This window comes from Mycobacterium sp. pR1184 (genome assembly GCF_041287235.1).
Classification (GTDB): Bacteria; Actinomycetota; Actinomycetes; order Mycobacteriales; family Mycobacteriaceae; genus Mycobacterium.
On the sequence record NZ_JBGGKR010000019.1, the window covers coordinates 56,423 to 112,898 of the forward strand.

57 protein-coding genes (1 of these 57 only partly in view) are annotated in these 56,476 nt (G+C 65.8%); 25 read left to right on the forward strand and 32 right to left on the reverse strand.

Annotation, left to right across the window (positions count from 1 at the left end):
- Positions 1–39: 39 nt before the first annotated feature.
- Together ACAG21_RS26175 and ACAG21_RS26180 are read left to right on the forward strand one after the other, a co-directional pair.
- Positions 40–618 (forward strand): TetR/AcrR family transcriptional regulator, encoded by a 579-nt coding sequence (locus tag ACAG21_RS26175; RefSeq protein WP_370499226.1) that lies wholly within the window; start codon positions 40–42, stop codon positions 616–618.
- A gap of 15 nt (positions 619–633) precedes the next feature.
- A complete protein-coding gene (locus ACAG21_RS26180; RefSeq protein ID WP_370499168.1) occupies positions 634–1,152 on the forward strand; it encodes an N-acetyltransferase family protein in 519 nt (172 codons plus the stop codon).
- 4 nt (positions 1,153–1,156) lie between these two features.
- On the opposite strand, the gene ACAG21_RS26185 is transcribed toward ACAG21_RS26180, so the two are convergent.
- The 5 genes from ACAG21_RS26185 to ACAG21_RS26205 form a co-directional block, all read right to left on the reverse strand.
- The gene (locus ACAG21_RS26185; protein ID WP_370499169.1) at positions 1,157–2,251 is read right to left on the reverse strand and encodes a 2Fe-2S iron-sulfur cluster-binding protein; all 1,095 of its coding nucleotides are present in this window, start codon (positions 2,249–2,251) and stop codon (positions 1,157–1,159) included.
- A 2-nt stretch (positions 2,252–2,253) separates the two neighbouring features.
- The gene (locus ACAG21_RS26190) at positions 2,254–4,020 is read right to left on the reverse strand and encodes an SDR family oxidoreductase (RefSeq protein ID WP_370499170.1); all 1,767 of its coding nucleotides are present in this window, start codon (positions 4,018–4,020) and stop codon (positions 2,254–2,256) included.
- A 3-nt stretch (positions 4,021–4,023) separates the two neighbouring features.
- Positions 4,024–4,932, reverse strand: a complete 909-nt coding sequence (locus tag ACAG21_RS26195) for a metal-dependent hydrolase (protein ID WP_370499171.1) — start codon at positions 4,930–4,932, stop codon at positions 4,024–4,026.
- A gap of 119 nt (positions 4,933–5,051) precedes the next feature.
- On the reverse strand, positions 5,052–5,513 hold the full coding sequence (locus tag ACAG21_RS26200; RefSeq protein ID WP_370499172.1) for an SRPBCC family protein: 462 nt from the start codon (positions 5,511–5,513) through the stop codon (positions 5,052–5,054).
- 15 nt (positions 5,514–5,528) lie between these two features.
- Entirely contained in the window at positions 5,529–6,044 is a 516-nt protein-coding gene (locus ACAG21_RS26205) for an Lrp/AsnC family transcriptional regulator (protein WP_370499173.1), read from the reverse strand.
- Between the two features lie 66 nt (positions 6,045–6,110).
- Between ACAG21_RS26205 and ald the strand changes: the two genes are divergently transcribed.
- Positions 6,111–7,226, forward strand: a complete 1,116-nt coding sequence (ald, locus tag ACAG21_RS26210) for an alanine dehydrogenase (protein WP_370499174.1) — start codon at positions 6,111–6,113, stop codon at positions 7,224–7,226.
- A 3-nt stretch (positions 7,227–7,229) separates the two neighbouring features.
- Here ald and bla read toward each other — a convergent pair whose 3' ends face one another.
- The 5 genes from bla to rpsO form a co-directional block, all read right to left on the reverse strand.
- A complete protein-coding gene (gene bla, locus ACAG21_RS26215) occupies positions 7,230–8,117 on the reverse strand; it encodes a class A beta-lactamase (RefSeq protein ID WP_370499175.1) in 888 nt (295 codons plus the stop codon).
- A gap of 6 nt (positions 8,118–8,123) precedes the next feature.
- Positions 8,124–9,152: a nitronate monooxygenase gene (locus ACAG21_RS26220; protein WP_370499176.1), complete on the reverse strand. Its 1,029-nt coding sequence runs from the start codon at positions 9,150–9,152 to the stop codon at positions 8,124–8,126.
- Positions 9,153–9,211: 59 nt separating this feature from the next.
- Positions 9,212–10,474 carry a M16 family metallopeptidase gene (locus tag ACAG21_RS26225; RefSeq protein ID WP_370499227.1) on the reverse strand — a complete coding sequence of 421 codons (1,263 nt, stop codon included), beginning with the start codon at positions 10,472–10,474 and terminating at the stop codon, positions 9,212–9,214.
- 97 nt (positions 10,475–10,571) lie between these two features.
- Positions 10,572–12,851, reverse strand: a complete 2,280-nt coding sequence (locus tag ACAG21_RS26230) for a polyribonucleotide nucleotidyltransferase (protein WP_370499177.1) — start codon at positions 12,849–12,851, stop codon at positions 10,572–10,574.
- 327 nt (positions 12,852–13,178) lie between these two features.
- Positions 13,179–13,448, reverse strand: coding sequence for a 30S ribosomal protein S15 (rpsO, locus tag ACAG21_RS26235; protein WP_108919997.1), 270 nt, complete (start codon positions 13,446–13,448; stop codon positions 13,179–13,181).
- 174 nt (positions 13,449–13,622) lie between these two features.
- On the opposite strand from rpsO, the gene ACAG21_RS26240 reads away from it, so the two are divergent.
- Both ACAG21_RS26240 and ACAG21_RS26245 read left to right on the forward strand, forming a co-directional pair.
- Positions 13,623–13,955, forward strand: a complete 333-nt coding sequence (locus ACAG21_RS26240; protein WP_370499178.1) for an ArsR/SmtB family transcription factor — start codon at positions 13,623–13,625, stop codon at positions 13,953–13,955.
- Positions 13,956–13,967: 12 nt separating this feature from the next.
- Positions 13,968–14,459 (forward strand): SRPBCC domain-containing protein, encoded by a 492-nt coding sequence (locus tag ACAG21_RS26245; protein ID WP_370499179.1) that lies wholly within the window; start codon positions 13,968–13,970, stop codon positions 14,457–14,459.
- Here the strand turns inward: ACAG21_RS26245 and ACAG21_RS26250 are convergent.
- Entirely contained in the window at positions 14,456–15,427 is a 972-nt protein-coding gene (locus tag ACAG21_RS26250; protein WP_370499180.1) for a bifunctional riboflavin kinase/FAD synthetase, read from the reverse strand. The genes ACAG21_RS26245 and ACAG21_RS26250 overlap by 4 nt on opposite strands.
- Before the next feature lie 146 nt (positions 15,428–15,573).
- Between ACAG21_RS26250 and mntR the strand changes: the two genes are divergently transcribed.
- Positions 15,574–16,266 carry a manganese-binding transcriptional regulator MntR gene (gene mntR, locus ACAG21_RS26255; RefSeq protein ID WP_370499181.1) on the forward strand — a complete coding sequence of 231 codons (693 nt, stop codon included), beginning with the start codon at positions 15,574–15,576 and terminating at the stop codon, positions 16,264–16,266.
- A 76-nt stretch (positions 16,267–16,342) separates the two neighbouring features.
- Here mntR and ACAG21_RS26260 read toward each other — a convergent pair whose 3' ends face one another.
- The 3 genes from ACAG21_RS26260 to ACAG21_RS26270 all read right to left on the reverse strand — a co-directional run bounded on the left by ACAG21_RS26260 (position 16,343) and on the right by ACAG21_RS26270 (position 19,658).
- Positions 16,343–17,599: an acyl-CoA dehydrogenase family protein gene (locus tag ACAG21_RS26260; RefSeq protein ID WP_370499182.1), complete on the reverse strand. Its 1,257-nt coding sequence runs from the start codon at positions 17,597–17,599 to the stop codon at positions 16,343–16,345.
- A 2-nt stretch (positions 17,600–17,601) separates the two neighbouring features.
- Positions 17,602–18,792 carry a lipid-transfer protein gene (locus ACAG21_RS26265; RefSeq protein ID WP_370499183.1) on the reverse strand — a complete coding sequence of 397 codons (1,191 nt, stop codon included), beginning with the start codon at positions 18,790–18,792 and terminating at the stop codon, positions 17,602–17,604.
- 62 nt (positions 18,793–18,854) lie between these two features.
- A complete protein-coding gene (locus ACAG21_RS26270) occupies positions 18,855–19,658 on the reverse strand; it encodes a crotonase/enoyl-CoA hydratase family protein (RefSeq protein ID WP_370499184.1) in 804 nt (267 codons plus the stop codon).
- Positions 19,659–19,723: 65 nt separating this feature from the next.
- On the opposite strand from ACAG21_RS26270, the gene ACAG21_RS26275 reads away from it, so the two are divergent.
- Positions 19,724–20,476, forward strand: coding sequence for an SHOCT domain-containing protein (locus tag ACAG21_RS26275; protein WP_370499185.1), 753 nt, complete (start codon positions 19,724–19,726; stop codon positions 20,474–20,476).
- Positions 20,477–20,521: 45 nt separating this feature from the next.
- Here ACAG21_RS26275 and truB read toward each other — a convergent pair whose 3' ends face one another.
- The 3 genes from truB to ACAG21_RS26290 are packed head-to-tail and all read right to left on the reverse strand — an operon-like array spanning position 20,522 to position 23,087.
- Entirely contained in the window at positions 20,522–21,430 is a 909-nt protein-coding gene (gene truB, locus ACAG21_RS26280) for a tRNA pseudouridine(55) synthase TruB (protein WP_370499186.1), read from the reverse strand.
- A complete protein-coding gene (locus ACAG21_RS26285; protein ID WP_370499187.1) occupies positions 21,427–22,101 on the reverse strand; it encodes a 4'-phosphopantetheinyl transferase in 675 nt (224 codons plus the stop codon). The genes truB and ACAG21_RS26285 overlap by 4 nt, the downstream gene beginning before the upstream one ends.
- Positions 22,098–23,087 (reverse strand): metallophosphoesterase, encoded by a 990-nt coding sequence (locus ACAG21_RS26290; protein WP_370499188.1) that lies wholly within the window; start codon positions 23,085–23,087, stop codon positions 22,098–22,100. The genes ACAG21_RS26285 and ACAG21_RS26290 overlap by 4 nt, the downstream gene beginning before the upstream one ends.
- 171 nt (positions 23,088–23,258) lie before the next feature.
- On the opposite strand from ACAG21_RS26290, the gene ACAG21_RS26295 reads away from it, so the two are divergent.
- Entirely contained in the window at positions 23,259–23,834 is a 576-nt protein-coding gene (locus tag ACAG21_RS26295) for a DUF3558 domain-containing protein (protein ID WP_370499189.1), read from the forward strand.
- An 87-nt stretch (positions 23,835–23,921) separates the two neighbouring features.
- A complete protein-coding gene (locus ACAG21_RS26300) occupies positions 23,922–25,628 on the forward strand; it encodes a CocE/NonD family hydrolase (RefSeq protein ID WP_370499190.1) in 1,707 nt (568 codons plus the stop codon).
- Here ACAG21_RS26300 and ACAG21_RS26305 read toward each other — a convergent pair.
- A complete protein-coding gene (locus ACAG21_RS26305; RefSeq protein ID WP_370499191.1) occupies positions 25,587–26,159 on the reverse strand; it encodes a DUF1802 family protein in 573 nt (190 codons plus the stop codon). The genes ACAG21_RS26300 and ACAG21_RS26305 overlap by 42 nt on opposite strands.
- Positions 26,156–26,425 (reverse strand): DUF2277 domain-containing protein, encoded by a 270-nt coding sequence (locus ACAG21_RS26310; RefSeq protein ID WP_096286228.1) that lies wholly within the window; start codon positions 26,423–26,425, stop codon positions 26,156–26,158. The genes ACAG21_RS26305 and ACAG21_RS26310 overlap by 4 nt, the downstream gene beginning before the upstream one ends.
- A 137-nt stretch (positions 26,426–26,562) precedes the next feature.
- Here ACAG21_RS26310 and ACAG21_RS26315 point away from each other — a divergent pair, with 137 nt between their 5' ends.
- Positions 26,563–27,753, forward strand: a complete 1,191-nt coding sequence (locus tag ACAG21_RS26315; RefSeq protein WP_370499192.1) for a PPE family protein — start codon at positions 26,563–26,565, stop codon at positions 27,751–27,753.
- A gap of 134 nt (positions 27,754–27,887) precedes the next feature.
- Positions 27,888–28,292: a hypothetical protein gene (locus ACAG21_RS26320; protein ID WP_370499193.1), complete on the forward strand. Its 405-nt coding sequence runs from the start codon at positions 27,888–27,890 to the stop codon at positions 28,290–28,292.
- A gap of 15 nt (positions 28,293–28,307) precedes the next feature.
- Here ACAG21_RS26320 and ACAG21_RS26325 read toward each other — a convergent pair whose 3' ends face one another.
- Positions 28,308–29,237 carry a histone deacetylase family protein gene (locus ACAG21_RS26325; RefSeq protein WP_370499194.1) on the reverse strand — a complete coding sequence of 310 codons (930 nt, stop codon included), beginning with the start codon at positions 29,235–29,237 and terminating at the stop codon, positions 28,308–28,310.
- 117 nt (positions 29,238–29,354) lie between these two features.
- Positions 29,355–30,509: a glycerate kinase gene (locus ACAG21_RS26330; protein ID WP_370499195.1), complete on the reverse strand. Its 1,155-nt coding sequence runs from the start codon at positions 30,507–30,509 to the stop codon at positions 29,355–29,357.
- Positions 30,510–30,756: 247 nt separating this feature from the next.
- Here ACAG21_RS26330 and ACAG21_RS26335 point away from each other — a divergent pair, with 247 nt between their 5' ends.
- The 4 genes from ACAG21_RS26335 to ACAG21_RS26350 are packed head-to-tail and all read left to right on the forward strand — an operon-like array spanning position 30,757 to position 35,070.
- Entirely contained in the window at positions 30,757–31,614 is an 858-nt protein-coding gene (locus tag ACAG21_RS26335) for a hydroxypyruvate isomerase family protein (protein ID WP_370499196.1), read from the forward strand.
- On the forward strand, positions 31,611–32,504 hold the full coding sequence (locus tag ACAG21_RS26340) for a 2-hydroxy-3-oxopropionate reductase (RefSeq protein ID WP_370499197.1): 894 nt from the start codon (positions 31,611–31,613) through the stop codon (positions 32,502–32,504). Before ACAG21_RS26335 ends, ACAG21_RS26340 begins: the two co-directional genes overlap by 4 nt.
- The gene (gene gcl, locus ACAG21_RS26345) at positions 32,501–34,294 is read left to right on the forward strand and encodes a glyoxylate carboligase (protein ID WP_370499198.1); all 1,794 of its coding nucleotides are present in this window, start codon (positions 32,501–32,503) and stop codon (positions 34,292–34,294) included. The genes ACAG21_RS26340 and gcl overlap by 4 nt, the downstream gene beginning before the upstream one ends.
- A gap of 14 nt (positions 34,295–34,308) precedes the next feature.
- Complete coding sequence (locus tag ACAG21_RS26350; protein ID WP_370499199.1) at positions 34,309–35,070, forward strand: IclR family transcriptional regulator; 762 nt, start codon at positions 34,309–34,311, stop codon at positions 35,068–35,070.
- 7 nt (positions 35,071–35,077) lie between these two features.
- On the opposite strand, the gene ACAG21_RS26355 is transcribed toward ACAG21_RS26350, so the two are convergent.
- Genes ACAG21_RS26355 through ACAG21_RS26365 form a run of 3 tightly spaced genes read right to left on the reverse strand, consistent with a single transcriptional unit; the run spans position 35,078 to position 37,609 of the window.
- The gene (locus ACAG21_RS26355) at positions 35,078–35,377 is read right to left on the reverse strand and encodes a PE family protein (protein ID WP_370499200.1); all 300 of its coding nucleotides are present in this window, start codon (positions 35,375–35,377) and stop codon (positions 35,078–35,080) included.
- Between the two features lie 19 nt (positions 35,378–35,396).
- On the reverse strand, positions 35,397–36,566 hold the full coding sequence (pyk, locus tag ACAG21_RS26360; protein ID WP_370499201.1) for a pyruvate kinase: 1,170 nt from the start codon (positions 36,564–36,566) through the stop codon (positions 35,397–35,399).
- Between the two features lie 17 nt (positions 36,567–36,583).
- Positions 36,584–37,609 carry a 2-dehydropantoate 2-reductase gene (locus ACAG21_RS26365; protein WP_370499202.1) on the reverse strand — a complete coding sequence of 342 codons (1,026 nt, stop codon included), beginning with the start codon at positions 37,607–37,609 and terminating at the stop codon, positions 36,584–36,586.
- A gap of 154 nt (positions 37,610–37,763) precedes the next feature.
- Between ACAG21_RS26365 and ACAG21_RS26370 the strand changes: the two genes are divergently transcribed.
- From ACAG21_RS26370 to ACAG21_RS26390, 5 genes are all read left to right on the forward strand, one after another.
- Positions 37,764–38,852 (forward strand): Re/Si-specific NAD(P)(+) transhydrogenase subunit alpha, encoded by a 1,089-nt coding sequence (locus ACAG21_RS26370; RefSeq protein ID WP_370499203.1) that lies wholly within the window; start codon positions 37,764–37,766, stop codon positions 38,850–38,852.
- Entirely contained in the window at positions 38,849–39,166 is a 318-nt protein-coding gene (locus tag ACAG21_RS26375; protein ID WP_370499204.1) for an NAD(P) transhydrogenase subunit alpha, read from the forward strand. Before ACAG21_RS26370 ends, ACAG21_RS26375 begins: the two co-directional genes overlap by 4 nt.
- Positions 39,159–40,547, forward strand: a complete 1,389-nt coding sequence (locus ACAG21_RS26380) for an NAD(P)(+) transhydrogenase (Re/Si-specific) subunit beta (RefSeq protein ID WP_370499205.1) — start codon at positions 39,159–39,161, stop codon at positions 40,545–40,547. Before ACAG21_RS26375 ends, ACAG21_RS26380 begins: the two co-directional genes overlap by 8 nt.
- A 91-nt stretch (positions 40,548–40,638) precedes the next feature.
- Positions 40,639–41,814 carry an NAD-dependent formate dehydrogenase gene (locus ACAG21_RS26385; RefSeq protein ID WP_370499206.1) on the forward strand — a complete coding sequence of 392 codons (1,176 nt, stop codon included), beginning with the start codon at positions 40,639–40,641 and terminating at the stop codon, positions 41,812–41,814.
- Between the two features lie 331 nt (positions 41,815–42,145).
- Positions 42,146–42,817: a GntR family transcriptional regulator gene (locus tag ACAG21_RS26390; protein ID WP_370499207.1), complete on the forward strand. Its 672-nt coding sequence runs from the start codon at positions 42,146–42,148 to the stop codon at positions 42,815–42,817.
- Here the strand turns inward: ACAG21_RS26390 and ACAG21_RS26395 are convergent.
- Entirely contained in the window at positions 42,781–44,142 is a 1,362-nt protein-coding gene (locus tag ACAG21_RS26395; protein WP_370499208.1) for an OFA family MFS transporter, read from the reverse strand. The genes ACAG21_RS26390 and ACAG21_RS26395 overlap by 37 nt on opposite strands.
- A 191-nt stretch (positions 44,143–44,333) precedes the next feature.
- Entirely contained in the window at positions 44,334–45,563 is a 1,230-nt protein-coding gene (gene frc / locus ACAG21_RS26400) for a formyl-CoA transferase (RefSeq protein WP_370499209.1), read from the reverse strand.
- Between the two features lie 410 nt (positions 45,564–45,973).
- Here frc (ACAG21_RS26400) and ACAG21_RS26405 point away from each other — a divergent pair, with 410 nt between their 5' ends.
- Positions 45,974–47,317, forward strand: coding sequence for an OFA family MFS transporter (locus ACAG21_RS26405; protein ID WP_370499210.1), 1,344 nt, complete (start codon positions 45,974–45,976; stop codon positions 47,315–47,317).
- A 101-nt stretch (positions 47,318–47,418) separates the two neighbouring features.
- On the opposite strand, the gene frc (ACAG21_RS26410) is transcribed toward ACAG21_RS26405, so the two are convergent.
- The 3 genes from frc (ACAG21_RS26410) to ACAG21_RS26420 all read right to left on the reverse strand — a co-directional run bounded on the left by frc (ACAG21_RS26410) (position 47,419) and on the right by ACAG21_RS26420 (position 51,634).
- Complete coding sequence (frc, locus tag ACAG21_RS26410; protein WP_370499211.1) at positions 47,419–48,675, reverse strand: formyl-CoA transferase; 1,257 nt, start codon at positions 48,673–48,675, stop codon at positions 47,419–47,421.
- Positions 48,676–48,754: 79 nt separating this feature from the next.
- Positions 48,755–50,482: an oxalyl-CoA decarboxylase gene (gene oxc / locus ACAG21_RS26415; RefSeq protein ID WP_370499228.1), complete on the reverse strand. Its 1,728-nt coding sequence runs from the start codon at positions 50,480–50,482 to the stop codon at positions 48,755–48,757.
- Positions 50,483–50,641: 159 nt separating this feature from the next.
- Positions 50,642–51,634, reverse strand: a complete 993-nt coding sequence (locus ACAG21_RS26420) for a LysR family transcriptional regulator (RefSeq protein WP_370499212.1) — start codon at positions 51,632–51,634, stop codon at positions 50,642–50,644.
- A gap of 135 nt (positions 51,635–51,769) precedes the next feature.
- On the opposite strand from ACAG21_RS26420, the gene ACAG21_RS26425 reads away from it, so the two are divergent.
- Genes ACAG21_RS26425 through ACAG21_RS26440 form a run of 4 tightly spaced genes read left to right on the forward strand, consistent with a single transcriptional unit; the run spans position 51,770 to position 54,057 of the window.
- Positions 51,770–52,231, forward strand: coding sequence for a PAS domain S-box protein (locus ACAG21_RS26425; protein WP_370499213.1), 462 nt, complete (start codon positions 51,770–51,772; stop codon positions 52,229–52,231).
- 43 nt (positions 52,232–52,274) lie between these two features.
- Positions 52,275–53,024 (forward strand): enoyl-CoA hydratase, encoded by a 750-nt coding sequence (locus ACAG21_RS26430; RefSeq protein ID WP_370499214.1) that lies wholly within the window; start codon positions 52,275–52,277, stop codon positions 53,022–53,024.
- 12 nt (positions 53,025–53,036) lie between these two features.
- On the forward strand, positions 53,037–53,429 hold the full coding sequence (locus ACAG21_RS26435) for a hypothetical protein (protein WP_370499215.1): 393 nt from the start codon (positions 53,037–53,039) through the stop codon (positions 53,427–53,429).
- 46 nt (positions 53,430–53,475) lie between these two features.
- Positions 53,476–54,057 carry a hypothetical protein gene (locus ACAG21_RS26440; RefSeq protein ID WP_370499216.1) on the forward strand — a complete coding sequence of 194 codons (582 nt, stop codon included), beginning with the start codon at positions 53,476–53,478 and terminating at the stop codon, positions 54,055–54,057.
- Positions 54,058–54,063: 6 nt separating this feature from the next.
- Here the strand turns inward: ACAG21_RS26440 and ACAG21_RS26445 are convergent, their stop codons facing one another.
- The 3 genes from ACAG21_RS26445 to infB form a co-directional block, all read right to left on the reverse strand.
- Complete coding sequence (locus ACAG21_RS26445; RefSeq protein ID WP_370499217.1) at positions 54,064–55,074, reverse strand: bifunctional oligoribonuclease/PAP phosphatase NrnA; 1,011 nt, start codon at positions 55,072–55,074, stop codon at positions 54,064–54,066.
- Positions 55,049–55,531 (reverse strand): 30S ribosome-binding factor RbfA, encoded by a 483-nt coding sequence (gene rbfA / locus ACAG21_RS26450; RefSeq protein ID WP_370499218.1) that lies wholly within the window; start codon positions 55,529–55,531, stop codon positions 55,049–55,051. The genes ACAG21_RS26445 and rbfA overlap by 26 nt, the downstream gene beginning before the upstream one ends.
- Positions 55,531–56,476 carry part of the coding region annotated (gene infB, locus ACAG21_RS26455; RefSeq protein WP_370499219.1) for a translation initiation factor IF-2 on the reverse strand (this coding region is incomplete at its 5' end). Its footprint extends 1,522 nt past the window's final position, so 946 of the 2,468 annotated nt are shown. The genes infB and rbfA, both read right to left, overlap by 1 nt.

The window sequence follows — 56,476 nt, forward strand, 5'->3', positions numbered from 1 at the left end:
CGGCGGCCGAACCGGCGCGGCAGCGCAACTCGCGAGAACATGCTCGAAGCCGCACTGCGATCGCTGGGCTCGGGCGAGCCGGGGTCGGTGTCGGCCAACCGCATCGCCAAGGACATCGGCGCCACCTGGGGCGCGGTGCAATACCAGTTCGGCGACACCGACGGGTTCTGGGCGGCCGTGCTGCACCGCACCGCCGAGCGCCGGGCCGCGACGTTTTCGTCACTGTCGACACCGGTCCAACCGAACGCCCCACTGCGCGAGCGTGTCAGCGCCATCATCGAAACGTTGTACCGCGGTCTGGCATCACCGGATTCGCGCGCGATCGAAAATCTGCGCGCCGCCCTGCCCCGCGACCCCGCCGAGCTGGAGCGCCTGTACCCGCGCACCGCCGCCGAGTTGTTCTCCTGGGGCAAGAGCTGGCTGGAAACCTGCCAGAACGCCTTCGCCGGGCTCGACGTCGATCCGGACCGGGTCCGGGAAGTGGCCGCGCTGATCCCGGGCGCGATGCGCGGCCTGGTGTCCGAGCGTCAACTGGGCTCCTATGCCGACCTGGACATGGCGCGGCGAGGTCTGACGAATGCCCTGGTCGCCTACCTTGAGCATTCCCGGGCGGATTGACCTTAAGGTGGCCCTGTGAAATCGAAGGACGTCAAGATCCGCAGGGCCGGACCGGGCGATTTCGAGAAGGTGGCGGCGATGCACTATCCGGTGTGGCGGCGGTCGTTCGCCGGCATCCTGGACGATTACCTGCTCGACCTGATCGCGACGCCGCAATTGTGGGCCACGGTGAAGTACCCGGAAGCGCTCAATCAACCGGGATGGAGCATGTGGGTTGCCGAGGCCCGCGGCAAGCTGTTGGGGATGACGGTCTTCGGGCCTGAGTCCGCTAGCAGCGATGACCTGCAAATCGACGCCCTCTACACCACAGACGATGCCAAGGGGCTCGGAGTCGGCGTGCGACTGCTGAACAAGGCCGTGAACGCCAACCCGTCGGGCGACGTGGTTCTGTGGTGTGCGGAAAAGAATGACACGGCGCGAAAATTCTACGAAGACAACAACTTTAAACTTGACGACCGTACCCTCGTCTGGCAGCCGCTGCCAGGGGTAACGGTGCGCCATGTGGGCTACCGACGCCATCGATCGGGAGGCTGAGCGCTCAGGCGTCGATGACGAGCCGGCCGGCTTTCGCCCGCGACACACAGACGAGCATCTCGTCGCCGCCGACCGCCGTGCGCCCGCGGTGCTCGACCTCTCCGGTAAGCACGGTGACCTTGCATGTCCCGCAAAAGCCCTGCTGGCAGGAGTACGGCGTGGTCGGGTCGAGGTCTCTCATCACGTCCAGCGCGGACCGATTGGCCGGAACATCGAGCAGCCGCTGTGACCGCGCGAGCTCGAGTTCGAATGCAACGCCGTCGATGACGGGTGGCGGACTGAATCGCTCGTAATGCAAAGGCGCGTCGGCGTGTTCGTTGCGGGCTACGCGAACCGCCTCGAGCATCCCGGTTGGGCCGCACACGTAGACGGCCGTCAGCGGCCCGGCACCGACGAGCAGGTCGTCGACGGCGGCACAGCGGCCGTGTTCGTCGTCGGCCCAGACGGTTACCCGGTCCGGGGCCAGCGCCATCACTTCGTCGAGCAATGGCATGTATTCCCTGCTGCGCCCGGCATAGATTGCGCGCCAATTGATTCCGCGTTGCTGAGCGACCTGGATCATCGGCAGAATCGGCGTCACGCCGATGCCGCCGATCACGAACAGCACGTCGCGCTCGGCCGAACCGAGATAGAAGGCGTTGCGCGGGCCTTCGAACTCACATGTGGAGCCGACGTCGAACGTGTCGTGCATTTCAATCGAACCGCCTCCGCCGTCGGCAATCCGGCGTACCGCGATGCGGTAGTCGGTGCGCCGGCCGGGCGGACCGCACAGCGAGTACTGGCGGCGCCGGCCCGAGGGCAGCACCACGTCGATGTGCCCGCCGGGCGTCCAGGACGGGAGCAACCCGCCGTCCGGGTCGGCCATCGTCAGCGCGACGACATCGGGTGCGACGAGTTCACGCTTGGTCACAACGGCGGCGCGGGTGCGCCGCACCGGGTTGACCCGGGACGGCTCCCACCGCGATACCGAGCTGAATCCATCGAACAACACCCGGATCCCCCACAACACCGCGCCGAGACGGTCGCGGTCGCGCCGACCGTAAAGATCGGCGGGCCTACTGGCCCAAACACTGTCCCGCACAGGCAAATCCCCCACCATGCTTACGTCGGCCGAATGTCCAACCGGGCGAGCAGCCGCACGGCGCCCGGACTGATCCGGCGCATCGCGTAGCCGATTCTGGACTCGGCGGCGACCGGTAACACCGCGGGGCCGGTCTTGACGGCCTTGACGATCGCCTCGGCCACGGCTTGCGGGGTGAAGTTGCGGCGCCGGTAAGCCGCGCCGGCTTTTTCCCGGGCCCGCTCCTGCTCGGCATCCGACATCCCGGCGTAGACAGTGTTTTTGGCGATATCGGTGTTGACGAATCCGGGACACACAGCGGTGACGGCAATGCCCTCGTCGGCGAAGTCGGCGCGCAGCGATTCGCTGAACCCCAGCACCGCCGCCTTCGTGGTGCTGTAGGCGACCATGGATTTCGACGGCAGGTACGCCGAGGCCGAGGCCACGTTGATGATCGTCCCGCCCTCGCCACGCTCGACCATCTGCGCGCCGAAGGCCCTGCTACCGGTGATGACACCACGCAGGTTGACCCCGATGATGTCCTCCCAGTTTCCGGGGCTGGTCTCCAGGAACCGGCCCGCCATACCGATGCCGGCGTTGTTCACCAGGATGTCGACCACGCCGTGGTCGTTGAGGACTTGGGCGGCAAGGTCATTCATCGACGCTTCGTCGCTGACGTCAGCCTGGTACACCACGGCCTCGGCGCACGCGGCACGAACAGTGTCCGCGGTCTCATTGGCCGCATCAAGGTTTCGATCGACGATGATCACCTTGCGAGCACCGTGACGGGCCAATTCCACCGCGGTGGCCCGGCCGATGCCGGCACCCGCGCCGGTGATCAACACGAGCTTGCCCGGTATCTCGTGCGGTCCGCCGTGCACCTGCGGCTCGCCGGCCGGGGCCGCGCCGCCGAGGCTGCGATCGATCCACTCGCTGGTGAGCCGGGCCACCACATCGGGACGAGACGTCACCACCCAGTGACCGCCTTCGATCGAAACCACCCTGCCCCCAGCGGGAATCGCGCCGGTGAAGCGCTGCAGCGCGGGAGTCACGAAGAGGTCCATGCGCGGCACCAGCACCTGGACCGCGACGTTGGTCTTCGGTAGTTCGGGTCCGGGCATCAACATCGGCGCGGGCATGTTGGCCCGGTACAGGTTCAACCCGTTGACATAGTCCGCGGTCGACCGCGGCGTCGCGCGACGTTGACTGCGCGTGCTCGATCGGCCGATGCGTTCCACGGCCTCAACGACTTTGACGCCGATTCCGGAATGAAACGCCGCTTCCGGCACGCCCGGGCACAGGAAGAAGCCGATGTAGGTCGAAGCCATCAGCTGGCCCGCCACCTGGGCCAGCCCCCGCGGGTTGCGCGCCGAGCGCAAGAACCTGCCCGCGTACTGCAGATGCGGTCCCGAGATCGAGGTGAACGACGCGATCTTGTCCATCATCGATTCGTCGGTGATGGCCGCCCAGGCCTGGATCGAGCCCCAGTCGTGGGCCAGCAGGTGGACCTTCTCGACCCCCAGGCTGTCGATCACCGCGCCGAGATCGGACACCAGATGCTCGAAGGCATACCCGGATTGCTTTGCCGGACGCGATGATTCGCCGGCCCCGCGGACGTCGTAGGCCACGAAGTTGTATCGCCCGGCGTAGTTTCGCGCGAACTCCTCGGCGATCGGGTCCCAGACGTGGTGGTTATCGGGCCAGCCGTGAATGGCAAGGATGGTCGGGCGCGCCGGGTCGATCTCGGTGTAACGATGGACGGCCAGCGCCACACCGTTGGACGCGGTGAATCCGAAGTCAATGGTCATAGATCAGTGCGATGCCCTCGCTGCGGGAGAGACGGCCAGATAGTCGACTGCTTGCCCAAGCCCGCCCAGTTGCGAGGGGTGGAAGCCCGGCCGGTAGTAATCGGCGATACCACGCAGGAATCGTAGCGGGCCGGGCAGCAGGCCGCGGCGGACTGCTCTGACGTAATCACGCCAGCGCGGCTTGGTGCCCGGCGACAGCAGCGGGTCCACCGAATACAGGTAGCGCACGCCCCGGATCCACAGCAGCAACATCGCGGGAGAGACGACCAACTGCGCGCGTACCTGCCGCCAATACCCGGCCTGCAGATGCTTCATCGTGTCGAAGGCCACCGCCTTGTGCTCGACTTCTTCGGCGCCGTGCCAGCGCAGCATGTCCAGCATCACCGGATCGGTTCCGATCGCGTCGTGTGCCGGGGTGTTCAGGATCCACTCACCCAAGATCGCGGTGTAGTGCTCGATCGCGGAGACGAACGAGACCTGCTCGAGCAGCCAGCTGTCCTGGCGCCGTTTGCTCCACCCGGGCCTTCGTCCCAGCACCTTCTCGAAGATCCACCTGACCTGGCCGGTGTAGGGGGTGACGTCGATGCCGCGGGCCTCGAACCGGGCGAGCACACCCGAGTGCGCCTGCGAGTGCACCGCCTCCTGGCCGATGAAGCCCTGCACATCCAGCCGCAGCTGGTCGTCCCGGATCAGCGGCAGCGCGCGCTTGAACACCTCGACGAAAAACTCCTCGCCCGCGGGCAGCAGCAAGTGCAAGACGTTGAGCATGTGGGTGGTGAACGGCTCGTCGGGGACGTAGTGCACCGGCAACGTCGCCCAGTCGAAGGCCACATCACGCGCCTCGAGAACCAGGCGCTCGTGGTCCAGCGACGAGTCGTGCGGACCCGCGGCCTGGTCGTCGACGGTGAACATACGGCCCCCTACCTCAGCGTTTACTCCGGCCGACAGTCGTCTCGGAGAACATCGGGCATGGCAAGTATAGGTTCGCCGCACACTATGCGAAACCGCCGGTACCGGGTTTCTCGCGAAAGCTACCCGACTTCGGCACGCTGCTTGAGGCGTTGCAGCGTGAGCTCGATGTTCTTGGTGTTGGCGGCCACCCGGTCGGTGACCCCGGTCGCCCTGCCGGAGAGCTTGCGGAACCAGCCGGGCCGCCGATCCCAGGTGCTTTCGGTGACCAGGCAGCCACCCTCGGACGCGACGATGTCGTATTGCCAGCGCGCAATCGGAAAGACGGTGTGCCGCACGTCGAACGCGAACTGCCGGCCCGGCTCGGCGTCGGTGACGGTGCACCTCGTGTTCCACCGTCGGCTTCCGTTTTCGTTACGGCCGGCGAACACCGCCCCCTGACACGCCGCGTCGCCTTTACACCACCGCATCGCGACCGCCTCTTCGGCCAGCGAGGTCAACGTCGGTAGGTCAGTAATGAGCGAATAGACCACATCGGGGCGGGCGTCGATTTGGACACTGGCCGACACGCACGGGTCGCTCATCGGCAGATCGTAAGCCTAGATCGGCGCTGCTCCACGCAGATGCTCGAAGATCAACGAGGTCTGGGTCCCGGCGACATCGGCGTCCGCGTTGAGGTTCTCCACCACGAAGGAACGCAGGTCCTCGGTATCGCGGGCGGCGACATGCAGAATGAAATCGTCCGCACCCGCGAGGAAGTAGACGTCCATCACCTGGCGGCGCCCCCGGATCTGGTGGATGAAGCTGCGGATCTTGCCGCGCGCGTGGGATTGCAGGGTCACCGAGATCATCGCCTGCAGCGGCATTCCCACCGCGACCGGATCGATGTCGGTGAAGAAACCGCGGATCACGCCGAGGTCGATGAGCCGCCGTACCCGCCCGTGACACGTGGACGCCGCGATGCCGACCGCCTCGGCCAGCGCGTTGTTGGTCATCCGAGCGTCGGCGTGCAGCAGGCTCAGAATTTTGTGGTCCACTGCATCGAGATCAGCGGGCCGAAAATCCTTCGGCCTCCCTGCCGCCGCACCCGTAAGATCCGTTGACTTATCAGTCATGCGCCGATCTTATGGAATTAACATCAGCCTGTTTGCCGCTTGGTCGAACGTTCTTCACAATGAGGAATGCGAGTCGGCATTCCCACCGAGACCAAAAACAACGAGTTCAGGGTGGCCATCACCCCGGCAGGCGTCGCCGAACTGACGCACCGCGGCCACGAGGTGCTGGTTCAGGCCGGTGCCGGCGAAGGGTCGGCAATCACCGACATGGAATTCAAGGCTGCGGGTGCACAGCTGCTCAGCTCCGCCCAGCAGGTGTGGGCCGATGCCGACCTGGTGCTCAAGGTCAAGGAACCGATGCCCGCCGAGTATGCGCTGCTGCGCTCCGGGCAGGTGCTGTTCACCTATCTGCATCTGGCCGCGTCGCGCGCCTGCACCGGCGCGCTCTTGACTGCCGGCACGACGTCGATCGCCTACGAGACCGTGCAGACCGCCGACGGCGCACTGCCGCTGCTGGCCCCGATGAGCGAAGTCGCGGGCCGGTTGTCGGCTCAGATCGGCGCGTATCACCTGATGCGCACGCAGGGTGGACGCGGCGCGTTGATGGGCGGGGTGCCGGGCGTCAAGCCCGCCGACGTCGTGGTCATCGGCGCCGGCACGGCCGGCTACAACGCGGCACGGGTGGCCAGTGGCATGGGGGCCAGTGTCCGGGTGCTCGACCTCAACATCGACAAGCTGCGACTACTCGACGCCGAGTTCACCGGCCGCATCCAGACTCGTCACTCGTCGACCTATGAGCTCGAGGGCGCGGTCCGGCACGCCGATCTGGTGATCGGGGCCGTGCTGGTGCCCGGCTCCAAGGCGCCGAAGCTGGTCTCGAATTCGCTTGTCGCACAGATGAAAACAGGCGCCGTACTGGTGGACATCTCCATCGACCAGGGCGGGTGCTTCGAGGATTCGCGGCCCACCACCCACGACGACCCGACGTTCACGGTGCACGACGCGCTGTTCTACTGCGTGGCCAACATGCCCAGCGCGGTCCCCAAGACCTCGACCTACGCGCTGACCAACGCGACGATGCCGTACGTGCTCCGGCTCGCCGACCAGGGCTGGCAGCAGGCCTGCCGGTCGGATCCGGCTCTGGCAAAAGGCCTTTCGACACACGAAGGCGCGCTGCTGTCCGAACGGGTGGCCGCCGACCTGAGCCTGCCGTTCACCGACCCGGCCGGCGTGCTGGCCTGACGTTCAGCCCCGCCCGGTCAGCCATCCCAGCACCGATTTCGTCACGTCGACGATCAGCGGCCGCAGCGCATCGGCGTTGGAGTTCGCCGACTGCGAACGCGTCATCACCGACAGCAACGCGCGCTGCCCGGCCGGACCGTAGACCATGCCGACGTCATTGGTGCTGCCATAGTCCCCGGTGCCGGTCTTGTCTGCGCTGGTCCACCCCGGCGGCAGGCCCACCCGCATGCTCGAGGTCACATTGTCGCGCATCCAGTGTTCCAGCTGACGGCGCTGCGCATCACCGAGAACCGTTCCGGTGAGCAGGTTTTGCACTCCGGTGCCTAGCGCCCGCGGGGTGCTGGTATCACGCGGGTCGCCGGGGATCGCCGTGTTCAATTCGATCTCCCACCGATCGAGCCGGGTGCGCTCGTCTCCGATGGAGCGAGCGAAGTCGGTGACGGCGGGCGGTCCGCCGATCTGCGACAGCAGCAGGTTGGCGGCCACATTGTCGCTGTGCTGCAACGCGGCCGCGCACAGTTGCGCCAGCGGCATGGTGTGGCCGGCCTGCGGTGCGGTCACCGGCGAGTTGGGCAGTAACGCGGCGGGATCGATGAAAATCGGTCGCTGCAAGTCCAATTCGCCGCGCTGTGCCATCTGCAGCACCCGCGCCGCAGCATAGGCCTTGAACGTCGAGCACATTGCGAAGGGGTCCTCGTCGCGATGTGCGCACGTGCGTCCCGACTCCAGATCTGTCGCGAAAAGTCCGACGTAGGCGTCGTATTGGCGCTCGAGCTCGGCGAGACGACCGTAGAGCGGCGGCGGCGGCTCGGCGTGCGCGGTTGCGCACGCACTGGACGCCGGGGCCACCATCGCGGCCACCAACAACCGCCGGCGGGTTAGTTCTGGCACGCTCGGCTAGTCGTCGGGAGTCAGACTCGCGACGATGTCGGCCACCGGACCCGCCTGCGCCTCGCGGAAAGACGTTCCCGCCCAGAGGCTCATGCCCTGCGGATCTTCCCGCTCGGTCGCCGCCTCCCGAATCGGCAGCGTCATCTGGTTCACCTCGGGATAGCCCAGCGGCGCCACGTTGTCGAACAGGCGAATGAATTCGTTCTCCAGGCTGCGCGCATACCGGCCCGAGAACGCGCGCGTGACGATGGTCTTGGCAAAGAGTTGATTCTTCATGGCGACACGTTGCGCGGTGCTGGTGCCGGCTTCGTCGCTGAGCAGCAGCGCGGTGCCGACCTGCGCGGCCACCGCGCCCCGGCGCAACACCCCCGCGACGTCCTCGGCGGTGCCCAGGCCTCCCGCGGCGATGATCGGGACGTCGCGATGGGCCCGGTGGATGCGGTCGATCAGTTGGTGCAGTGACTCGCTGCCGGGATCCATGTCGGGCGCGAAGGTGGCGCGATTCCCGCCGGCATCCGGACCCTGGACCACCAGGCTGTCCGCACCGGCGGCGACGGCCACTCCGGCCTCGTAAAGCGACGTCACGGTCACCATCACCAACAGCCCGAGAGCACCGAAGCGCCGGATCACATCCGGCGACGGCACACCGTAGGTGAACGACACCAGTTCCGGGCGGAGGTCGGCGACGACTTCGAGCTTGCGCGCCCAGTCGTCGTCGTGCCCGAATTCGGGCCGGCCCACATAAACCTGGTAGTGCTCGGCGATCGCTTCGAGGGCTTCCGCGTAGTAGTCCAACGCCACCCAGTCGGCGACACTGGGTTGCGGCACAAGCAGGTTCACCCCGAGCGGGCCGGTGGTGGCGGCGCGCGCCGCGGCGAGATCCTGCGCAAACTGCTCGGCACTGACATATCCGGCCGGAACGAAACCAAGTCCGCCCGCGTTGGACACCGCCGCCGCCAATGCCGGGCTGCCAGGTCCGCCCGCCATCGGCGCGCCCACGATGGGCACGGCGATATCCCAAAACCCCAGCACCATCTGGCTAATCCGGCGACGGCGAGCGCCGGCACGGCGCAAGTAATAAGGCGAACACGCAGCTACCGTACCATTGCCCGAAGTTGTTGCGGCAGTGATCGTTTCGACGCATACGGGCCCAGCACCGCGGCACCGTAGCGCTTGGTCAGCAGCTGGCCGGCCACCGCGTTGACCTCGTCGACGGTAACGTCGTCGATCTTCCGCAGGGTGTGCTCGATGCTGCGGTGCTTGCCATAGTTCAATTCGCTACGACCGATGCGGCTCATACGAGAACTGGAGTCTTCCAGGCCGAGGACGATCCCGCCACGCATGGAGCCCTTGGCGATGCGGCACTCCGCCTCGGTGATGCCGTCGCGGGCCACCGATTCGAGCACCTCGGTGGTCACGCGCATCACGTCGGCGAACCGCTCGGGCAGGCAGGCTGCATAGACCGACAGCGCACCGCTGTCGGAGAACATGTCGACCGAGGAGTAGACCGAATAGGCCAGCCCGCGCAGCTCGCGAACCTCTTGGAACAGCCGGGAGCTCAGCCCGCCGCCCAGCGCGGTGTGCAGCACCGACAGCGCCCACCGGTGTTCCCAACCGCGTCCGGGCGTGCGCACGCCCAGCAAGACGTGGGTCTGCTCGGCGTCGCGTTTAGCCATCGACAATCCCGGTTGGCCGTTCACGCGTCCAGTGCCCTTGCGCGGCGAAATGGGCTGGCGCCCACGCACCAAACGGGACCCGAAGTGCCGGCGCACCAAGGCGACCACCTCGTCGTGGTCGACGTTGCCGGCCACCGCGACCACCATCCGCTCCGGCGTATAGCGCCGCATGTGGAAGGAGTGCAGCTGCGCGCGGGTCATCGCCGACACCGATTGCGCGGTACCGATAACCGGGCGCCCGACCGGATGATCGCCGAAGAGCGCCGCGAGGAACATATCCCCCAGCGCGTCTTCGGGGTCGTCGTCGCGCATCGCGATTTCCTCGAGGACCACGTCACGTTCGAGCTCGACGTCTTCGACGGCGCAGCGGCCGTTGAGGACCACGTCGGCGACCAGGTCGACGGCCAGCGCGAGATCACTGTCGAGCACGTGCGCGTAGTAGCAGGTGTGCTCCTTGGCGGTGAACGCGTTCAGCTCGCCGCCGACCGCGTCCATCGCTTGGGCGATGTCGACCGCGGTGCGCGTCGGCGTCGACTTGAACAGCAGGTGCTCCAGGAAGTGCGCCGCACCGGCGACGGTCGCGCCCTCGTCCCTCGACCCGACACCGACCCACACCCCGACCGACGCGGACCGCACCGCGGGCAGGTATTCGGTGACCACCCGCAAACCACCCGGCAACATGGTGCGTCGCACAGTGGCCTGCAGCGCGGGCTCAGCCTCGGCGGCGTGCTTGCCCCGCCGCAGGGCACCCACTCGACCGGGGCGCGCCCCGGGTAAGTCAGCTGCTGGCTGTCGCGGCATCGGCCGGCGCGGTCTCCGGGGAATCGGCAGCGGGTGCTGCTGCGCTGTCTTCCTCGACCAGGACCAGCGAGATCTTGCCCCGCTTGTCGATGTCGGCGATCTCCACGCGCAACTTGTCTCCGACGTTCACCACGTCCTCGACCTTGGCGATGCGCTTGCCCTTACCGAGCTTGGAGATGTGCACCAGACCATCGCGGCCCGGCAGCAGCGATACGAAGGCACCGAAATCCGTTGTCTTGACCACGGTTCCGAGGAATCGCTCGCCCACCGTCGGCAGCTGCGGGTTGGCGATCGCGTTGATGCGGTCGATCGCGGCCTGCGCCGAGGGACCATCGGTGGCACCGACGAACACGGTGCCGTCGTCCTCGATGGAGATCTGAGCGCCGGTCTCCTCGGTGATCGCGTTGATGACCTTGCCCTTGGGCCCGATGACCTCACCGATCTTGTCGACCGGCACCTTGATGGTGGTCACCCGCGGCGCATACGGGCTCATCTCGTCGGGGGCGTCGATGGCCTCGGCCATCACCTCGAGGATGGTCAGCCGCGCGTCCTTGGCCTGGGCCAGCGCACCCGCGAGCACCTGCGACGGGATCCCGTCGAGCTTGGTGTCCAACTGCAGCGCGGTGACGTAGTCCTTGGTGCCGGCGCACTTGAAGTCCATGTCGCCGAATGCGTCCTCGGCACCCAGGATGTCGGTCAAGGTGACGAAGCGGCGCTCGGTCTTGCCGTCCACCTCGACGTCGTCGGAGACCAGGCCCATCGCGATGCCGGCCACCGGCGCCTTCAGCGGAACCCCCGCGTTCAGCAACGCCAGCGTGGACGCGCAGACCGACCCCATCGACGTCGAACCGTTGGAGCCCAACGCTTCCGACACCTGACGGATCGCGTAGGGGAATTCCTCGACGCTGGGCAGCACCGGGATCAGCGCCCGCTCGGCCAGGGCGCCGTGCCCGATCTCACGCCGCTTCGGCGAACCGACGCGGCCCGTCTCGCCGGTGGAGAACGGCGGGAAGTTGTAGTGGTGCATGTAGCGCTTGGAGGTTTCCGGCCCGAGCGAGTCGATCTGCTGGGCCATCTTGACCATGTCCAGCGTGGTCACGCCCAGGATCTGGGTCTCACCCCGCTCGAACAGCGCGCTGCCGTGTGCCCGCGGCACGACGGCCACCTCGGCCGACAGGGCGCGGATGTCGGTGATGCCGCGGCCGTCGATGCGGAAGTGATCGGTCAGGATGCGCTGGCGCACCAGCTTCTTGGTCAGCGAGCGGAACGCGGCGCTGACCTCTTTCTCGCGGCCCTCGTAGGTCTCGGCGAGCCGCTCGGCCACCTCGGCCTTGAGCTCGTCGGTGCGCGCGTCGCGCTCGGCCTTGCCGCCGATGGTCAAGGCTTTGGCCAACTCGTCGGTGGCCACCGAGGCGACCGCGTAGTAGACGTCTTCGGCGTAGTCCGGGAACGTCGGGTAGTCACCGATGGGCTTGGCGGTCGCGTCGGCCAGCTCCTGCTGAGCGGTGCACAGCGTGGCGATGAAAGGCTTTGCGGACTCCAGGCCTTCGGCCACAACGGTTTCCGTCGGCGCCTGCGCGCCGCCCTCGACGAGCTCGATGAGCCTTTCGGTGGCCTCGGCCTCGACCATCATGATGGCGACGTCGGGCTTGCCGTCGGCGTCGGTGCCGACGAGGCGGCCGGCCACGACCATGTCGAACACGGCCCGCTCGAGCTGCTCGACGGTCGGGAACGCGACCCACTGGCCGTCGATCAGCGCGACCCGCACGGCTCCGACGGGGCCGGAGAACGGCAGCCCGCTGATCTGGGTGGACGCCGACGCGGCGTTGATCGCCAGCACGTCGTACAGGTCGTTGGGGTCCAGGCTCAGGATCGTGACGACGACCTGGATCTCGTTGCGCAGGCCGGAGATGAACGACGGCCGCAGCGGGCGGTCGATCAGCCGGCAGGTCAGGATCGCGTCGGTGGACGGCCGGCCCTCGCGACGGAAGAACGAACCGGGGATGCGCCCGGCGGCGTACATCCGCTCCTCGACGTCGACCGTCAGCGGGAAGAAGTCGAAGTGCTCCTTGGGTGCCTTGCTGGCGGTCGTGGCCGACAGCAGCATGTTCTCGTCGTCGAGGTAGGCGACCACGGCACCGGCGGCCTGTAGGGCCAGCCGGCCGGTCTCGAACCGAATGGTGCGGGTACCGAAGGTCCCGTTGTCGATTGTGGCGGTCGATTCGAACACGCCTTCATCAATTTGAGCTACAGACATAGGTGTCCGTACAGCCTCTCTGAGTTATTCAGCTGTTTCGCGTCGTCACACGCGACCCGCAGCGGGTCAGGAGCTTCCCTGAAAGAGAGTCTGAATACGGCTACGGCCATCGATCGAAGCGGCCGACCTGCCCCAGATCCGGAGAGCCCGGCTGCCACTACCGAAGACCGCCCGATACAGACTGGGCTGCTCCCGTCGTGACACGCTGGAACGGCACACGCGGATCTGCGTGGACCGCACCATTTGCTCGGGCCAGACAGGCCCAGAACGCATCCACTCTACATGGGCGAACTTAGCCCGCCAGAGTGATGTGGGGTGGGCGCTGCGTCAGCGACGCAGGCCCAGCCGATCGATCAGCGAGCGGTAGCGCTCGACGTCGATCTGCGAGATGTACTTGATCAGCCGGCGCCGGCGACCAACCAGCAGCAGCAAGCCGCGCCGCGAGTGGTGGTCGTGCTTGTGCACCTTGAGGTGCTCGGTGAGGTCGGAGATCCGCTTGGTCAGCAGCGCGATCTGCGCCTCCGGCGATCCGGTGTCGGTGTCGTGCAGGCCGTACTGGCCCAGGATTTCTTTTTTCTGCTCGGCGGTAAGCGCCACGAAATTAACTCCATCAATTCGGTCCCGCGAGGAAAGGGTCCAACGTGGCCGCCGCGGACTGCAGCTCACGCATCGGTGGCCGAGTCTAGCAGCGGGACCGGTCCGCATCTAAATCGCGGCAGGTCAGCAGCTCGCCTTTGACAACATACAACCGATTGGTTGTATGTTAGGGGGGTGATCGTGGACGAGGAGGACCGGGCCGACGCCCTGTTCCACGCCTTGGCCGACCGCACGCGGCGCGACATCCTGCGCCGTGCGCTGGCCGGGGAGCATTCGGTGTCCGCGCTCGCAGGGAAGTACGAGATGAGCTTCGCCGCTGTGCAGAAACACGTCACCGTGCTGGAGAAGGCGGGCCTGCTCACCAAGCGTCGCAGCGGTCGCGAGCAGTTGGCCAGTGGTGAGGTGACTGCGGTGCGGTCGGTGGCATCGATGCTCGGCGAGTTGGAGCAGATCTGGCGCGGCCACGTGGCACGTGTCGACGAACTCATCTCATCCGACGACAACTAGGGAGAACACACCATGCCTGTGACCGACGTTCAGCACGACCCGGACGCCCTCACTCTCACCATCACGGCCGACTTCGCCGCGCCGGTGACCCGGATTTGGCAGGTCTACGCCGATCCGCGTCAGCTGGAGAAGGTGTGGGGTCCGCCGGCGTACCCGGCGACCGTGGTCGACCACGACCTGCGGCCCGGCGGCCGCGTGACGTACTTCATGACCGGCCCGGACGGCGATAAGCACGCCGGCTACTGGCAGATCACCGCCGTCGACGAACCGAGGAGCTTCACTTTCACCGACGGCTTCGCCGACCTGGACTTCAACCCCAACCCCGAGCTGCCGGTGGCGACGAACGTCTTCACCTTCACCGAACACAGCGGCGGAACCCGCGCCACCTACGTCACCACCTACGAGTCGGCCGAGGCGCTGCAGACGGTGCTGGACATGGGCGTGATCGAGGGCGCCACGGCGGCCATCAACCAGATCGACGACCTGGTGGCGTCGGGCGGCTAGGACGACAGGATCTGGCGGGCCTTGTCGGTGTCGTTACCCATGGCCACGACAAGATCGCGGACGGAGTCGAACTTGAGCTGGCCGCGCAACCGGGCCACGAAGTCCACCGCCACGTGCTGGCCGTAGAGGTCGGCCTCGGAGTCCAGCACGAACGCCTCGACGGTGCGGGTACGCCCGGAGAACGTCGGGTTGGTGCCCACCGAGACCGCGGCCTGGTAGCGCTCCCCCGGGACAACGGTGCCGGTCACCGGTCCGTGCCCGAGCACGGTGAACCAGGCCGCGTACACGCCGTCGGCCGGGATCGCCGAGTACATCGGCGGGGCGACGTTGGCGGTGGGAAAGCCCAGTTCGGCGCCCCGCCCGTGACCGCGGACGACGACGCCTTCGACACGGTGCGGACGGCCCAGCGCCTCGGTGGCCGCCACCATGTCGCCGGCGTCCACGCAGGAACGGATGTAGGTCGACGAGAACGTCACGTTCTCGTTGCTGTGATGCTCGGACAGCAGCGACATCGACTCCACGGCGAATCCGAACCGGTCACCGGCCTTGCGCAGGGTGTCGACCGTGCCTAGCGCCTTCTTGCCGAAGGTGAAGTTCTCCCCCACCACGACCTCGACGACATGCAGGTTCTCCACGAGCAACTCGTGCACGTAGCGCTCCGGCGTGAGCTTCATGAAATCCGTGGTGAACGGCATCACGAGGAAGACGTCGACACCCAACTCCTCGACAAGCTCGGCGCGCCGGGTCAGCGTGGTCAGCTGCGCCGGGTGACTGCCCGGATAGACGACTTCCATCGGATGCGGATCGAACGTCATCAGCACGGCCGGCACGCTGCGTGCCCGTCCGGCTTTCACCGCGTGCGCAATCAACTCCGCATGACCGCGGTGCACACCGTCGAACACCCCGATCGTGAGCACGCATCGGCCCCAGTCAGTGGGAATCTCGTCTTGGCCGCGCCACCGCTGCACGATCGCAAGCCTACGGTGCGCTGCGGCCCGACGCGCCGTAGGATCCCGATTCCGCCACTACCGGGGGGCCGTGTTTTCGGCACGGCGACACCGGCCGGGCCGGTCACCACGCCAGACCGGACCTAGATTGCCTAAACTTTTTGTTTGTGAGGGCTGACGAAGAGGCCGGCGGTCTCACCGCGGTCGGCCAGGACTATCTCAAGGTCATTTGGAATGCCCAGGAGTGGTCGGTGGAAAAGGTCAGCACCAAGATGCTGGCCGACCGTATCGGCGTCTCGGCCAGCACGGCCTCGGAATCGATCCGCAAGCTCGCCGAGCAGGGTCTGGTCGACCACGCGAAGTACGGCGCCGTGACCCTGACCGAAGCCGGCCGGCGCGCGGCGCTCGAAGTGGTGCGGCGACACCGGCTCCTGGAGACCTTCCTGGTCAGCGAGCTCGGCTACGGCTGGGACGAGGTGCACGACGAGGCCGAGGTGCTCGAGCACGCGGTATCGAATCGGCTGGTGGACCGCATCGACGCCAAACTGGGTTTCCCGCGCCGCGACCCGCACGGCGACCCGATCCCGGCCTCCGACGGCCAGGTGCCCACCCGGCCGGTGCGCCAGCTGTGGGCGTGCAGCGAGGACGAAACCATCACGGTGGCCCGCATCTCCGACAAGGACCCGGAGATGCTGCGGTATTTCGACAGCGTCGGGATCAACCTCGACTCGCAGGTGCGCGTGGTGACCCGCCGCGAATTCGCCGGCATGATCTCGGTCGCGATCGAAGCGGCCGACGGCGCCGAGACCACCGTCGATCTGGGCAGTCCGGCCGCCCGGGCGATCTGGGTGGTGCCCTAGCGACGATCGCGAGCGCGGCGCAGCCGGGCGATTGGGGGCACCTCCCGCTTGCGGGGGAGGGTCGTCGCCATCCGGCTCAGCCGGTCAGCAGACCCTTGGCGATGTGGGTGACCTGGACCTCGTTGCTGCCGGCGTAAATCATCAGCGACTTGGCGTCGCGGGCCAGCTGCTCGACGCGGTATTCGGCCATGTAACCGTTGCCGCCGAACAACTGCACGGCCTCCATCGCCACCTCGGTAGCCGTCTCCGAGGAGTACAGCTTGACCGCCGACGCCTCGGCCAGCGTCAGGGGTTTACCGGCCTGTTGACGCTCGATCGTCATGAACACCATGTTCTGCACGTTCATCCGGGCGATTTCCATTTTCGCCAACTTGAGCTGGATCAGCTGAAACTGCCCGATGTTCTTGCCCCACAGCGTGCGGGTCTTCGCGTAATCCACACAGAGCCGGTGGCATTCGTCGATGATGCCCATCGCCATCATCGCGATCCCGATCCGCTCGGCGGCGAAATTGTCGCGCGCGCTTTCGCGGCCGTCGCTCTGCTGTTCGCTCTCGCCGAGCAGCCGGTCCGGGGTCAGCCGCACATTGTCGAAGAACAGCTCCCCGGTCGGGGAGGACATCATGCCCATCTTCTTGAACGGCTTGCCCTGCGTCAGGCCTTCCATCCCCGCGTCGAGCACGAACACCAGCACCGGGCGGTTGCGCTTGTCTTGCTTGTCCGGTGCCGCGTCGCCTTCATCGAGCTTCGCGTACACGACCAGCACGTCGGCGTAGGGCCCGTTGGTGATGAACGTCTTCTGCCCGTTGAGGATGTAGTCCTGCCCGTCGCGCTTGACGTAGGTCTTCATGCCGCCGAACGCGTCCGAGCCGGAGTCCGGCTCGGTAATCGCCCACGCCGCAATCTTTTCCAGCGTCATCAGCTCGGGCAACCAGCGCTCTTTCTGGGCCAGGGTGCCGCGGCTCATGATCGTCGCCGCGCCCAGACCGAGGCTGACCGACGCGGTGCTCAGCAATCCGATGCTGACCCGCGCGATTTCGGACACCAGCACCGCGACCATCGACTGCTGACCGCCCAGGCCACCGGAATCGTCTGCGCCGTCCCGCTTTTCACTCCTGGTTTCACCGTTGGCCTTGGCGCGCTCGCGGTCCAGCATCTTCTTGACCGACTCGGCGGCCATCGCGTCCAGGCCGAACTGGCTGAAGAACTTGCGCGCGATCGGATACGGCGACAGCGCACCGGTTTCCAGTTCGTCGATATGCGGGCGGATCTCCTTGTCCACGAACTGACGAACGGCATCCCGCATCATCAGATCGGTCTCGGACCATTCGATCATGCTCAGCGCTCGGCCCGCTGGTATGCGGTGACGACGGCGGCGCCACCCAGCCCGATGTTGTGTTGCAGTGCGGCACTGACGTTGTCGACCTGACGCTTGTCGGCCTGGCCCCGCAGCTGCCAGGTCAGCTCGGCGCACTGCGCCAGCCCGGTAGCGCCCAGCGGGTGGCCCTTGGAGATCAGGCCGCCGGACGGATTGACCACCCAGCGTCCGCCGTAGGTGGTGTCGCCGTTGTCGATCAGCTTCGGCGCCTCGCCGGGACCGCATAGCCCCAGGGCTTCGTAGAGCAGCAGCTCGTTGGCCGAGAAGCAGTCGTGCAGCTCGATCACCTGGAAGTCCTCCGGGCCGAGACCCGACTGATCGTAAACTCGTTGTGCCGCTTGCACATTCATGTCGTAGCCGATCAAGCCTTTGGCACTGCCGTCGAAGGTGGACTTGAAGTCGGTGGTCATGGCCTGCCCGACGATCTCGACCGCCTGGCTCCCCAGCCCGTGCCGGTCGACGAAGCCCTCCGAGGCCAGGATCGCCGCGCCCGAGCCGTCCGAGGTCGGCGAGCACTGCAGCTTGGTCAGCGGTTCGTAGATCATCTTGGCGGCCAGGATGTCGTCGAGGGTGTACTCGTCCTGGAACTGCGCGAACGGGTTGTTCACCGAGTGCTTGTGGTTCTTGTAGCCGATCTTGGCGAAGTGCTCGGCGGTGCTGCCGTATTGCAACATGTGCTCGCGGCCCGCCGCGCCGAACATCCACGGCGCCGCCGGGAAGGCGAACTCGCTGATCTCGGCCATCGCCTTGATGTGCCTGTCCATCGGGTTGGTGCGGTCGTCGTAGGTCGCCGCCAGCGATCCGGGCTTCATCTTCTCGAACCCCAGCGCGATCGTGCAGTCGGCCAACCCGCCGCGAATCGCCTGCGCGGCCAGGAACAGTGCGGTGGAGCCGGTGGAACAGTTGTTGTTGACGTTGACGATCGGAATACCGGTCAGGCCCAGTTCGTAGAGGGCGCGCTGCCCGGAGGTGGACTCACCGTAGACGTAGCCGACATAGCCCTGCTCGACGTCGCTGTAGTCGATGCCCGCGTCGGCCAGCGCGTTGGTGCCCGATTCGCGCGCCATGTCCGGGTAGTCCCAGCCCTCACGGCGGCCCGGCTTCTCGAACTTCGTCATGCCGACGCCGATGACGTAAACCCTGTTGGACATAGCGAGCCTTCCGGAGAGGTGGGCCAGTTGACACCCGTCTAGTCCGGAGCTTAGCCAGCGGGTCAAGCGGGGTCGACGAAGACTGGGTCCTCCCCCGACATTCCGGCCACCACCGCGGCGAGCTGATTGGGTTTGCCGATCAGGCCGACCTGCAGCTCGGATTCGAGTTTGAGCGCGCCGGCGGCGTCGTCGCTGACCCACGTCTGGTCGTAGAGACGCTTGGCAGCCCGCACGGCGTCCGGGGATTTCCGCGCGATGTCGTCGGCCAGCGCCAGCGCGGAAGCCAACGGATCATCACTGATTCGGGTGACCAGGCCGAGCGCCAAAGCCTCGCTGCCGGGCAGCACACGGCCGGTGAACGTCAACTCCTTGGCAACGTCGATACGGACCAGTCGCGGCAGTGACTGCGTGATGCCCATATCGGGTACCAGCCCCCACTTGACCTCCATCACGGACAGCTTCGCGTCCGGTGTGGCGATCCGGATGTCGGTGCCCAGCGCGATCTGCAGTCCGCCGCCGAAGCAGTTTCCGTGAATCGCGGCGATGACCGGCGCCGGCACCAGCGACCAGTCGTAAGCCACGCGCTGCGCGAAGTTGGCCAGCCGGTCGCCGTCGCGTTCCAGCAGTACGCCGGTGCCGCCCTGTCCGGACATAAAGCTCGCGATGTCCAGGCCCGAGCAGAAGCTCTTCCCCTCGCCGTGCAGAACGACCACGCGAACCGAATTATCTTGTGCCAGTTGATCTGCGGCATTCATCAAGCCTTCGAACATGGCTTGGTCAAGCGCATTGTGTTTGTCGCTGCGCACCATCGTCACCGTGGCTACGCCACCGTCTGCGACACGCACCCGAACCCTGTCTTCACTCACGACTGGAACTTACCGCGACGTCATCGTCCCCTGCTCGTTCCCCCGAGTTTGCGTAGGCTCGGAGCATGAACGCAACGGTCACACCCGAAGCCACCAAAGCCGTGGGCGAGATCGCCGCGCGTCACGGACTTTCCCGCGACGCGGTGCTGTCGATGTTGTTCGCCCTGCGCGCCGGCAGCGGCACCATGGCCCAGTTCAACATCCCCGAACTCGGCGGCAGCGGGCAATGGATGCGGGGCGGCATGACGATGGTCGGCGACATGTTCGACAACGCGCTCAAGGCACGTGTCGACGCGCTGTGTAACGAGTTGGTCCAGTTGCTCGCGACCACCACGGTCTTTCCCGCCTCGACCACGCAGTCCCAGATCGGATTCTCGGCGAACAACTGGTGGCCGGCCGATCTCGGCGTCCCGAGTGCGGTGGGCGCGCAGAACGACGTGCGCTACGCGTTCTTTCCGTCCACTCGGCGGTTGGTGATCGAGATCGGCGGCGTGACAAGGGTTTTCGATACCGGTGAGCACCAAATCGGCGGCGTACAACAGCAGCAGGGCGGCGGGATCAGCTCGGTCGGCTTCACCAGCCAGCTCGGCACGTTCGGCGTGCTCAGTCTGCGTGAGCTCGGTGGGCAACCCGCCGAAACACCCACGCCCGAAACATCCGCGCCCGAAACACCCGCGCCGACCGCCGCCGCAGGCGGGCCCACCGACGCCGCGGCCATCGTTGCCGCCATCGAATCGCTGGCAGGGTTACACGAGCGCGGCATCCTCTCCGACGACGAATTCGCCGCGAAGAAGGCCGAACTGCTCGGCCGGCTCTGAGGCGCTACAGCGTGGCCGGGCGCCGTCTGATTGCCCGACTCCTCCTCAGAACGTGCCGTTCTGCATCGTCGCCGGGCGCAACACCACCACCGACTTGGTCCGCGAACCCTCGTCGCGCAGCAGCGCGATCACCCGGCCGCCGTCATCGACGGCGGCATAGACACCGTCGATTCCGGCCGGCGGCAACGGCCGGCCGTGGCTGGTCGCCTCGGCCTCCTCGGCCGTCAGCACGCGGCGCGGGAACACCAGCAGGCACGCCTCGTCCAACGTCCAGCTCAGCCGCGGCTGCTGGGCGAGTTCGTCGAGGGTGAGCGACTGGTCCAGCGCGAAGCGCCCCACCCGGCTGCGCCGCAACGCCGTCAGGTGCCCACCCACCCCGAGCGCGGTGCCAAGGTCGCGGGCCAGCGCGCGGACATAGGTCCCCGACGAGCAGTCGACGTCGACGTCGAGATCGATCACGTCGCCATGGCGCCGCGTCGCCGACACCTCGAACCGATCGATGCGCACCGGACGGGCCTTGAGCTCGACCGTCTCGCCCTCGCGGACCCGTTGGTACGCGCGCTTGCCGTCGACCTTGATCGCGCTGACCGCCGACGGCACCTGCTCGATGTCGCCACGCAGCCCGGCGATCGCTTCGGCGATGGCCTGATCCGTCACATGTGCGGCCGAAATAGTTTGCAGCAGTTCACCTTCGGCGTCCTCGGTGGTGGTGGTCTGACCCAGGCGGATGGTGGCCGCATACGACTTCTCCGATGCCGTCAACAGGCCGAGGATCTTGGTGGCGCGGTCGACTCCGATTACCAGCACACCGGTGGCCATCGGGTCCAGCGTCCCCGCGTGGCCGACCCGACGGGTGGAAAAGATGCGCCGGCAGCGTCCCACCACGTCGTGGCTGGTCATTCCGGCGGGCTTGTCGACGACGACCAATCCCGGACCGGTGGGGCTTTGGTTCATAACACGATCGCGGTCAGCACGAGATCTCGCTCGACCGACCAGCGGCCCCGCAGCGTCGTCAGCGGCGGACCCGACAGCGCCTCGGGATCGATCAGGATCCGCGAGACGAACGTGCCCGCCGCCGGGCCGTCGGCCTCGAAGCTGATGTGGGCATCTTCGAAACCCAGCCATCGCTTAGTCAGCGGGAACCACGCCTTGTACGTTGCTTCCTTGGCGCAGAACAAGATTCGATCCCAATGCAGACCATCCGGCATCGCCTGCGGAATTTCGCTGCGCTCCGGCGCCAGACTGATCGCATCCAGCACGCCATCGGGCAAGACGTCGTGCGGCTCGGCGTCGATACCTACCGACCGCACCGCGGCACTGCGCGCCACCACCGCACCGCGGTACCCCGCGCAGTGGGTGAGGCTGCCGACCACGCCCTCGGGCCAGCAGGGTTCGCCCTTGTCGCCCTTGAGGATCGGCACCGGCGCCACGCCCAGCTCGCCCAGCGCGATCCGGGCGCAGTACCGCACGGTGACGAACTCGTTGCGCCGCTTGGCTACCGACTTGGCGACCAGCGGCTCCTCCTCTGGCAACGGCTCCAGGCCGGGCGGGTCGGAATACACCTCCGAGTACGCCATCTGATCGGTCGGCGGCAATACCGACGACACCAAAAGGCCGGCCGTCATCGCGACTGCCGCTGCCGCAATTTTTCCCGGAACTGCTCGGACTGCGCCTTCATCTCGGGGGTTATCACGAAATGACCGCCGAAATCGTTGAGGTAGCCGGGCGCGTATTTCGGATCGGGAAGGATCTGGCGCAGCCAGCTGTACGGCTTGCGGCGCCGCCACTCTCGCGGGTAGCCCACCGACACCTCCTCGAAGCGCACGTCGTCGTACCACGTGGTCCGCGGGATGTGCAGGTGGCCGTAGACCGAGCAGACGGCGTTGTAGCGGGTGTGCCAGTCGGCGGTCTTGGTGGTCCCGCACCACAGCGAGAACTCCGGATAGAACAACGCGTCGCAGGGGTCGCGCACCAACGGGAAGTGGTTCACCAGAACGGTCGGTGTCATCCAGTCGAGTTGCTCCAGGCGGGCCCGGGTGGTGTCCACCCGCTCACGACACCAGGCGTCGCGGGTGGGGTACGGCTCGCAGGAGAGCAGGAATTCATCGGTGGCCACCACATTGTTCTCGCGCGCGATTTCCAGGCCCTGGGCTTTGCTCAGCGCCCCGTCGGGCAAGAAGGTGTAGTCGTAGAGCAAGAACATCGGCACGATCGTCGCGGGGCCGCCGCGCTCGGTCCACACCGGGTAGGGATGTTCCGGCGTGATCACGCCCATCTCGTCGCACATGTTGACCAGGTAGTCGTAGCGGGCCTTGCCGAAGACCTGGTTGGGATCGCGATTGGTGGTCCACAGCTCGTGGTTGCCAGGCACCCAGATCACTTTGGCGAACCGGCGTCGCAGCAGGTCAAGGGCCCACCGGATCTCATCGGTGCGCTCGGCAACGTCGCCCGCGACGATCAGCCAATCATCCGGCGACGACGGATACAGCGATTCGGTGACCGGCTTATTGCCCATGTGGCCGGTGTGCAAGTCGGAGACGGCCCACAGCGTCGGTTGGGGGGTCGGCTGTCCCCCGTTGGTCGAGTCCTGCCCCGATTCTTTCCCTACCACGACTAACCAGCCTAACGACCCGGCGCGGCGATCCCGTCCCGCTGCGGCTCGGGACCCATGATTGCGGCCCTTGCCACCTGCCGATTAGAACAAGTTCAGGTTTGGCTGTGACCTCGCGCACGTGACTTGTAAACTCCCGGCAAAAGGGACGGCCGAGGCTAGGGGGGTGTCATGTTTACCAAGGTGCGCCTGCTCGGGGCGCTCGGTGCGGTGATGACAGCGGTCGTGCTGGGGTGGCACAGCGCGCCGCCCGCACCAACCGGCGGCGGCAACTCCGTCGATCTGCGGTCGACGGCGCAGCCGATGACAACGATGAAGAGCCCGATCATCGCCACCACCGACCCGAGCCCGTTCGATCCCTGCCGAGACATCCCATTCGACGCGCTGCAGCGGCTCGGGCTGGCGTTCACCCCGCCCGAACCCCAAGACGGCCTGCGCTGCCAATTCGACGCCGGCAACTATCAGCTCGCAGTCGAGCCCATCATCTGGCGCACCTATGAGCAGTCCCTGCCCCCCGACGCCCTCGAGACCACGATCCAGGGACACCGCGCCGCGACGTACTGGGTACTGAAGCCGACCTATCACAACAGCTACTGGTTCTTCTCCTGCATGGTGGCGTTCAAGACCAGCTACGGCGTGCTGCAGCAGGCGCTGTTCTACTCGACGGTCTACTCCAACCCCGAGGTCGACTGCCCGTCGACCAACGTGGCGCGGGCCAACGACCTGACGCCGTACTACAAGTTCTAGCCGCGCCGCTGAGCACGATTTTTTGTGGCCGAAATGAATTCGCGTCGGCGTCAATAAGCACTGCCGCTCGGCCTTAACCTGATGAGCGTGAGCATGACATCGACGCGACCCGCCGAACCCGCGCTGCACGGCCTGACCCAGGCCGGCGTCAACGCCGCGGGCAGGCTGCTGGGTCTGCGGCCGGCCACCACCGGCTACAGCGTGAACCGAGTCGAAGTCCCGATGCGCGACGGGGTGAAGCTGGTCGCCGATCACTACGCACCGGCCACGTCCAACCCGGCCGGCACCGTGCTGGTCCGCGGACCCTACGGGCGCGGATTTCCGTTCTCCCTGTTGTTCGCCCGGCCTTACGCCGCGCGGGGCTACCACGTGGTGCTGCAAAGTGTGCGCGGGACGTTCGGTTCCGCCGGCGTATTCGAACCGATGGTCAACGAGGCCACCGACGGCGCCGACACGGTCGCCTGGTTGGTCGAACAGCCCTGGTTCACCGGCAGCTTCGCCACGATGGGACCGTCCTATCTGGGGTTCACCCAATGGGCGATATTGCAGGAGCCGCCGCCCCAGCTGGCCGCGGCGGTGATCACCGCGGGCCCGCACGATTTCGCGGACTCGGTCTACGGCACCGGGTCGTTCGCGGTCAGCGACTTCCTGGGCTGGAGTGATCTCGTTGCCCACCAGGAAGACCCGATTCGCCTCAGGTCGGGCATCCGGCAAATGCGAGCGCCGCGACGAATCGCGAAGGCGGTCGCCGCGGCGCCATTCGGCGCGTCGGCCCGCCGGATGCTGGGAACCGGGGCGCCGTGGTTCGAGTCATGGGTGGAAAACGCCGACCCGGATCACCCGTTCTGGCAACGGCTGCGGTTCGGCTCCGCCCTGGATCGCGCGCAGGTGCCGGTGCTGTTGCTCGGCGGCTGGCAGGACGTCTTCGTGCGGCAAACGGTGCAGCAATATGGCCACCTGCGCCGCCGCGGCGTCGACGTCGCGATGACGATCGGCCCCTGGACACACACCGAGCTGCTCACCAAGGGGCTGCGGACCAGCCTGCGTGAAACGCTGGACTGGCTGGACACCCATCTGGCGGGCACCGCGTCGCTCGGGCGCCCTGGCAGGGTTCGCGTCTGTGTCACCGGCCAGGGCTGGCGCAACCTGCCGGACTGGCCGCCCGCCACGTCGCAGCGTGCCCTCTACCTGCGGCCCGGCCGCTACCTGGACGAGACGTCGCCCAACGACCTGCCGAAGCTGCCGCCGGCGACCTTCCGCTACGACCCCGCCCACCCGACGCCGACCATCGGCGGCGGGCTGCTGTCCCCGATCGGCGGCTACCGCGACGACAGTCGCCTCGCGTTGCGCGACGACGTGCTGACCTTCAACAGCGCGACCCTGCTGCGCGATCTGTATGTATACGGAAACCCGGTCGTCGAGCTGGCGCACCGCTCAAACAATCCGAACGCCGACCTGTTCGTCCGGGTCAGCGAGGTCGACGCCAAGGGCCGGTCGCGCAACGTCAGCGATGGCTACTGGCGGCTGTCCGGGGCGGCGAAGACCGTCACGATCGAACTCGACCCGATCGCGCACCGCTTCCGCGCCGGATCGCGGATCCGGCTGCTCATCACCGGTAGCTGGTCGCCCCGCTACGCGCGCAACCCGGGCACGGGCGAGCCGACGTTGACGGCGCGGCATCTGAAACCGGCCACCCACAGCGTCGCTTACGGGCGCTCCAGGCTGCTGCTTCCGATCGGCCCGCCCGACCTGTCAGCCAACGGCGTCGCGAACCCGGGCGGCGACGTCGGTTAGCACGGCTTCGTCATGAACGGGGTCGTGGATCGGCGCGACACCGGCGCCCCGCATGGGCAGCTGCACCCAGCTGGTGCAGCCGCCGTACTCGGGCGTGCGGGTCAGGCGTATCGGCTCGACCAGCGGGCTCACCGACACCACCAGCGCGGCGAGTTTGTGCTTGGGCCGGAAATCAAGCCGGTCGGCCCGCACCGATTCGGCGGTCCAGATGTGCAGATCCTCGATCTCACCGAGCCGCTCTGGCCGGTTAACCTCAAGTGCCGCAACTACTTTCGCCGCCGCACGGATCACCAGCTGATCCTCGGTGCTGTCGCTCGCCGCGGCGGCCAGCAGGTCGCGATGCTCTGGCCGTACCCGCTCGGCGTGGCTGTGCGCAACCGTTGGGAACAGCAAGAACTCCCCGGACGCGACTTTGAACCGCTTCTCCCCGATGCCGCCCTTGCGTAACAGCACATACTGGCGGCCGAGCAGCAATGCGTGCACAGCCGCGCTCCACTCCTTGAGCGCGGGCGTCGTTGCGGTCAGCGTCATTTCGTCGCGGCGAGGCGGGCGACGACCTCGGGCCGACGCAACGGGGGGACCGTCTTGGGCGGTTGGCGCCGCGGCGGCAGCGACTCCAGCAAGCGCGTCGTCGTCTGCGTGACCTCGGCGACCGCAGCCTCGAACGCCTCGACGTTGGCCGCCGAGGGGCGGGTGATGCCGCTGACTTTGCGCACATACTGGCGCGCGGCCGCCGCGATCTCCTCAGCCGTGGCCGAAGGCTGCAAACCGCGCAGTTCGGTGATGTTCCGGCACATGTCTCAACGATAGGCGGGATTGTCGGCGTCGCGACCCATGGACAGCAAAGTCCACCGTCACATACTGTATACAGTCAGCAATCGACCATCCCCGCGCGCGGCGCATCACACCGCATGACGGCAAGACGGGACACGACATGGATTTTGCGGTACTGCCACCGGAGGTCAATTCCGGCCGGATGTATTCGGGCCCGGGGCCGGCGACGTTGCTGGCCGCCTCCACCGGATGGGCGGAATTGGCCGTTGAGATGCACCTCGCCGCCGCCAGCTGTGAAGCCGTAGCCGTCGCGCTGATCAACGAATCGTGGTCGGGACCCTCGTCGGCAGCCATGGCGGCGGCTGTCCTGCCTTACGCCGGATGGGTGCGGACCGTCGCGACCCACTGCGAGGAGGTCGCCACCCAGGCCACCATCGCGGCGAACGCGTACGAAACGGCTTATGCGATGACGGTGCCACCACCGGTGATTGCCGCTAACCGACTCCGGTTTACCGCACTGATCGCCGGCAACCTGCTGGGCCAGAACACCCCCGCCATCATGATCGCCGAGGCCGAGTACAGCGAAATGTGGGCCAAGGACACCACCGCGATGTACGGCTACGCCGCCAATTCCGCTAGTGCTCTGCGCCTTTGCGCGTTCTCCCCTCCCCCGCAGCCGGGTGGTCCCGGCGGTGACCGGGGCGCCGGCACGTCGGCACCGGGCGAAGGGGTGCCGCTGGCATCGTCGGGAATTTCCGCCCCATTCGCGATGCTGTCGCGAACGGCGAAGACCTCCACTCAAAGCGTCTCGACCGGCACGGGCGCCGGCATGCAGGCGGGCTCGCAGCTGGCGAGCACGATGGTCCGGCTCGCCGACGTCGACGGCAGCAGCGCGCCCGAAATCGGGACCAGTGCACTGGGTTTCGGTTCCGACGGATTCGGTCTGAGCACCGATATCAGTGGATTCGCTCTCGATCTGGCCGGCTCCGGTCTCGAATTAGTCGGTGGCGATTCACTTTTGGGGGCAGAGGAGGCAATTCCGGCCGAGATCGGCACGCTCGAATCGATCGATCCGCTCGCTGACCCGTTTTGGGGTGGAATCGGCGGCGAACCGACGGCCGGGCTCGGTCAAGCCGCCCAACTGGGAACGTTATCGGTACCGCCGAGTTGGGCCCCTGCGCTCTCGGCGGGTGCCGATAATGCGGGCTCACATACTGTTGCGCCGGCGGCACACCACGGTTCTTCGCACGGAGGCGCTCATCGTCACGGGGGCATGGTGTACCGCGACGCCGGCGCCCACCGGGTGGGCGTGCGCTCCGCGCTTGTCCCGCGATCGCCAATCGGCGGGTGAGGCTGGGCAGAGGCGCACGGTATTCGTAAAACTGATGGGGTCCTTCACTATTCGTCATAGCAGCCCAATCCCAACCTTCTCGGCGGTGGGTACATTTAAGGAGCAACGCCGCGAACGCGACCGGAGGTGATCCGATGATACGGCCATCATTTGCCGACGCGTTACGCGAACTGCTCTTCTGCCGGCACCGCGCCGTCGACGACGTGATGAACGCATTCTTCGCCCAGGACTACGAGCACCGGGACAATGGAAAGACGTTGACTCGAGCCGAGTTCGCGGAGCTTGTCGCGATCGCGCGCACAGATGTGACACACGGTGAAGTCTTTACTCTCGAAGAATTCCGCTTCTGGAACCGCTATGCCGCCCGTTTGGTGCTGCGGGTCCACAAAGTTGACGAGTCGACCGTGCACGTCGAAGCCTATGCCATCGGTCAGTACGCGATCGACGGCCGTTTCCTCAGACTCAATCAAGCCCGGTTCGTGGTCCCCAACGCTGAAGAAGTTGCGGAGCAGTCACTGCGATCGCAACCCGTGGCCTGACCCTCGGCACGCGCACTAACCCTTCATCAGCTCGCCGACGTGGGCCGCGACAGAGTCCGTTAGCCCTTGAAGGTCGTAGCCGCCTTCTAGTACCGCTACCAACCTTGCATCACAATGCTTTTCGGCCAGATTCATCAGTTCCCGCGTCGCCCAGCCGAAGTCGTCGGCGGTCATCGTCAGTGAGCCGAGGGGGTCACGATGGTGTGCGTCGAATCCGGCGGACACCAAAATGAGCTCCGGTGCGAAGCGGTCGAGCGCCGGCAGTATCCGCTGCTGAAAGGCTTCGCGTAGCTGCGCCCCACCGTCGCCGGCCCGCAGCGGGGCGTTGAAGATATTGCCGACTCCCGTCTCCGCTACCGCGCCGGTGCCCGGGAACAGCGGCATCTGATGGGTGGACGCATACAGCACGTCGGCATCGGAGTAGAAGATCTGCTGCGTGCCGTTGCCATGGTGCACGTCGAAGTCAGCGATGGCCACGCGTGTCACCCCGTATTTGTGCTGTGCATACCGTGCGCCGATGCTGATGTTGTTGAACAGGCAAAAGCCCATCGCCCGTTCGGTTTCGGCGTGATGACCCGGGGGCCGGCATGCGACGAACGCGTTCTGGGCCTGTCCGGTCAGCACGCCGTCGATCGCCTGTAGCGTGCCACCCACCCCGCGCAGCACCACTTGCCACGTCGATGGGTCCATCATCGTGTCGCCGCCGTCCAGATACACGTGGCCTTCGGCCGGGCGCGCGGCGTCCAGCTCGTCCACGTAACGGTCGGAATGCACATAGCGGGTCGCCGCGAGATCGGCCGGCTCGGCGTGCTGCCGCACCAGCGGGTCGAAGTGCGGCTGACTCAGCACGGCTTCCACCGCGCGATAACGATCCGGGCGCTCGGGGTGACCGCGCGCGGTGTTGTGGTCGGCGAAACTGGGATGGTGTAGCAGCAGGGTGGCCATGAAGGGGACCTCGTTTCGGTCGTGAGCGCCATCACCGCGGAATACTGTATGCATCGATAGTAAGGCGTCGGATCGAGCACGTCAGTCCGAGGGCTGCCGTCTGATCGATTCTGGGTATCAGCCCGGCCTGATCAGTGATTCGGTGCTCTCCCGAATCAGCCGTTCGGTGGCCAGCGACAGTAGGTCGGCGGCATTCTCGGTACACCGAGAGAGATCGGGCTCGAGTTCGTTGAGTGTGCGCACCGCCGTGAAGCCCGCCGCTCGGGCCGCAGCGCCGGTCAGGGTCGACACCCCGGCGATAGCGAAGGTCGGTATGCCGTAGGTGTGCGCGCGACGGCACACACCCACCGGTGCCTTGCCGCGTAACGATTGATGATCGAGGCGCCCCTCGCCGGTGACGACCACCGTGGCACCCGGCAACCTTTGATCGAGCTCTACGAGCTCGAGGATCATGTCGATGCCAGATCTCATGCGTGCGTGCAGCACGGCGAGCGCGGCGAAGCCCACTCCGCCCGCCGCTCCGGCCCCCGGCGCGTCTCGGAAATCGGCGCCCACCACGGTGCCGACGACGTCTGCCCATCGGGTGAGGTTACGGTCGATGTGTGGAATATCGTTGGCCAGCAATCCTTTTTGTGGCCCGTAGACCTCGGCGGCTCCGAACGGCCCGCACAACGGACTGTCCACGTCGGCGGCCAGTGTGACGGTGGCCGCTTGAAGTAATGGATGCAATCGGCTCAGATCGACATGACCGACGTCGGCGAGCCCGCCGGCGCCCGATGCAAGCGGATGGCCTCGGTGGTCCACGATTTCGGCGCCCAATGCCATCAACATCCCGGCGCCGCCGTCGGTGCTGGCGCTCCCGCCGACGGTGATGACGATGTCGCGGCATCCGTCGTCAAGTGCTTGGCGCACCACCGTGCCCAGTCCGTAGCTCGACGCCGTCGCCGGCGCAAGCTCAGCGCCTGGAAGCCGTTGCAGGCCACAGATATCGGCCATCTCGATGACGGCCCGAGTGCCCTTGCGGGCATACGCGGTGCGCACCGGCACACCGGTCGGTCCACAGGCGTGGGCTTCGACTCGTTCGAATCCGGCCGCCAGGACCGCGTCGAGGGTGCCTTCTCCCCCGTCGGCCACGGCGCACAGCACGGGGGTCAACCCGGGGTTTGACCGGCGCACCCCCTGCGCCATCGCGTGGGCGGCCTGCTGTGCGGTCAGCGAGCCCTTGAACTTGTCCGGCGCCAACACGACGTTGCCCCTCATCACCGAAGCCATCCCATCACTGTCGAGCCGCGCGCTGGACTGACGGACAACCTGGCACACGCGACGCTTTTCTGTCAAAGCGCCGTAAACGCTACTCCCAGCGTTAATCGAAATGACTTATCAACGTTGACAATTCGCGTTTCCAGCGTCGCGCCGTTTCTTGACAGGGGCCGATCGCGTCGCCTTGACTTAATTTCGTAATTCGATGGGGTGATTCCACGATCCGGAATCTGTTCTTCACGACGAAGGAAGGACATCAATGGCTGCTGCCACGTATACGGTGAATTGCTCGATTCTTTTCACCGACTTGCCGGTGCTGGAACGCCCGGCGGCGGCTCGGGCCGCCGGTTTCGAAGCTGTGGAGTTCTGGTGGCCGTTCATCGAGGCGGCGCCGCCCGTGGCGGACGTGCAGGCCTTCGTCCGCGCCATCGAGCAGGCGGGGGTGCAGCTGTCCGGACTGAACTTCTTCGCCGGCTACATGGCCGGCGGCGACCGAGGCATCCTGTCGGATCCCGCCCTGACCACTGAATTCCGCGACACCGTGCGCGTTGCCATCGACATCGCCGAAATTTTGGGCACGCGCGCCTTCAACGCCTTGTACGGCAATCGCATCGAGAACGTAGCGCCCGACGTGCAAGACGAGGTGGCAGCCGCGAACCTCGCCTATGCCGCGCAAGCCGCCGAGCGCATCGGCGCGACGGTGCTCGTCGAGCCCGTCAGCGGCGCGCCGCGCTACCCTCTCGAGACCGCGGACGACGCCGTCCGGGTCATCAACCGCGTGAACGCGGAGTCGGGTACCACCAACCTGCGCCTGTTGGCCGACCTGTACCACCTGTATGTCAACAACGACGACGTGGTCCACGCGCTGCTGTCCAACCACGAACTCATCGGGCACATTCAGATCGCCGATGCGCCCGGTCGTGGGGAGCCGGGAACCGGTGAAATTCCACTCGGCGACTACTTCTCGATGCTGGGGCCGCAATACAGCGGTTACATCGGCCTGGAATACAAGGCTTCTCGGCCCGACACCTTCGACTGGCTGCCCCCGGCCGAGCGGGGTCGTGGCGGCTTCAACATCGAATCATTGAAAACACTGACAGGAACGAGGAACCGGTGACGAGGATCGGCTTTATCGGGCTGGGGATCATGGGTAATCCGATGGCCTGTCATCTCGCCCGCGCCGGCCACACCGTGTTCGGATACAACCGGTCGCCCGGTCGCGCCGCGGCGCTGGTCGAGGCGGGCGGAACCGAGGCGCACTCAATTGCCGAGGCCGTCAAGGACGCCGAGGTGGTGGCGGTGATGGTGCCCGACTCACCCGATGTGCAGAGCGTGTTGCTCTCCGACGACGGCGTTTTCGCCCACGCGCAACCGTCGACCTTGGTGATCGACTTCTCCTCCATTCGCCCCGACGTCACCGCGGACCTGGCCGCCCAGGCCACCGAACGGGGACTGCGGCTGATCGACGCGCCGGTGTCCGGCGGTGAACCCGGTGCCAAGAACGCGTCCTTATCGATCATGGTCGGAGCCACCGAGGACGACTTCGCCGCTGCCAAACCCTTTCTCGAGGTCGTGGGCAAGACGATCGTTCATGTCGGCCCCAATGGGGCGGGTCAGACGGTCAAGGCCGCCAATCAGCTGATCGTCGCGGGCAACATCGAACTTCTCGCGGAGGCCATCACGTTTCTTCGCGCTTACGGCGTCGACCTGGACGCGGCGGTCAAGGTGTTGGGCGGCGGGCTGGCCGGATCGGCGGTGCTCGACCAGAAGGCGCCAAAAATGTTGACCCGCAACTTCGATCCCGGATTCCGGATCGAGCTGCACCACAAAGATATGGGCATCGTCACCGGTGCGGCCCGTACGGCCGGTGCGGCCATACCGCTTGGCGTCGTCGTCGCGCAACTGATGGCCTCCGCCCTGGCCAACGGGGACGGTGCGCTGGACCACTCCGGCTTGCTGCGTGGCGTCGAACGCCTCTCGGGATTGCAGGAAGGCCAGACCCGATGACCCGGATGCGCACCGTCGACGCGGCAGTCAGAATCCTTGAAATAGAGGGTGCCACACAAGCATTCGGTTTACCCGGCGCGGCGATCAATCCGTTCTATTCGGCGATGCGCGCGCATGGCGGGATCCGGCATGTGCTGGCCCGCCATGTCGAGGGTGCCAGCCACATGGCCGAAGGGTATACCCGTGCGGCAGCGGGCAATATCGGCGTGTGTATCGGAACCTCCGGTCCCGCGGGCACCGACATGGTCACCGGATTGTATTCGGCCAGCGCCGATTCCATACCCATCCTGGCGATCACCGGTCAGGCTCCGGTCAACAAGCTGCACAAAGAAGACTTTCAGGCGGTCGACATCGCGGCGATAGCGGCTCCCGTGACGAAGATGGCCATGACGGTGCTCGAGCCCGGCCAGGTTCCCGGCGCCTTCGCGCAGGCATTCCATTTGATGCGCTCGGGCCGACCCGGCCCGGTATTGATCGACCTGCCCATCGATGTTCAACTGGCCGAAATTGATTTCGATCCAGAGGCTTACACGCCCCTTCCGGTCTACAAACCGAGGGCCACCCGCACGCAGATCGACAAAGCGCTCGACATGCTGGTCGCCGCGCAGCGGCCCCTGATCATCGCCGGCGGTGGGGTCATCAACGCCGACGCCGCCGAGCTGCTGGTCGAGCTGGCCGAACTGCTGCATGTTCCGGTGGTGCCGACGTTGATGGGATGGGGCACCATCCCCGACGATCATGAGCTGGCCGCCGGGATGGTCGGATTACAGACCGCCCACCGGTACGGCAATGCCACCCTGCTCGAGTCGGACTTCGTCATGGGTATCGGTAACCGGTGGGCCAACCGCCACACCGGGGGGCTCGACACCTACCGGCGCGGGCGGCGCTTTGTGCACATCGACATCGAACCCACCCAGATCGGCCGGGTGTTCTGCCCCGACCTCGGCATCGTCTCCGACGCCAAGGCGGCCCTCGAGCTGCTGGTCGCCGGGGCCGCCGAGCGGCGCTGCGCCGGCACCCTGCCGGACTGGTCCGGTTGGGCGCGCGACTGTCTCGACCGCAAGAAGACGATGCACCGCAAGACCCACTTCGACGACATCCCCATCAAACCTCAACGGGTCTACCAGGAGATGAACCGGGTCTTCGGGCGTGATGTCCGCTATGTCACCGCAATTGGGCTCTCCCAGATCGCGGGCGGTCAATTTCTACAGGTCTTCAAGTCGCGGCACTGGATCAACTGCGGTCAGGCCGGGCCACTGGGTTGGACGGTGCCCGCCGCCCTCGGAGTGGTCGCAGCCGACCCCTCCGCCATCGTGGTGGGGCTGTCGGGCGACTACGACTTCCAGTTCCTGATCGAGGAACTCGCCGTCGGGGCGCAGTTCAACCTGCCCTACGTCCATGTCGTGGTCAACAACTCCTACCTCGGGCTGATCCGGCAAGCTCAACTCAATTTCGACATGAACTACTTCGTTTCCTTGGCCTTCGACAACATCAACGCCCAGGAATCGGGTGATACCGATCTACCCAAGGGATACGGCGTCGATCACCGGCAAGTGGTGGAAGGATTGGGCTGTAAGGCAATTCAGGTCACCGATCCGGCCCTGATCGCGACCGCGCTCACCCGGGCCCAGCAACTCGCACGCGAACACAAAGTTCCAGTGGTGGTCGAGGTATTCCTGGAGCGAATCACGAACATCGCGATGGGAACCGAGATCGACAACATCACCGAACACAACGAGCTGGCCGCCACCATCGATGACTCGCCCACCGCGGCATTGCTGTACGACTAGTTCACGTTGACCCGATGAGCGACCGCACCGGCGGAGTCCAGTCGGTCGAGCGGGCATTCGGGCTGCTGGAGATTCTCGCCGCGATGGGCGGGACGGCTTCGCTCGCCGAGCTCGCCACCCGGGCTAACCTGCCGCAGCCCACCATGCACCGACTGGCACGTACGTTGCTTTGCATGGGATACCTTCGACAGCTTCCCAATCGGCATTATTCGTTAGGGCCCAAGCTGATTCGTTTAGGCGAGAGTGCGGGACAACTCGTCGGCATGTGGTCGCGTGTCCAGCTGAGCGAATTGGTCGACCGAACCGGCGAGACCGCGAACATGGCCGTGCTGGACAACGACATGGCCGTCTACGTCGCCCAGGTACCCTCGCCGCACTCCATGCGGATGTTCACCGAGGTAGGCCGGCGGGTCTACCCGCATTGCACCGGGGTGGGCAAAGCACTGCTGATGCAATTGCCCGATGAGGCAGTGCGGGCCCTGGTGGGCCGGACCGGCATGCCGGCGTCGACCCCCCGCTCGCATACGACGGCCGACGCACTGCTGCAGGACATCACGTCGTGTCGTGCCCGGGGCTATGCCCTCGACGAGGGCGAGCAGGAAATCGGCGTGCGCTGCTTCGCCGTCCCGGTGCCCGACGCCCCGTCGCTGACGGCCATCTCGATCTCCGGCCCCGCGGCCCGGGTCACGTTGAAGTCGGCGGCAACGGTCACCCCGCTGCTGAAGCGGGTGGCTCGTGAGATCGCCTCGGAGTTCGACAAAGGTGCCGCCGGCTGAGCACTCGTCAACCCGCACCGATCGTGTTCGCCGCCTCAGTCGCGGCGTAAGACTCGGCACTGGCCGCAAAGGCCGAAACCAGCATTTCGTGCACCGCAGCGCCTTGGGCGCTGATGGACCGATACAGCTGCGCGTGCATCGTGAATTGAGCTGCGACGATCGCCGACACCTCGTCGGCGGCCGCCGGAACCACCCCGGCGGTCGGGCCGGCAGCGGCCGCGCGCTGGGAATCCATCGACGCGCCGATCGCACCAAGTTGCGATGCCGCACCGGCCAGTGCCGCCGGCTGGACGTTGACGAATGACATACTTTGTCCCCCTTAGCTTTTAGGTGAGAACGGTGGACGGCGCCGCGCCGGCGACGGCGTGACGCATCGCAACCACCCTCAGCCGCCGACGCACCAGCCGCGCCGCGGCCAGTACCAGGTCGGCCAGGAAGTCGCGACGACGGTCCGAACGGCCGGTCCACTGCGGCGCTTCACCACGGTCGATCGCGGCCTCGGCTTCTTCGACGATGCGCGCCATGGTGGTCACGGTGTGAGCCGGGTATGCCCCGACGCTGGTTTCCGCGGAAAGCATCACCGCGTCGGCGCCGTCGAGAACCGCATTGGCCACATCGGAGACCTCCGCCCGGGTCGGCCGCCGATCGGAGACCATCGAGTCGAGCATGTGCGTGGCCACGATCACCGGCTTGGCGGCATCGCGACACAACCGGATGACCCGCTTTTGCACCAACGGTATTTGCTCTAGTGGCATCTCGACGCCGAGGTCGCCGCGGGCCACCATCAAGCCGTCGAAGGCGTCGACGATCGCCGGCAGGCACCTGACTGCCTCCGGTTTTTCCAATTTGGCGATCACGGGCACCCGCCGGCCGACCTCGCCCATCACGGCATGGGCCAGCCGCGCCTCCTCCGGCGCACGCACGAACGACATGGCGACCATGTCCACGCCCAGCTCCAGCGCGAACTTCAGATCGTCAATGTCTTTGTCGGACAAGGTCGGAGCGCTGACGGCGACACCGGGCAGGGAGATACCCTTGTTGTCGCTGACCGGTCCGCCATGGATCACCTCACACCCGATGTCGGCGCCATTGATCTCCACCACTGCCAGGTCGATTCGGCCGTCGTCGACGAGCAGCCGATCGCCGGTTCTGACATCCGATGCCAGACCACGGTAGGTCGTGGAGACTCGGTCGTGATCGCCGGGACAGGCGTCGGTGGTAATCGCGACTTTCTCCCCGGTGCTCCAGACCACCGGCCCACTGGCGAACCGGCCCAGCCTGATCTTCGGCCCCTGCAGGTCCGCCAGCACCTGCACCGCGCGGCGACGCTGACCCGCGATCTGGCGGACCAGGTCGTAGTACGCCGAATGTTCCGCATGCGTGCCATGGCTGAAATTCAAACGCGCGACGTCCATTCCGGCATCGACGAGTTCGGTCAGACGGGGCGCTGTGGCCGTCGCGGGCCCCAGCGTGCAGACGATCTTGGTGGTACGCATCCCAGGTTTCCTTTCCCTCAGCGCAGGACGGCTTGAGGTTGTTGAGGCGAATACGCGGTACCGCGTGGCGGTGTCACGCCAGCGGTACGGGCGAGCAGCTCGGTGGCGGCGTGGACCGTGCGAAGCGTCGGTGCGGTCGCTTTGGTCAGGTCGGCGAGCTCTACCACCGCGGTCACGATCGCGTCGAGTTCCAACGGCTTACCCGCTTCGAGGTCCTGCAGCATGGAGGTCTTGTGGTGGCCCACCTTCTCGGCGCCCCGCAACCGCGTCTCGATCGAGATATCCGGCGTGCTGCCCAATCTCGCGGCGATGTCCAGGGTTTCCTCCATCAGCGCGGTCACCACCCGCCGGGTGTTCGGGTCCTGGCACATCTGCACCATCGTCGATCTGGTCAACGCACTGAGCGGATTGAACGCCACGTTGCCCATCAGCTTTATCCAGATGTCGTTGCGCAGGTCCGGCTCCACAGGGCACTTCAGCGCACCGGCGACCATCGCATCGCTCAACGCCCTACACCGCGCGGAGATCTCGCCGGAGGGCTCGCCGATCGAAAAGCGGGTGCCTTCGAGGTGACGAACCACCCCGGGAGCCTCCAGAACGGTCGCCGGATACACCACGCAGCCAATCGCTCGCTCCGGAGACAGCACGGCGCTGGTGGCGCCGCCGGGATCGACGGCTTCGATCCGGTGCCCTTGATATGGACCCGGCAGTTGGTGGAAGTACCACCATGGAATGCCGTTCTGCGCGGCCACGATCGCGGTATCCGGACCGAGCAGGGGCTCGACCAGCGGACCGCAGGTCGGATAGCTGTGCGCTTTGAGCCCCAAGAAGACGTAGTCGACCGGGCCGACCTCGGCCGGCGAGTCCGTCGCAGCGGGATGCGCCACGAAGTCGCCGCGCGGGCTGCGCACCCGCACACCGTTTCGTTGGATGGCTCGCAGGTTGTCGTTTCTCGCGATCAGGTGAACGTCGGCGCCGCCACGGTAGAGCGAGGCGCCCCAATAAGCGCCGATAGCTCCGGCACCCACGACTGCAATTCTCATCAAGTCTCCTGTCGCTTCCCGCATGCAGTGAGTCGCCCAACGGTGTGGGCAGGAACGTCATTATTATTGCATACAGTATGCGATCTGGGTATGTTGTACCCATCGCGCTGCCGGTGCCGAAGCGCACCTTCCGGCCAATCCAGGGAAGAGAGATATGTCTGCTATCGGAGTGCCTCGCGAAATCGCCCCTGGCGAAAGCCGAGTCGCACTAGTGCCCGGCGTCGTCGGCCGCTTACGGGCCGCCGGCCACCACCTCGTCGTCGAAACCGGGGCCGGCGACGGCGCCTTGATTCGCGACGAGGACTACCGCAAAGCCGGTGCCGTCATCGGTGATCCCTGGTCGGCAGACGTCGTGGTCAAGGTCAATCCCCCGACCGACGCCGAGATCGGCCGGTTGAGGCAGGGCAGCCGACTGATCGGTTTCCTGGCACCGCGTACCCGGCCCGAGCTCGGCGAGCAACTACGACGGGCCGGCGTCACGGCCTTCGCCATGGAGGCAGTGCCCCGGATATCACGGGCCCAGACCATGGATGCCCTTTCCTCCCAGGCCAACGTCGCCGGATACCGGGCCGTGCTCTGCGCGGCGCAACACTCGACACGCTTTTTCCCGATGATGACGACGGCCGCCGGAACGGTAAAGCCCGCAACGGTTTTGGTGCTCGGAGTCGGAGTCGCCGGACTGCAGGCGCTGGCCACGGCCAAACGCCTGGGCGCGCGCACCACCGGGTTCGACGTGCGCCCCGAGGTCGCCGAGCAGGTGCGATCTCTGGGCGCCAGCTGGCTCGACCTCGGCGTCATGGCGGCCGGCGAGGGCGGGTACGCGCGCGCCCTGACGCCTGCCGAGCAAGACGAGCAGCAACGCCGATTGACCGACGCCATTCCCGGATTCGACGTGGTCATCACCACCGCTCTGGTCCCCGGCCGTCCCGCACCCCGACTGGTGACCGCCGACGCGGTGAGCCGGATGCGCAGCGGCAGCGTGGTCGTCGACCTCGCGGGCGAGGCGGGGGGCAACTGCGAACTCGCCGTGCCGGGAGAGACGGTGCGGCGCCACGACGTCACGATCACCGCGCCGCTGAACCTTCCGGCCAGCATGCCCGAGCACGCCAGTGAACTTTACGCACGCAACATTTCGGCGCTGCTGGAACACCTGCTCGACGGCGCGTCGACGCCCGATCTGTCCGACGAGATTCTCGGCGCGTGCTGTGTCACCAAGTCCAACGAACTGACGGAGATCCGATGACACTCGTGGCCAACCTCGCGATCATCACCCTGGCGGGCTTCGTCGGTTTCGCGGTGATCTCCAAAGTACCCAATACCCTGCACACCCCACTTATGTCCGGTACCAACGCCATTCACGGCATCGTCCTGCTTGCCGGTCTGGTGCTGCTGGGGCAGTCGGCCACCGACACATTCGACCGGCTGTTGCTGGTCGTCGCCATTGCCTTCGGTGCGATCAACGTGGTCGGCGGCTTCTTAGTCACCGACCGCATGCTCAGCATGTTCAAGAAGAAACCCAACGCCCAGCCCGGAAAGGTTGCGTCAGTTCGTGAATGAACTCATCGCGGTTGCATACATCGTCGCGTTCGCACTGTTCATCCTTGGCCTGACGGGCCTGACCGGACCGCGAACCGCGGCGCGCGGCAATGTGACTGCCGGCGTCGGTATGACGATCGCCATCGTGGCCACCCTGCTGACACCGGGCACCGGTAACTGGTTGTTGATCACGTTCGGGCTGGCCCTCGGATCGATCATCGGCGTTCCCGCCGCGAAACGGGTCAAGATGACCGCGATGCCGCAGATGGTGGCGCTGTTCAATGGCGTGGGCGGCGGCGCGGTGGCCCTGGTCTCCTGGGTGGAGTTTCGCGACACGCACGGCTACGCCGGGACGGCGGCCTACGTAACCATCGCGTCGCTGTTCGCCGCCATTGTTGGATCGCTTTCGTTCTGGGGATCGCTGATCGCGTTCGGAAAGCTACAAGAAGTGCTGCCCGGCAGGCCAATTGGACTGGGCCGTGCGCAGCAGCCACTCAATCTGGTGCTGCTGCTGGCCGCCATCGGCTGCGCGGGGGCCATCGGCTCGGGCTATCGAGCACCCCTGATGTTCGTCGGGATATTCGTCTTCGCGGCCGCGCTGGGCGTCATGGTGGTGCTGCCCATCGGCGGAGCCGATATGCCGGTGGTGATCTCACTGCTCAACGCGCTGACCGGACTCTCCGCGGCGGCAACCGGACTCGGGCTGGACAACACGGCGATGATCGTCGCGGGAATGATCGTCGGCGCGTCGGGAACCATCCTGACCAACCTGATGGCCAAGGCGATGAACCGCTCCATCCCCGCCATCGTCGCCGGTGGTTTCGGTGCCACCGGCGCCGAAGCCAGCGGCCACGGCGGATCCGCCGACCAATCGGTGCGGCAGACCAGCGCGGCCGACGCCGCATTGCAGATGGGCTATGCCAGCCAGGTGATCATCGTGCCCGGTTACGGGATGGCCGTCGCACAGGCCCAGCATGCGGTGCGTGAGATGGCCGGCCTGCTGGAGGGACGCGGTGTGCAGGTTCGACATGCGATCCATCCGGTGGCCGGCCGCATGCCCGGACACATGAACGTGTTGCTCGCCGAGGCCGACGTGCCCTACGAGCAGCTCAAAGAAATGGACGACATCAACGGCGAATTCCCCCGTACCGATGTGGCCCTGGTAATCGGCGCGAACGACGTGACAAATCCTGCGGCACGGTCGAATCCAGCCTCACCGATCTACGGCATGCCCATCCTGGACGTGGATCAGGCCAAGTCCGTCATCGTGCTCAAGCGCTCCATGAATCCCGGCTTCGCCGGCATCGAGAACGAGCTGTATTTCAACCAGAAAACCTCAATGTTGTTCGGCGATGCGAAGGCATCCGTCGACGAAATCACCCAGGAACTCAAGGTTTTGTGACGACACGGCCGCATGGCCCAGACTTGACCGCCACATCAGCGGGGCGGCAGGAGAAGCGCCGAGGATCGGCGGTAAGAAAGGAATCGAGTCCATGTCCAAAGTGGTGTGTGTGCTTTACGACGACCCGGTAACGGGGTATCCCACCGAGTTCCCGCGCGACGGCCTGCCGAACTTGGACCGTTACCCGGACGGGCAGACGCTGCCGACACCGTCGGCCATTGATTTCACCCCGGGCGCGCTGCTGGGCAGCGTCTCCGGCGAACTCGGACTACGCAAATACCTCGAGAGCCTCGGTCACGAGCTGGTGGTGACCTCGGACAAAGAAGGGCCGAACTCGGAGTTCGACCGCCACCTTGCCGACGCCGAAGTGGTTATCTCACAGCCATTTTGGCCGGCATATTTGACCGCCGAGCGGATCGCGCGCGCCCGGAAACTCAAGTTGGCGGTCACCGCCGGCATCGGCTCGGACCACTACGACCTGGATGCGGCGATCGATCATGGCATCACGGTCGCGGAGGTCACCTTCTGCAACAGCATCAGCGTCGCCGAGCACGTCGTGATGATGATTCTGTCGCAGGTCCGCAACTACCTGCCCTCGCATCAATGGGTCCTCGACGGCGGGTGGAACATCGCCGACTGCGTGCAGCGGTCCTACGACCTGGAGGGCATGCACGTCGGCACGGTCGCTGCCGGCCGCATCGGTCTGGCCGTGCTGCGCCGACTCGCGCCGTTCGACGTGCACCTGCATTACACGGACAAGCACCGGCTGCCGGCAGAGGTGGAAAAGGAACTGAACCTGACCTTCCACCCCAGCGTGCAGGACATGGTGCCGAACCTCGACGTCGTCACGATCAACGCGCCCCTGCATCCCGAGACCCGGGGACTGTTCGACGACAAGCTGCTGGGAACGATGAAACGTGGTGCCTACCTGATCAATACGGCGCGAGCGCTGATCTGTGACCAGGACGCCATCGTGCGGGCGCTGAAGAGCGGTCAACTGGCGGGCTACGCCGGCGACGTGTGGTACCCACAACCGGCACCGGCCGACCACCCGTGGCGCAGCATGCCCTACCAGGGCATGACACCGCATATCTCGGGTTCCACACTGTCGGCGCAGGCCCGATATGCGGCCGGCACCAGAGAAATCCTGGAGTGCTACTTCGGCGGCAAGCCGATCCGCGACGAGTACCTGATCGTCGACGGGGGTGCGCTGGCCGGTGTCGGCGCACGGTCGTACACCGCGACTGCGAAGTCGGGCGCGGCCTAGCGAAGGCAGCAGGCGCCGCCTGGCCGGCGGCGCTGGGCACGGGGTTGGTGAGCAGATCGATTGCTCGCCAACCCCGTTGCCGTTGTGCGACCACGGCGCCCACCCCGCTGCCCCGACGCCGAGCCGCCTCGGTATCGTGTATGCAATCTTGTGAGCGCCAGCACCTGGGCTTGGAATATGCTGCGTACTTCACAGGGTCGAATGCGCGAACTGCGGCCTTGTGGATTGTATGCTGTGTACGAAATCGTCACGACGATAACTATCGGTTGACCAGGATGGGAGCGGGAACTCCATGGCCAGCAACGGCGTAGCCAGCAAAGCTGGGTCGCGGATGAAGCTAGAACGTCCCGCCCCGCTGCGCGAGGCAGCCTACGAGGCGTTGATGGAGCTGATCATCACCCGCGAGCTGCGCCCCGGCCAACATCTGGTCGAGAACGAATTAGCCGCCCAACTCGGAGTGAGCCGCCAGCCGATTCGCGAGGCATTACAGCGCTTGCAAAGCGAGGGGTGGGTCGATCTTCGTCCCGCGTTGGGCGCATTTGTGCACGTGCCAACCGACGCCGAAGCCGACGAGTTGTTGGGTGTGCGCACCCTACTCGAGGCCGAGTCGGCCCGGTTAGCGGCCCGCGCTGCCAAACCTCCACAGGTGGAACATCTCTGGGACCTGCACCGAAGCGGCGAGAAAGCACTCGCCGGCGGCGACAAGGAAGGTCTTGTCACCGCCAACGATGCCTTCCACTCCTATATCGTTGCCATGTCGGCCAATAGCGTGCTGGCCAACCTCATCGGCCAGGTCGGCCGTCGGGTGCGTTGGTACTACCAACCCATCGCTCTAGCCCGAGGCAAAGATGCCTGGGATGAGCACGCCGAGCTGATCGAGGCTATCGCCGGACGTAGCGGCAAGCGTGCCGGAGACCTGATGCGCCGCCACACCGAGCGGACCCGCGAGATTTACCATCAGCGACGTCAAGAGGCGGCCGACGGCGCCGAGGGCGTGGCCTGACCCACCACCCGGGAAACCGTCAGATCCGTTGTCCGGCGTCCTGGCTGGCGCAACAGCGCCGCGGTGGCGGCCGAGAGTAACGCGCTCGCCGCGGCCACCCAGTAGGCACCGGTGTAGCCCCACGCGTCAATCACACTGGCGCCCACTCCAATTCCCATGATGGAGCCGACCAGCTTGGCACTGTAGACGATGCCGTAGTTGCTCGCGTTGTTGTTCTCGCCGAAGTAGTCGGTGGTCAACGTCGCGAACAGCGGGTAGAAGGCACCACCGCCGAAGCCGACCAGGACGGCAAAGAAGATGAAGGCGATTTCGTTTTTGGCAAGCCCCGTGTAGAGCAGACCGATCAGCGCGACGACCGACACCAGCAACACAACCAGCAACGTCTGCTTACGGCCGATCCGGTCCGAGACGAATCCGGTCGCCGTGCGACCGACGCCGTTGATGATCGAAAGCGCCCCCGCCGAAGACGCCACGATCATCGCACCGAAGCCGAGGTGTTTGGCGAACGGAACCATGTAACTGATGCCGAACAGCGAGACACCGGTCGTGATCCCCAACGACAACCACATCAGCGGGAGCATGCCCGTTTTGACGGCTTCCATCGGGCCGTACTGACGAACGGCAGGCGGGTTCTTCCTGAGGCTTCTGGCGTTGGAGCTGGCCGCAGCGTGCTGCAGCGGGTCGACATCGGCCGGCCACCAGTTCTTCGGCGGATCTTGGAAATACGCGCCGCATACCGCGACAACCACCAGCATGAAAGCGCCTACCAGGTCGAGCACCCATACATAGGTGTTGGGATTGAGCGCATAACTGAAAATAAATATGAATGGCACTGCGCCGTAAGCGAACCCGCCGCAGACGAAGCCCGTTTTGGCGCCGCGCCGTTCGGGGTACCACTTGCCGACGATCGTGATGCCCGTCGAATACACCAACCCGACGCCGCAGCCGCCACACACGGCGAAGCCGAGGAAGGCCACGATCAGATTGCTGCTGTGTGCCACGGCGACGAACCCGACTGCCGACAGCACGGCTGCGGCCAACATCGTGGAGCGCGCGGAGGTGACGCCTTTCTCCCTGAGCCGGCCGGCGGGGTAGGCAACGGCGGCCTGAAACACCGCCCAGATCGAGAGCAGCCAGAAGGTCTGCGAAAGGGTCCAGCCATGAGCATGGCGCAAGGTGTCAGCGGCTGCGCCGTAGCCGTATTCGAAGACGCTGACCGCCATCATCGCGATCCACGGAAGCCAGACCATGGACGCTCGGGATCTGCCGAGCAGATCTCGATCGGTTTCGCCGATGCGGTAGACGCGACCGTTTGCATCGGTCACCTCGCGATATGTTGCGAGAGTTGAGGACATCGTTGACTCACTTTCGGAAGATGGGCAAGGAGGGACGGCTCGCGGCGGCGTGCGTCGCGAGCTGATGGCTGAGTTCTTCGTCGGGCCCGGTATCTGGCCCGTGCGGCTTATGGCGGTGCGCGGCCGATTCCCACGACCGGGTCCTTCTCAGCGCTACCCGCTCAGATCACTCCGGCACTCTTGAAGCGCTGCAACTGATCCGGCGAGTAGCCAAGATCCAGACAGATCTCCCGGGTGTGCTCACCCAGCAGCGGTGAGCGCACCACCTCGACGCGTGAGTCGGAAAGCCGCAGCGGACTGCCGACGGTCTTGAATGTTCCGCGCTCGGGATGCTCGACGGTGACGATCGCATCCAGCTCGGCCAGGGTCTGATCCTCGATCAGCTCCTTGGTGCTCAGCACCGGCCCGCAGGGAACATTGAGAGCATTGAGTGCCTCCATTGCCTCCCATTTGGTGTGCCGTTGGCTCCAGTCCTCGATCAGCGCGAAGACCTTGTCCAGCTTGGGAAGTCGATCTTCCGGCCGGACCCAGTCCGGATGATCGGCGAGGTCGGGTCGCCCGATCAGGCGTGCCAGTGGCGCCCATCCGGCAGGCTGGACGATGACGTAGATGTAATCGTTGGGTCCGCCCCCCTTGGTGCGGACGGCCCATCCTGGCTGGCCTCCCCCGGATGCATTGCCCGCCCGCGGTACCTCGTCACCGAAGCGTTCATTGGGGTATTCGTGCAGCGGCCCGTGGGCGAGCCGCTGTTGATCGCGCAGCTTCACCCGGCACAGGTTGAGCACCGCGGCCTGCATTGCCACCTCGACACGCTGCCCGCGGCCGGTGTTGGTGCGCTGAAACAATGCGGCCAGAATCGCGGCAACCAGGTGAATCCCGGTGCCCGAGTCGCCGATTTGCGCACCCGTAGCGGTCGGTGGGCCGTCCTCGAAACCCGTTGTGGCCATTGCCCCACCCATCGCCTGAGCGATGATTTCGTAGGCCTTGAAGTCGACGTACTTTCCCGGGCCGAACCCTTTGATCGAGGCATAGATCAACGCCGGGTTGATGTCGCGCAATCGCTCCCAACCGAAACCGAGCCGGTCGACCACACCGGGTCCGAAGTTCTCCACCAGGACGTCCGACCGTGCCACCAGCCGGCTGAAGATGTCCTTGCCGTCTTCGCTTTTCAGGTTCACGGTCACACTGCGCTTGTTGCAGTTCAGCATCGTGAAGTAGAGGCTGTCCACGTCGGGAAGGTCGCGTAACTGGCTACGGGTGACGTCCCCGCCGTTCGGCGTCTCGAGCTTGATGACGTCGGCGCCCAGCCAGGCGAGCATCTGCGTCGCCGAAGGACCGGACTGAACATGAGTCATGTCGAGCACCCGAATGCCGTCTAATGCCTTTCCCATGAGATCTCCTGAAATTGTGGTCGTGGGCCAAAGATTGAGTTGCCGGCATCGAGTGAATGAGCGCCTACCCGGCCTGCCGATACCCCGCACAACGAGGCGCTCCGCAGCAGTGAATTGGGCTGCAACGGTCGGACTGAGCTGAGCGCTGAGTGCAGATTGTATACGGTATACGACAAGTGTCACCAAATTCCGGCCGATTGTCCAGAGCGAGATCGCTTGTAAGCACTCCTACTTGAAGTCAATGGACGTCAGCGGCGGGAGTTGTTGTCGCAAAAACGTTTGCCGAATTGCGTTGCTTCAGGCATGTTCACGCCAACTGAGTCACTGCGCAGGGTTTGCTCGTCAACCCCTGGACAGACATGGTCCATCCGGGGTACAACCGTTGCATACTGTATGCAAAGGAGTTTGATATGTCCGGAGGAGACGGAATCGCGGTCCTGCAGATTCGAGCACACGGCTGCTCATACCGTATCGGCGAACGACCGCAAGACATCATGTCGCGCTCGAGAAGCTGGATGATCTGGCTGCCATGGCTCGCGATGGCCGGCATCAGCCTGCTGCAATTCGGGTACGGGGTAGCCGTCTTAGCCGTGCAGCAACCGGGCCAGCCCGTCGCTGCCAGCAGCTATTGGGTGCTGGCGTTATGGGTGGTCTTCCAGGCCGGGGCCGCCGCCGCTACCCCACCACTGCGGCGGCGCTTGAGGATTGGGCCGTCGACCGCCATGTTCATCGGCGGCCCTCTGGCAGCGATCGGTCCGCTGACACTTGCGTGGACCGATCATTTCGGGGCCGCCGTATTGGGCTATTCGGTGGTGTGCGGCAGCGGCGCGGGGATCGTCTATGCCACTTGCCTGTCCACGGTCGCGCGCTGGTATCCGGAGCAGCGCGGCACGAAAGTCTCACTGGTTTCAGGTGCGTTCGGTTGCGGCGCGGTCCCATTTGTCGTCTTGTTTGCCGTCGGCCTGCACCCCGGCAACGCCGGCGCCGTGTTCACCGTCGTCGGCCTTTGCGTTCTGATCATTGTGGCGATGTGCGGAGCCTTCTTTCACGACGCACCCGCCGACTGGTGGCCGGCCGGAATCGACCCGAGACGGTGGGCCTTCGACAAGCATATGAACCGCAGTCTATTAGGCAATGCTCCGGCAATTCGGCAGTATTCGCCTAGCGAGACCGCACGGACGTTCGCTTTCGTGCTGACCTACCTCATTGCGGTAGTGGCTTCGGCGGCGGCACTGCTGACCATCGTCTACATCCCGAGCATCGCCATCGCTCACGGCTTGCCGCTGGCGGCCGGTGCAGCAGCAGTCGGTGTGCTGGCTCTGGTCAACGGTAGTGGGCGCGCTATTGCCAGTCGCTGCTCGGACCGACTCGGCAGGCGTCAAACCTTAAGTCTGGCACTGGGAGTCGAGGGCTTCGCACTGTTGGGTCTGGCGTTCTCGGCGTCCGCAGCGTCCGCGGTGAGCCTCATCGTGTTCGCCGCGCTCAGTGGACTGGCGGGCGGAGCGTTCTATTCGTTGCTCATCAATCTGGTTGCCGACTACTTCGGAGAATGCAACGCTGTCGCCAACTTCGGGCTGGTGTACAGCGCGAAAATGTTCGGCGGTTTGATCGGAGTCGGTATGCCTGCGCTGTTGCTGTCCTCCGGGCGGCTGGGAATCGCCTTCGTCACAGGCGGATTGGTTTGTCTGTGCGCTGCGATCGCACCCCGGCGGCTGCAGCGTCCGGGTTATCCGGTGTGCCGTCTGCCGAACTGATCGAACCAAATACGAGATGGCCCCAGGGATGTGATCCCTGGGGCCATCCCCGCCGCGACCCGGCGATTTGGGGAGCGCTCAAGCGCACGGCGTATTTTTCCCTAGACGACTATCGCGCTGCGCCGCCACTGGGAGATGGTGTCGGTGTCGTAACCGAGTTCGGCCAGCACCTCGTCGGTGTGCTCGCCGAGCAACGGAGCGCCCTTGATCTCGGGCTTGAACGAGGAGAACTTGATCGGGCTGCCGACCGTCAGGTACGTGCCGCGACCCTTCTGCTCCACCTCGACGACACTGCCGCTCTTGCGGAGGTCGGGGTCAGCGGCCAGCTCCTTCATCGAGAACACCGGGGCACACGGGACTTCCCACTTGCGCAAGATGTCGACGGCCTCGTACTTGGTCTTGTCCGCCAGCCACTTTTCGATTTCGGCGAAGATTTCGAAGATCTTGTCCTGCCGGGCCAGTGCGGTGCTGTAGCCGGGGTCCTGCGCCCATTCCGGCCGACCGATGGCTTCTGCCGTCCGAACCCAGTTCTGCTCCTGGATCGTGAAATAGATGTAAGCGTTCGGGTCGGTCTCCCATCCCTTGCACTTGAGCACCCAGCCCGGCTGCCCGCCCCCACCGGCGTTGCCACCCCGCGGCACGGCGTCGCCGAAAGTGCCGTTGGGGTACTGGGGGTATTCCTCCAAGTAGCCCACCCGCTCGAGGCGCTGCTGGTCACGCAGTTTGACCCGGCACAGATTCAGCACGGAATCTTGCATCGAGGCCGACACCTTCTGGCCCTCGCCGGTCTTGTCCCGCGCGATCAGAGCGGTCAGGATGCCGATCAGCAGATGCATTCCGGTGTTGGAGTCGCCCAGCGCGGCACCGCTGACCGTCGGCGGGCCATCCCAGAATCCGGTAGTGGACGCGTTGCCGCCGGCGCACTGCGCGACGTTCTCGTAAACCTTGAGATCGCTCCACGAGGAGTCGTCATTGAATCCCTTGACTGATCCGAAAATCAGGCGGGGATTCCAGGTTTGCAACTTCTCCCAGGACAGGCCCATCCGGTCCATCGCGCCAGGTGCGAAGTTCTCCACCAGCACGTCGGCTTGGCGGATCAGCTTCTCCATCACCTCGAGCCCCTGCGGCGACTTGGTGTTGATGGCCAGGGAGCGCTTGTTGCTGTTAAGCATGGTGAAGTACAGCGCGTCGAGATCCGGGATGTCGCGCAATTGATTACGCGTCACATCACCGCCACTGGTGCGCTCCACCTTCAAGACATCGGCTCCAAACCAGGCCAGCATCTGCGTGCAAGCCGGACCCGCTTGAACGCCCGTGAAGTCGATGACCTTGATCCCAGACAGGGGCAGATTGGCCATTACATATTTCCTTTCTTTTCGGTACTTTCCGGTTGTCTTGTATCGGCGTCTTGCCGGTAGGCAGGTATCCCCCGCATTTTCAGCCCGCGTTGGTAATTCCTTTGGGGTTGAGGTGGGCGATGTTGCCGCTCTCGGTCCCGTCGGACGGATCGATCAGGCAATCGATCAACGCCGGCCGGCCGGAGGCCAGAGCTTCTCGCAACGCCGCGGCGACCTCCTCGGGCGTTTCGGCACGGTATCCGGTGCCACCAAAGGCCTTGATCATGAATTCGTGATGGGCCGTCAGTGCCGTCGGGGCGGGATCATCGGATCCTGAGGCCTCATCGCCGCGGTACACGCCGCCGTTGTTGAGGATGACGATGACGATGGGCAGCTTGTAGCGGCAGATCGTCTCCAATTCCATTCCGCTGAAACCGAATGCGCTGTCGCCTTCGATTGCCACCACGGGTTCGCCAGTCTCCACGGCAGCCGCGATCGCGTAACCCAGGCCAATGCCCATCACACCCCAGGTGCCGCTGTCCAGACGGCGGCGCGGTCGGTACATCCCGATGGTGTTGCGCGTCAGGTCCAGAGCGTTAGCACCTTCGTTGACCAGGCATACTCGCGAATTATCGTGCAGGACATCGCGTATGGCTTGCAGCGCACCCAGGAATTTCATCGGATGGGCGACGCGCGCGGCGGCGAGCCGGTCGGCCATCTTGGCGACGTTCTGCGCCGCCTTGGCCGACAGTTCGGCACGCCACTGGGGCGAGGTGCTGATTTGCCCGAGCTTGGATCGCTCCACCAAAGCCTGCATTACCGAACCGATGTCACCGACCAGAGGAGCGGCAATCGGTTGGTTGCTGTCCATCTCGCTGGCCTCGATATCGACCTGAATGAACTTCGCATCGGGATTCCACTGCGGCGCCTCCCCGTGCCCGAGCAGCCAATTCAATCGAGCACCGACCAGCAGCACGACGTCGGCGCGCCGCAGCGCCAGTGATCGCGCCGTCGCTGCCGACTGGGCGTGGTCGTCGGGAAGCAGACCTTTGGCCATGGACATCGGAAGGTATGGAATGCCCGTGGTTTCCACGAACTCCGTGATCTGCTCGTCGGCCTGCGCGTAAGCAGCGCCCTTACCCAGGACGATCAGTGGCCGCTGCGCGCCGGCAAGCAGTTCGACGGCCGCGTCCACCGATTCGAGATCGGGCAGTTGCCGCGGCGCCGGATCGACTACCCGCCATAGCGTCTCGGCAGCGGATTTACGGTCGACGACCTCGCCCAGCACCGCCGCCGGGATGTCCAGATAAACGCCGCCGGGACGCCCGGAGGCCGCGGTCCGAATCGCTCGCGCCACCCCACGCCCGATGTCCTCGGCGCGAGACACTCGGTAAGCCGCCTTCACAAAGGGCCTGGCCGCCGCCAGCTGGTCCATCTCCTCGTAATCGCCGCGCTGCAGATCGACGAGATGACGTTCACTAGACCCCGAAATCTGAACCATTGGAAAGCAATTGGTGGTGGCGTTGGCCAGCGCGACAAGTCCATTGAGGAATCCCGGCGCCGATACCGTCAAGCAGATTCCGGGTTTCTGGGTGAGGAAGCCGGCTGCCGCCGCGGCGTGACCGGCGGCACTCTCATGCCGAAAACCTATGTAGCGGATGCCCGATGCCTGTGCGGTACGCGCCAAGTCGGTAATGGGAATGCCGACGAGCCCGTAGATGGTGTCCACATCGTTGAGCCGAAGCGCGTCGACCACCAAATGAATTCCATCGGTCAGAGCCCCCACGTCGTTGGCATCGGGGTCTTCGGTGGTAGCCGGCGTCGTCACGAGCACCCTTTCCGGCAGCAACTGCCTTTGTCGTATGTCGTTAATGCTCTTCACTTTTCACGATCCTTCGCGGCACGTCCAAGACCTGGTAGCACTCAAGCGATAAGCGCGGGTTATCACGGTGTACCGCGGCGCGGAAGTATCCGACACTCGGCGCGATCACGCCACGAAGGATCCCCTGACCGATGCGCTTGCCACCGCGATCTGCGACTCCGGGTCGAATTCACCGCCCGGATCGCGGCCCGAGTAGGTAAAGTCCTCAGGGCCGAGGGGGGTTCCGACCGCGACGTTCAAGAACGCCCTTGCCGCCGACGAACCCGGCGCGCAACCATGAATCGCGATCGCAATCGGTGCCCGCTGCTCTGGATCCACCAGGCGCAATCCCCGCATTGCACCGGTCGCCGGCATGGCGCGAAACCAGGTGTGCGGCACGATACTTGCCCATGCGCCGGTGGCGACGTGAGCGTAGAGCGAGGCCATCGAGTCGGTCTCGATCTGCGGTTGCACCGTTGCGCCGACATCGGCGAATACGCTGTCGATGCAATGACGAAACCCGGCCTCCGGGGCGAGCAGCGCGAGGGGCAGCGTGGCCGCCTCCACCCAGGTAATGGCGCTCTCCGACGGCGCGAGCTGCTTTCCCGACACCATGAGCACACACTGCTCCTCATAGAGCGGAACAAGTTCCAGGTCGGAATGCTCCCGCAGATCGAAATGGGCGATCGCGGCGTCGAGCTCGAAAGAGCGAAGCTGGCGCACCAATTCCGCTGCGGGAAAGTGGGATCGAACCCGCACCCGGGCCAACGGATGAAGTGAACAGAAAGCCGCGATCGGCAGCGCCGTCGTCATCGATACGGTCGGTCCGACTCCCAGCCGCAATACCCCGGAAATGCCGGACCGCAACGCGGCCGCCTCCGCGACCAGCCCGTCATGCACCGCGAGAATTCTCTTGGCCCACACGACAAGCCGCTCCCCCTCCGCGGTGAGACCCTCGAAATTGCGGCCCCGGTTGATCAACGTGACGTTGAGCTCGCGCTCCAGCTTGGCGATGGACGCAGAGAGTGCGGGCTGGGAGACGAAGCAGGACTCGGCCGCTCGCGCAAAGTGTCGTTCGCGCGAAACCGCAACGAAGTATTCGAGTTGACGTAGCAGCATCAAGGCCTCCTTGCCTGCCAACCTCGCGGCAATCGCATCCCGTAGTCCCAACTGTATGCAGTATGCATTATTCAGTAGACTACTCGCCAGTAGGCGATCACCCACCGCCGACAGCGTCACAGGGAAGGACGAAAAGTGGACGGCACGAATACAGACCCCGATTGGATTGCTCAGATGGTGCTGAGCGCGAGTCCCGAGGCGATCGTGGTGTGCGACGCCGACGGGATCATCCGGCTGTGGAACAGCGGGGCGCACCGAATGTTCGGCTATTCGGCGCGGGATGCGATCGGGCAAAGCCTGGACATCATCATCCCGGAGAAGCTGCAAAAACGTCACTGGGACGGCTATCACAAAACGATGGCCACCGGTCAGACGCGCTATGGAGACAAGCTGCTGAGCGTGCCGGCGACGCACCAGGATGGACACCGGCTTTCCATCGAATTCAGTGTCGCCCTGTTGCAGCGGGACGGCCATACGGTGGGAATCTCGGCGATCATGCGTGAGGTCACCGAACGCCGCAACGACGAGCGCGCGCTGCGCGCCCGGCTGGCCGAACTGGAGGCGCGACTGGCCGAGCTGGAGCGCGCCGGCATCTGAGGTACCGCGGCCGGTGTCTGTTGCGACCCTCTACGGTGAAGCCATGACCGACGACATCCTGCTGATCTCCACCGACGAGCGGGTGCGCACCCTGACGCTGAACCGTCCACAATCCCGCAATGCACTGTCCTCGGCGCTGCGGGATCGGTTCTTCGCGGCGCTGACCGACGCCGAAACCGACGACGACGTCGACGTCGTCATCCTCACCGGGACCGATCCGGTGTTCTGCGCCGGGCTGGATCTCAAGGAACTGGGCGATTCGACGGCACTGCCCGACATCTCGCCGCGGTGGCCGTCGATGACCAAGCCGGTGATCGGCGCGATCAACGGGGCAGCGGTGACCGGCGGGCTGGAGCTCGTCCTGTACTGCGACATCGTGATCGCCTCAGAGCAGGCCCGCTTCGCCGACACGCACGCCCGGGTGGGACTGCTGCCCACCTGGGGACTGTCCGTGCGACTGCCCCAGAAAGTCGGCGTGAATCTGGCCCGGCGGATGAGCATGACCGGCGACTACCTGTCGGCCGCCGACGCGCTGCGGGCCGGGCTGGCCACCGAGGTGGTGCCGCACGACCAACTGCTGGGCACCGCGCGTCAGGTCGCCGCCTCGATCGTCGGCAACAACCAGGACGCCGTACGGGCATTGCTGGCCTCCTACCACCGCATCGACGAGGCACAGACCAGCGAGGGCCTGTGGCTGGAAGCCATGGCAGCCAGGGCATTTCGGACCACCGGTGACGACATCGCCGCCAATCGCGAGGCGGTGCTGCAACGCGGGCGGGCGCAGGTGCGCTAGCGGCAGCCGGCCATGTCCCGACAACCGGATCCTCGCCGCACCGCGGCGGCTCGCCGGCGCTCAACCGCCGACATCGTCGCGACCGTCCTGCTATTTGCCGGACAGCTGGTGGCGAGCAGTTCGATAGTGGTTGTCCCGGGCCTGCTGGGGTCGACGATGGCCGATTGCAATGGTCGCTGCGATAGCACCGAGCTGTCCCACGTCGTCCACAACACCTGGACCGGGGCGCTGATCATGGTGGCCGGGGTCGGTGTCGCGCTGCTGGTGGCGGCCTGCGGAACACTCGTTGCCGGTCTGCGCGGAACCTGGATGTGGAAGTGGCCCGCACTCGGGCTGACCATTGTCGTGGTGTGCTTTCTGATCAACATGGGCCTGTGGGTGAATGCTTTACCCACTGCGAGATAAATGACCGATGATCGCCAGCGGCGTCAATTGCCAATACGATCCCAAGATGCGCAATGTCGTCGACCTCACAATGCGAGCTCTTTGCGTCCTGACGCTGTTCATCGCATCCGTGATCGCATCCGGGCAGCACGCGACCGCGCAGCCGCCACCTCGTTTTCCCAATCTGGACGGATTCACCCCGGTGCCGGCGGACGGTTATGTCACGACGGCGCTGCCGGGCAACGCGCCGCGGATAAGTTTCTCAACGCCGAATTCGGTGGCGTGCGACTTTTATGGCGGACCGGCGCCCGCGCCGCCGCAGTCGCAAGATATTCGGTGCAATGGCGAAGTGCCGGGAATAGACGACATCACATTTCCCGGCGGTGGCCATCCGAGGCCGGGGGACTGCGTGGAGGGCGCGGTGAACTTCAAGGGACCCGGCTACGAGTTGAGCCGGATGACCTACGGCGGATGCGGCGGCAACCCGGCCGCCTTGCCCTATGCCGGTAAGCCGTTGGCCGCCGGGCAGAAATTGTCGTACCTCAACGTCACCTGCGCGGTGAGTGCCGACAACGTCATCGCCTGTCTGGACACCACCAACGGAGACCACGGATTCGTGCTGCAGTCGGTGGGAAGCTGGGCGTTCTAGCCCGGCCTAGCCAAGCGCCGCGCGCAGCGAGGCCACCACTTCGTCGATCGACCCGGTGGTCGAATATCCGGCGGCCAGCCGGTGGCCACCGCCACCGAAGACCGACGCCACCGCTGCCAGGTCGACATCGGCCTTGGCCCGCATCGACACCGACCACTGTTGCGGGTCAACCTCTTTGAACACCGCGGCGACCTCGGCCTGCTGCGTGGTGCGCACGATGTCGACGATGCTCTCGACTTCCTCCGGACGTGAGGTGGTCCAGTCCTCGTTGCCGACGACCGCATACACCAGTCCGCGCCCCTGCACCGCGTCCGGCACCAGTTGTGCCGACCCGAGCACCCGCGACAGCAGCGGCAGCCACACGAACGGGTGGGTGTCCATCAGCGTGCGGCTGATCTTGGCGTTGTCCACACCGAGCTCGACCAGCCGGGCGGCCAGCCGGAACGCTCGGGCACTGGCCCAGCGGAACGAGCCGGTGTCGGTGGTCAGCCCGGCATAGATGCAGTGCGCGACGTCTCGGTCGATCGGCTTGCCCCAGGCGTCGAGCAGTTCGGCCACCAACAGCGTCGTCGAATCCGCGGACGGGTCAACGTAATTCGCGGTACCGAACATCTCGTTGGAGGCGTGGTGGTCGATCACCAGCAGCGGTTGGTCCGGGCCGAACGCGTCGCCGAGCGCGCCCAGCCTCTTGCGGCTCGGAACATCCACCGTCACAACCAAATCGACGTCCCGGCGCATCGCGTCGGGGCTCACCAGCAGCTGGCACCCGGGCAGCGAACGCAACGACTCCGGCAGTGTGGCCGGTGCGGCGAAGCTGACCTCGACGTCTTTGTCGGTCCGGTCGAGCACAGTGGCCAGCGCCAAGCCCGCGCCGATGGTGTCGGCGTCGGGATGGACATGGCAGATCACCCCGATTGTCGTTGCCGCCGAAAGCAACTCGGCGGCACCGACCGCGTCCAGGCGCACCCCCGCGATCGGGGGGCGGGCCAGCTCAGTCTTGGGGTCGATGGTCGTCACCGCGGTCCTCAGCGTCCGCCGCTCCCGTGGCGATGTCGCGGTAGGGATCGGCCTCCCCCGCCGGCTTGGCCCCCACCCGAACCCGCGCTACGTCGGCGTCGGCCGCACGGGCGCGCGCCAACAGCTCGTCCATCCGCGCCACGGTGTCCGTCGTCGTGTCCCGGGTGAACGTCAGCGTGGGAGTGAACCGCACACCAGTGCCCGCGCCGACCATGGTGCGCAACGTGCCCTTGGCCCGGTCCAGCGCGGCAGCCGCGCCCTCGTAGTCGGGCTCGTCGTCCAGCGTGGGTCCCATCACGGTGTAGAACACCGTCGCGTCGTGCAGGTCGGCGGTCACCTTGGTGTCAACGATGGTCACCCCGTCGAGCCTGGGATCCTTGATCTCGAATTCGATCGCCGAGGCGACGATGGTGTTGATCCTCTTGGCCAGCCGGCGCGCCCGTGCCGGGTCTGCCATCAGGCGCGTTCCTTCTCGACGAGCTCGAAGGACTCGATGATGTCGCCTTCCTTGATATCGGAATAGGTCAGCGTCATACCGCATTCGAAGCCGTCGCGAACCTCGGTGACGTCGTCCTTCTCGCGACGCAGCGAGGAGATCGTCAGGTTGTCGGCGACCACAATGTTGTCGCGCAACAACCGGGCCTTGGCGTTGCGCCGCACGACGCCGGAGGTGATCAGGCAGCCGGCGATGACACCGACCTTGGAGGACCGGAAGATCGCGCGGATCTCGGCACGGCCCAGCTGGTTCTCCTCGTAGATCGGCTTGAGCATGCCGCGCAGGGCCTTCTCGATCTCGTCGATGGCCTGGTAGATCACCGAGTAGTAGCGGATGTCCACGCCTTCACGGTTGGCCAACTCGGTCGCCTTGCCCTCGGCACGCACGTTGAAGCCGATGATCACCGCGTCCGAGGCCGACGCCAGGTTGACGTTGGTCTCGGTGATGCCACCGACGCCGCGGTCGATGACGCGCAGTTCCACCTCGTCGTCGATCTCGATTCCCATCAGGGCCTCTTCGAGGGCCTCGACGGTACCGGCGTTGTCGCCCTTGAGGATCAGGTTCAGCTGGCTGGTTTCCTTCAGCGCCGAGTCCAGGTCCTCCAGGCTGATCCGCTTGCGCGAACGTGCCGCCAGCGCGTTGCGCTTGCGGGCGCTGCGCCGGTCGGCGATCTGGCGGGCGATGCGGTCCTCGTCGACGACCAGCAGGTTGTCACCGGCGCCGGGCACCGACGTGAAACCGATGACCTGCACCGGCCGCGACGGCAGCGCCTCGTGGACGTCCTCGCCGTGCTCGTCGACCATCCGCCGAACCCGGCCGTAGGCGTCGCCGGCGACGATCGAGTCACCGACGCGCAGCGTGCCGCGCTGGATCAGCACGGTGGCCACCGGTCCGCGGCCGCGGTCC

Coding starts and splice junctions, on each gene's coding strand:
- ACAG21_RS26175 (WP_370499226.1), top strand. CDS start 40: ATGCTCGAAGCCGCACTGCGATCGCTGGGCTCGGGCGAGCCGGGGTCG.
- ACAG21_RS26185 (WP_370499169.1), bottom strand. CDS start 2,251: ATGGTGGGGGATTTGCCTGTGCGGGACAGTGTTTGGGCCAGTAGGCCC.
- ACAG21_RS26190 (WP_370499170.1), bottom strand. CDS start 4,020: ATGACCATTGACTTCGGATTCACCGCGTCCAACGGTGTGGCGCTGGCC.
- ACAG21_RS26195 (WP_370499171.1), bottom strand. CDS start 4,932: ATGTTCACCGTCGACGACCAGGCCGCGGGTCCGCACGACTCGTCGCTG.
- ACAG21_RS26200 (WP_370499172.1), bottom strand. CDS start 5,513: ATGAGCGACCCGTGCGTGTCGGCCAGTGTCCAAATCGACGCCCGCCCC.
- ACAG21_RS26205 (WP_370499173.1), bottom strand. CDS start 6,044: ATGACTGATAAGTCAACGGATCTTACGGGTGCGGCGGCAGGGAGGCCG.
- ald (WP_370499174.1), top strand. CDS start 6,111: ATGCGAGTCGGCATTCCCACCGAGACCAAAAACAACGAGTTCAGGGTG.
- ACAG21_RS26220 (WP_370499176.1), bottom strand. CDS start 9,152: ATGGTGCTGGGGTTTTGGGATATCGCCGTGCCCATCGTGGGCGCGCCG.
- ACAG21_RS26225 (WP_370499227.1), bottom strand. CDS start 10,474: ATGTTGCCGGGTGGTTTGCGGGTGGTCACCGAATACCTGCCCGCGGTG.
- ACAG21_RS26230 (WP_370499177.1), bottom strand. CDS start 12,851: ATGTCTGTAGCTCAAATTGATGAAGGCGTGTTCGAATCGACCGCCACA.
- ACAG21_RS26245 (WP_370499179.1), top strand. CDS start 13,968: ATGCCTGTGACCGACGTTCAGCACGACCCGGACGCCCTCACTCTCACC.
- ACAG21_RS26260 (WP_370499182.1), bottom strand. CDS start 17,599: ATGATCGAATGGTCCGAGACCGATCTGATGATGCGGGATGCCGTTCGT.
- ACAG21_RS26265 (WP_370499183.1), bottom strand. CDS start 18,792: ATGTCCAACAGGGTTTACGTCATCGGCGTCGGCATGACGAAGTTCGAG.
- ACAG21_RS26275 (WP_370499185.1), top strand. CDS start 19,724: ATGAACGCAACGGTCACACCCGAAGCCACCAAAGCCGTGGGCGAGATC.
- truB (WP_370499186.1), bottom strand. CDS start 21,430: ATGAACCAAAGCCCCACCGGTCCGGGATTGGTCGTCGTCGACAAGCCC.
- ACAG21_RS26285 (WP_370499187.1), bottom strand. CDS start 22,101: ATGACGGCCGGCCTTTTGGTGTCGTCGGTATTGCCGCCGACCGATCAG.
- ACAG21_RS26295 (WP_370499189.1), top strand. CDS start 23,259: ATGTTTACCAAGGTGCGCCTGCTCGGGGCGCTCGGTGCGGTGATGACA.
- ACAG21_RS26305 (WP_370499191.1), bottom strand. CDS start 26,159: ATGACGCTGACCGCAACGACGCCCGCGCTCAAGGAGTGGAGCGCGGCT.
- ACAG21_RS26310 (WP_096286228.1), bottom strand. CDS start 26,425: ATGTGCCGGAACATCACCGAACTGCGCGGTTTGCAGCCTTCGGCCACG.
- ACAG21_RS26315 (WP_370499192.1), top strand. CDS start 26,563: ATGGATTTTGCGGTACTGCCACCGGAGGTCAATTCCGGCCGGATGTAT.
- ACAG21_RS26320 (WP_370499193.1), top strand. CDS start 27,888: ATGATACGGCCATCATTTGCCGACGCGTTACGCGAACTGCTCTTCTGC.
- ACAG21_RS26325 (WP_370499194.1), bottom strand. CDS start 29,237: ATGGCCACCCTGCTGCTACACCATCCCAGTTTCGCCGACCACAACACC.
- ACAG21_RS26330 (WP_370499195.1), bottom strand. CDS start 30,509: ATGGCTTCGGTGATGAGGGGCAACGTCGTGTTGGCGCCGGACAAGTTC.
- ACAG21_RS26335 (WP_370499196.1), top strand. CDS start 30,757: ATGGCTGCTGCCACGTATACGGTGAATTGCTCGATTCTTTTCACCGAC.
- gcl (WP_370499198.1), top strand. CDS start 32,501: ATGACCCGGATGCGCACCGTCGACGCGGCAGTCAGAATCCTTGAAATA.
- ACAG21_RS26350 (WP_370499199.1), top strand. CDS start 34,309: ATGAGCGACCGCACCGGCGGAGTCCAGTCGGTCGAGCGGGCATTCGGG.
- ACAG21_RS26355 (WP_370499200.1), bottom strand. CDS start 35,377: ATGTCATTCGTCAACGTCCAGCCGGCGGCACTGGCCGGTGCGGCATCG.
- pyk (WP_370499201.1), bottom strand. CDS start 36,566: ATGCGTACCACCAAGATCGTCTGCACGCTGGGGCCCGCGACGGCCACA.
- ACAG21_RS26365 (WP_370499202.1), bottom strand. CDS start 37,609: ATGAGAATTGCAGTCGTGGGTGCCGGAGCTATCGGCGCTTATTGGGGC.
- ACAG21_RS26370 (WP_370499203.1), top strand. CDS start 37,764: ATGTCTGCTATCGGAGTGCCTCGCGAAATCGCCCCTGGCGAAAGCCGA.
- ACAG21_RS26375 (WP_370499204.1), top strand. CDS start 38,849: ATGACACTCGTGGCCAACCTCGCGATCATCACCCTGGCGGGCTTCGTC.
- ACAG21_RS26385 (WP_370499206.1), top strand. CDS start 40,639: ATGTCCAAAGTGGTGTGTGTGCTTTACGACGACCCGGTAACGGGGTAT.
- ACAG21_RS26390 (WP_370499207.1), top strand. CDS start 42,146: ATGAAGCTAGAACGTCCCGCCCCGCTGCGCGAGGCAGCCTACGAGGCG.
- frc (WP_370499209.1), bottom strand. CDS start 45,563: ATGGGAAAGGCATTAGACGGCATTCGGGTGCTCGACATGACTCATGTT.
- ACAG21_RS26405 (WP_370499210.1), top strand. CDS start 45,974: ATGTCCGGAGGAGACGGAATCGCGGTCCTGCAGATTCGAGCACACGGC.
- frc (WP_370499211.1), bottom strand. CDS start 48,675: ATGGCCAATCTGCCCCTGTCTGGGATCAAGGTCATCGACTTCACGGGC.
- ACAG21_RS26420 (WP_370499212.1), bottom strand. CDS start 51,634: ATGCTGCTACGTCAACTCGAATACTTCGTTGCGGTTTCGCGCGAACGA.
- ACAG21_RS26430 (WP_370499214.1), top strand. CDS start 52,275: ATGACCGACGACATCCTGCTGATCTCCACCGACGAGCGGGTGCGCACC.
- ACAG21_RS26435 (WP_370499215.1), top strand. CDS start 53,037: ATGTCCCGACAACCGGATCCTCGCCGCACCGCGGCGGCTCGCCGGCGC.
- ACAG21_RS26440 (WP_370499216.1), top strand. CDS start 53,476: ATGCGCAATGTCGTCGACCTCACAATGCGAGCTCTTTGCGTCCTGACG.
- rbfA (WP_370499218.1), bottom strand. CDS start 55,531: ATGGCAGACCCGGCACGGGCGCGCCGGCTGGCCAAGAGGATCAACACC.